Origin of the sequence: Aminobacter anthyllidis, assembly GCF_018555685.1 — a bacterium.
Lineage (GTDB): Bacteria > Pseudomonadota > Alphaproteobacteria > Rhizobiales > Rhizobiaceae > Aminobacter > Aminobacter anthyllidis.
On the sequence record NZ_JAFLWW010000011.1, the window covers coordinates 1 to 57671 of the forward strand.

At 58.7% G+C, this 57671-nt stretch carries 50 protein-coding genes and 6 pseudogenes; 21 read left to right on the forward strand and 35 right to left on the reverse strand.

All coding sequences use genetic code 11. From position 1 onward, the window contains the following. Positions 1–1404: 1404 nt before the first annotated feature. The 5 genes from J1C56_RS27235 to J1C56_RS27255 all read right to left on the reverse strand — a co-directional run bounded on the left by J1C56_RS27235 (position 1405) and on the right by J1C56_RS27255 (position 6434). Entirely contained in the window at positions 1405–1689 is a 285-nt protein-coding gene (locus tag J1C56_RS27235) for a DUF982 domain-containing protein (protein WP_214393140.1), read from the reverse strand. Between the two features lie 16 nt (positions 1690–1705). After that, complete coding sequence (locus J1C56_RS27240; protein ID WP_214393141.1) at positions 1706–2008, reverse strand: DUF982 domain-containing protein; 303 nt, start codon at positions 2006–2008, stop codon at positions 1706–1708. Positions 2009–2383: 375 nt separating this feature from the next. Continuing rightward, the gene (locus tag J1C56_RS27245; RefSeq protein ID WP_214393142.1) at positions 2384–2635 is read right to left on the reverse strand and encodes a hypothetical protein; all 252 of its coding nucleotides are present in this window, start codon (positions 2633–2635) and stop codon (positions 2384–2386) included. Between the two features lie 918 nt (positions 2636–3553). Beyond that, on the reverse strand, positions 3554–4000 hold the full coding sequence (locus J1C56_RS27250) for a Ros/MucR family transcriptional regulator (protein ID WP_214393143.1): 447 nt from the start codon (positions 3998–4000) through the stop codon (positions 3554–3556). A gap of 640 nt (positions 4001–4640) precedes the next feature. Then, complete coding sequence (locus J1C56_RS27255; protein ID WP_214393144.1) at positions 4641–6434, reverse strand: PAS domain S-box protein; 1794 nt, start codon at positions 6432–6434, stop codon at positions 4641–4643. A 179-nt stretch (positions 6435–6613) separates the two neighbouring features. Here J1C56_RS27255 and J1C56_RS27260 point away from each other — a divergent pair, with 179 nt between their 5' ends. Further along, on the forward strand, positions 6614–6979 hold the full coding sequence (locus J1C56_RS27260; RefSeq protein ID WP_214393145.1) for a response regulator: 366 nt from the start codon (positions 6614–6616) through the stop codon (positions 6977–6979). A gap of 643 nt (positions 6980–7622) precedes the next feature. On the opposite strand, the gene J1C56_RS33080 is transcribed toward J1C56_RS27260, so the two are convergent. Continuing rightward, positions 7623–7997, reverse strand: coding sequence for a hypothetical protein (locus tag J1C56_RS33080; protein ID WP_246592012.1), 375 nt, complete (start codon positions 7995–7997; stop codon positions 7623–7625). 507 nt (positions 7998–8504) lie between these two features. On the opposite strand from J1C56_RS33080, the gene J1C56_RS27270 reads away from it, so the two are divergent. Continuing rightward, on the forward strand, positions 8505–8678 hold the full coding sequence (locus tag J1C56_RS27270; protein WP_214393146.1) for a hypothetical protein: 174 nt from the start codon (positions 8505–8507) through the stop codon (positions 8676–8678). A 514-nt stretch (positions 8679–9192) separates the two neighbouring features. Here J1C56_RS27270 and J1C56_RS27275 read toward each other — a convergent pair. Continuing rightward, a pseudogene (locus J1C56_RS27275) lies at positions 9193–9535 on the reverse strand (alcohol dehydrogenase catalytic domain-containing protein); the annotation flags it as partial. A 272-nt stretch (positions 9536–9807) separates the two neighbouring features. Here J1C56_RS27275 and ligD (J1C56_RS27280) point away from each other — a divergent pair. Next, entirely contained in the window at positions 9808–12447 is a 2640-nt protein-coding gene (ligD, locus tag J1C56_RS27280) for a DNA ligase D (protein ID WP_214393147.1), read from the forward strand. On the opposite strand, the gene ligD (J1C56_RS27285) is transcribed toward ligD (J1C56_RS27280), so the two are convergent. The 10 genes and pseudogenes from ligD (J1C56_RS27285) to J1C56_RS27330 form a co-directional block, all read right to left on the reverse strand. Then, on the reverse strand, positions 12448–13503 hold the full coding sequence (ligD, locus tag J1C56_RS27285) for a non-homologous end-joining DNA ligase (protein ID WP_214393148.1): 1056 nt from the start codon (positions 13501–13503) through the stop codon (positions 12448–12450). A gap of 7 nt (positions 13504–13510) precedes the next feature. After that, entirely contained in the window at positions 13511–14320 is an 810-nt protein-coding gene (gene ku, locus J1C56_RS27290; RefSeq protein ID WP_214393149.1) for a non-homologous end joining protein Ku, read from the reverse strand. A gap of 12 nt (positions 14321–14332) precedes the next feature. Beyond that, complete coding sequence (gene ku / locus J1C56_RS27295) at positions 14333–15208, reverse strand: non-homologous end joining protein Ku (RefSeq protein WP_214393150.1); 876 nt, start codon at positions 15206–15208, stop codon at positions 14333–14335. Between the two features lie 1592 nt (positions 15209–16800). Continuing rightward, positions 16801–16914, reverse strand: a complete 114-nt coding sequence (locus tag J1C56_RS33755) for a DUF982 domain-containing protein (RefSeq protein WP_214393151.1) — start codon at positions 16912–16914, stop codon at positions 16801–16803. A gap of 510 nt (positions 16915–17424) precedes the next feature. Beyond that, positions 17425–17877: an outer membrane protein gene (locus J1C56_RS27305; protein WP_214393152.1), complete on the reverse strand. Its 453-nt coding sequence runs from the start codon at positions 17875–17877 to the stop codon at positions 17425–17427. Beyond that, positions 17822–18103, reverse strand: a complete 282-nt coding sequence (locus J1C56_RS27310) for a hypothetical protein (RefSeq protein WP_214393153.1) — start codon at positions 18101–18103, stop codon at positions 17822–17824. The genes J1C56_RS27305 and J1C56_RS27310 overlap by 56 nt, the downstream gene beginning before the upstream one ends. A gap of 154 nt (positions 18104–18257) precedes the next feature. After that, positions 18258–18365 (reverse strand): annotated as a pseudogene (locus J1C56_RS27315) (HlyU family transcriptional regulator); the annotation flags it as partial. A 203-nt stretch (positions 18366–18568) separates the two neighbouring features. Continuing rightward, positions 18569–19320, reverse strand: a protein-coding gene (locus J1C56_RS27320; RefSeq protein WP_420797436.1) for an IS5 family transposase whose coding sequence is annotated in 2 segments (ribosomal slippage) — positions 18569–19002 and positions 19002–19320 — 753 coding nt in all. Because the reading frame shifts where the segments join, the coding sequence is not laid out codon by codon here. Between the two features lie 24 nt (positions 19321–19344). Further along, positions 19345–19614 carry a thermonuclease family protein gene (locus J1C56_RS27325; protein WP_214393154.1) on the reverse strand — a complete coding sequence of 90 codons (270 nt, stop codon included), beginning with the start codon at positions 19612–19614 and terminating at the stop codon, positions 19345–19347. 30 nt (positions 19615–19644) lie between these two features. Further along, complete coding sequence (locus J1C56_RS27330; RefSeq protein WP_214393155.1) at positions 19645–20670, reverse strand: GSU2403 family nucleotidyltransferase fold protein; 1026 nt, start codon at positions 20668–20670, stop codon at positions 19645–19647. Between the two features lie 570 nt (positions 20671–21240). Here J1C56_RS27330 and J1C56_RS27335 point away from each other — a divergent pair. Then, a pseudogene (locus tag J1C56_RS27335) lies at positions 21241–21677 on the forward strand (IS110 family transposase); the annotation flags it as partial. Between the two features lie 17 nt (positions 21678–21694). Then, entirely contained in the window at positions 21695–21892 is a 198-nt protein-coding gene (locus tag J1C56_RS27340) for a hypothetical protein (protein WP_214393156.1), read from the forward strand. A 323-nt stretch (positions 21893–22215) separates the two neighbouring features. Here the strand turns inward: J1C56_RS27340 and J1C56_RS27345 are convergent, their stop codons facing one another. Further along, positions 22216–24462: a putative bifunctional diguanylate cyclase/phosphodiesterase gene (locus J1C56_RS27345; RefSeq protein ID WP_214393157.1), complete on the reverse strand. Its 2247-nt coding sequence runs from the start codon at positions 24460–24462 to the stop codon at positions 22216–22218. Positions 24463–26116: 1654 nt separating this feature from the next. On the opposite strand from J1C56_RS27345, the gene J1C56_RS27350 reads away from it, so the two are divergent. After that, positions 26117–26548, forward strand: a complete 432-nt coding sequence (locus J1C56_RS27350) for a Ros/MucR family transcriptional regulator (RefSeq protein WP_214393158.1) — start codon at positions 26117–26119, stop codon at positions 26546–26548. A 427-nt stretch (positions 26549–26975) separates the two neighbouring features. Here the strand turns inward: J1C56_RS27350 and J1C56_RS27355 are convergent, their stop codons facing one another. From J1C56_RS27355 to J1C56_RS27390, 8 genes are all read right to left on the reverse strand, one after another. Continuing rightward, positions 26976–27203, reverse strand: coding sequence for a hypothetical protein (locus J1C56_RS27355; RefSeq protein ID WP_214393159.1), 228 nt, complete (start codon positions 27201–27203; stop codon positions 26976–26978). Between the two features lie 132 nt (positions 27204–27335). After that, complete coding sequence (locus J1C56_RS27360) at positions 27336–27521, reverse strand: DUF3606 domain-containing protein (protein WP_214393160.1); 186 nt, start codon at positions 27519–27521, stop codon at positions 27336–27338. 170 nt (positions 27522–27691) lie between these two features. Further along, entirely contained in the window at positions 27692–27913 is a 222-nt protein-coding gene (locus J1C56_RS27365) for a DUF2274 domain-containing protein (protein ID WP_214393307.1), read from the reverse strand. Beyond that, the gene (locus J1C56_RS27370; RefSeq protein WP_214393161.1) at positions 27910–29097 is read right to left on the reverse strand and encodes a TraB/TrbI/VirB10 family type IV secretion system protein; all 1188 of its coding nucleotides are present in this window, start codon (positions 29095–29097) and stop codon (positions 27910–27912) included. Before J1C56_RS27370 ends, J1C56_RS27365 begins: the two co-directional genes overlap by 4 nt. Before the next feature lie 1014 nt (positions 29098–30111). Next, on the reverse strand, positions 30112–30618 hold the full coding sequence (locus J1C56_RS27375) for a hypothetical protein (protein ID WP_214393162.1): 507 nt from the start codon (positions 30616–30618) through the stop codon (positions 30112–30114). Positions 30619–31694: 1076 nt separating this feature from the next. Continuing rightward, positions 31695–32114, reverse strand: coding sequence for a hypothetical protein (locus J1C56_RS27380; RefSeq protein ID WP_214393163.1), 420 nt, complete (start codon positions 32112–32114; stop codon positions 31695–31697). A gap of 343 nt (positions 32115–32457) precedes the next feature. Next, positions 32458–32661, reverse strand: a complete 204-nt coding sequence (locus J1C56_RS27385; protein ID WP_214393164.1) for a CsbD family protein — start codon at positions 32659–32661, stop codon at positions 32458–32460. Positions 32662–32831: 170 nt separating this feature from the next. After that, on the reverse strand, positions 32832–33104 hold the full coding sequence (locus J1C56_RS27390) for a glycine zipper domain-containing protein (protein ID WP_214393165.1): 273 nt from the start codon (positions 33102–33104) through the stop codon (positions 32832–32834). 23 nt (positions 33105–33127) lie between these two features. On the opposite strand from J1C56_RS27390, the gene J1C56_RS27395 reads away from it, so the two are divergent. After that, entirely contained in the window at positions 33128–34156 is a 1029-nt protein-coding gene (locus J1C56_RS27395) for a PRC-barrel domain-containing protein (RefSeq protein WP_246592018.1), read from the forward strand. Between the two features lie 710 nt (positions 34157–34866). Continuing rightward, positions 34867–35091, forward strand: a complete 225-nt coding sequence (locus J1C56_RS27400; RefSeq protein ID WP_214393166.1) for a hypothetical protein — start codon at positions 34867–34869, stop codon at positions 35089–35091. 276 nt (positions 35092–35367) lie between these two features. Here the strand turns inward: J1C56_RS27400 and J1C56_RS27405 are convergent. Both J1C56_RS27405 and J1C56_RS27410 read right to left on the reverse strand, forming a co-directional pair. Further along, a pseudogene (locus tag J1C56_RS27405) lies at positions 35368–35828 on the reverse strand (ribbon-helix-helix protein, CopG family). A gap of 4 nt (positions 35829–35832) precedes the next feature. Continuing rightward, positions 35833–36574: pseudogene (locus J1C56_RS27410) on the reverse strand (type IV secretory system conjugative DNA transfer family protein); the annotation flags it as partial. 140 nt (positions 36575–36714) lie between these two features. Between J1C56_RS27410 and J1C56_RS27415 the strand changes: the two are divergent. Together J1C56_RS27415 and J1C56_RS27420 are read left to right on the forward strand one after the other, a co-directional pair. Beyond that, complete coding sequence (locus tag J1C56_RS27415) at positions 36715–37737, forward strand: IS110 family RNA-guided transposase (protein ID WP_214393167.1); 1023 nt, start codon at positions 36715–36717, stop codon at positions 37735–37737. A gap of 1055 nt (positions 37738–38792) precedes the next feature. Continuing rightward, a complete protein-coding gene (locus J1C56_RS27420) occupies positions 38793–39488 on the forward strand; it encodes an outer membrane protein (protein ID WP_214393168.1) in 696 nt (231 codons plus the stop codon). 119 nt (positions 39489–39607) lie between these two features. Here J1C56_RS27420 and J1C56_RS27425 read toward each other — a convergent pair whose 3' ends face one another. Both J1C56_RS27425 and J1C56_RS27430 read right to left on the reverse strand, forming a co-directional pair. Beyond that, a complete protein-coding gene (locus J1C56_RS27425) occupies positions 39608–39775 on the reverse strand; it encodes a hypothetical protein (RefSeq protein ID WP_214393169.1) in 168 nt (55 codons plus the stop codon). Continuing rightward, a complete protein-coding gene (locus tag J1C56_RS27430) occupies positions 39768–40493 on the reverse strand; it encodes a DUF2270 domain-containing protein (protein ID WP_338001513.1) in 726 nt (241 codons plus the stop codon). Before J1C56_RS27430 ends, J1C56_RS27425 begins: the two co-directional genes overlap by 8 nt. A gap of 392 nt (positions 40494–40885) precedes the next feature. Here J1C56_RS27430 and J1C56_RS27435 point away from each other — a divergent pair, with 392 nt between their 5' ends. Then, entirely contained in the window at positions 40886–41098 is a 213-nt protein-coding gene (locus J1C56_RS27435) for a cold-shock protein (RefSeq protein ID WP_214393170.1), read from the forward strand. A gap of 592 nt (positions 41099–41690) precedes the next feature. Here the strand turns inward: J1C56_RS27435 and J1C56_RS27440 are convergent. Together J1C56_RS27440 and hisD are read right to left on the reverse strand one after the other, a co-directional pair. After that, positions 41691–41861: a hypothetical protein gene (locus J1C56_RS27440; RefSeq protein ID WP_214393171.1), complete on the reverse strand. Its 171-nt coding sequence runs from the start codon at positions 41859–41861 to the stop codon at positions 41691–41693. Positions 41862–43356: 1495 nt separating this feature from the next. Next, positions 43357–44646, reverse strand: a complete 1290-nt coding sequence (gene hisD / locus J1C56_RS27445; protein WP_214393172.1) for a histidinol dehydrogenase — start codon at positions 44644–44646, stop codon at positions 43357–43359. Between the two features lie 130 nt (positions 44647–44776). On the opposite strand from hisD, the gene J1C56_RS27450 reads away from it, so the two are divergent. The 7 genes from J1C56_RS27450 (at position 44777) to repC (ending at position 51385) form a co-directional block, all read left to right on the forward strand. Beyond that, on the forward strand, positions 44777–45325 hold the full coding sequence (locus tag J1C56_RS27450; protein ID WP_214393173.1) for a cupin domain-containing protein: 549 nt from the start codon (positions 44777–44779) through the stop codon (positions 45323–45325). Positions 45326–45492: 167 nt separating this feature from the next. Next, positions 45493–46503, forward strand: a complete 1011-nt coding sequence (locus tag J1C56_RS27455) for an ABC transporter substrate-binding protein (protein WP_214393310.1) — start codon at positions 45493–45495, stop codon at positions 46501–46503. Positions 46504–46602: 99 nt separating this feature from the next. Next, the gene (locus J1C56_RS27460) at positions 46603–47667 is read left to right on the forward strand and encodes an ABC transporter ATP-binding protein (RefSeq protein ID WP_214393174.1); all 1065 of its coding nucleotides are present in this window, start codon (positions 46603–46605) and stop codon (positions 47665–47667) included. Beyond that, positions 47667–48851, forward strand: coding sequence for an ABC transporter permease (locus J1C56_RS27465; RefSeq protein WP_214393311.1), 1185 nt, complete (start codon positions 47667–47669; stop codon positions 48849–48851). The genes J1C56_RS27460 and J1C56_RS27465 overlap by 1 nt, the downstream gene beginning before the upstream one ends. After that, the gene (locus J1C56_RS27470) at positions 48848–49657 is read left to right on the forward strand and encodes an ABC transporter permease (protein WP_214393175.1); all 810 of its coding nucleotides are present in this window, start codon (positions 48848–48850) and stop codon (positions 49655–49657) included. Before J1C56_RS27465 ends, J1C56_RS27470 begins: the two co-directional genes overlap by 4 nt. 528 nt (positions 49658–50185) lie before the next feature. Then, the gene (gene speB, locus J1C56_RS27475) at positions 50186–51121 is read left to right on the forward strand and encodes an agmatinase (protein WP_338001516.1); all 936 of its coding nucleotides are present in this window, start codon (positions 50186–50188) and stop codon (positions 51119–51121) included. Between the two features lie 102 nt (positions 51122–51223). Beyond that, positions 51224–51385: a replication initiation protein RepC gene (gene repC / locus J1C56_RS27480; protein WP_275945184.1), complete on the forward strand. Its 162-nt coding sequence runs from the start codon at positions 51224–51226 to the stop codon at positions 51383–51385. Positions 51386–51398: 13 nt separating this feature from the next. On the opposite strand, the gene J1C56_RS27485 is transcribed toward repC, so the two are convergent. After that, entirely contained in the window at positions 51399–52565 is a 1167-nt protein-coding gene (locus J1C56_RS27485; RefSeq protein WP_214393177.1) for an ATP-binding protein, read from the reverse strand. Between the two features lie 177 nt (positions 52566–52742). Between J1C56_RS27485 and J1C56_RS27490 the strand changes: the two are divergent. The 3 genes and pseudogenes from J1C56_RS27490 to J1C56_RS33760 all read left to right on the forward strand — a co-directional run bounded on the left by J1C56_RS27490 (position 52743) and on the right by J1C56_RS33760 (position 54514). Further along, positions 52743–53207, forward strand: a pseudogene (locus J1C56_RS27490) (ATP-binding protein). Between the two features lie 418 nt (positions 53208–53625). Further along, the gene (locus J1C56_RS27500; RefSeq protein ID WP_246592021.1) at positions 53626–54108 is read left to right on the forward strand and encodes an IS3 family transposase; all 483 of its coding nucleotides are present in this window, start codon (positions 53626–53628) and stop codon (positions 54106–54108) included. Positions 54109–54127: 19 nt separating this feature from the next. Continuing rightward, positions 54128–54514 carry an integrase core domain-containing protein gene (locus tag J1C56_RS33760; protein WP_420797434.1) on the forward strand — a complete coding sequence of 129 codons (387 nt, stop codon included), beginning with the start codon at positions 54128–54130 and terminating at the stop codon, positions 54512–54514. 98 nt (positions 54515–54612) lie between these two features. Here J1C56_RS33760 and J1C56_RS27510 read toward each other — a convergent pair whose 3' ends face one another. Together J1C56_RS27510 and J1C56_RS27515 are read right to left on the reverse strand one after the other, a co-directional pair. Beyond that, positions 54613–55809: a glycosyltransferase family 4 protein gene (locus J1C56_RS27510; RefSeq protein WP_214393180.1), complete on the reverse strand. Its 1197-nt coding sequence runs from the start codon at positions 55807–55809 to the stop codon at positions 54613–54615. Continuing rightward, positions 55796–57058, reverse strand: a complete 1263-nt coding sequence (locus J1C56_RS27515) for a glycosyltransferase (protein WP_214393181.1) — start codon at positions 57056–57058, stop codon at positions 55796–55798. The genes J1C56_RS27510 and J1C56_RS27515 overlap by 14 nt, the downstream gene beginning before the upstream one ends. Positions 57059–57671 lie beyond the last annotated feature (613 nt).

Below are 57671 nucleotides of genomic sequence, written 5' to 3' on the forward strand. Positions count from 1 at the left end.
CCGGCAGGTCTTTTCTTGACTTGGGAACGACAGTCATGGCGAGGCGTTTTGGGTTTGGAGCGCACGGCAACGACCCGAACCGTCAGGCGCTCCAGCAGCGAGGCCTGCCGAGGTCGCCCTCCGGCAGGCCTTCGCTTCGCGTTGGCAACCTTTTGAGCTGATTAGAGTTTCAAGCACCGACATAGCGCAGGACGGCTTCCATTTCTTCGGCAAGCAGCAGTGATGGTGCAGCGCCACGCTTGCATTCGTAGCGGATCGACAGGAACTCGACACTGAGCAATCTAAGCCCCGTCGAGTTCGAGGAAAAGCTATGCTAGCTTACCTTCCGAAAAACCCGGCAGCCGCGCCTAGCGAAGGCCACGCCGCCTTGGATGCGATCCTCTATCGTGGAGTTGGTAAGAGAGGTCTCCGGGCTTTTGGTTTAAACCGCAACGCCCAAATCCGGCGCTTTAAGGCCTGGTCGGTCGTATCCCCATCGCCGGCCGCGACCAAGTCGGCCTGTGCCGCCACCCGATCAAATGGTTCATCCCAACTGCGCATACGGTATTGGGGGATGCGATCGATGGGAGGCAGCGTTTGGGTGATGGTGAATTGGACGGGCGTGCCCGGCGATAATCCGGCCAGCGATTTATAACTGACTGCTTGGCCCACCGCGAAGACATGAGAAGGATCATTCGGCATTTCGTTCACAACCGGGTTGTGATTATCATCGACCGCTTAAACGACGATCAAACCGCATCGTTCCAGGCTTTGACTTCACATTGCTTTAAGGCCGACTCCGTGGCGGCGCAGGACGCGCACCTCTAACCGGATCGCCTTGGCGTCTGATATTTGATCTGCTGGCATCGTTGAAACTCCCGACCCGTAAAGTCGAGAGTGGGGAGATTATTCCTCTGTAGGGAAACCAACGAAATGGCCCCACAAGGGGCGCCAGCCGCGCTTAACCGATGGGTCCGCCTTCGCGGATACTCAGGCCGCAGACTTCGCCTCGTGGAAAGGCTTGTGGCTACCATCTGTGAGCAATTCCAACAGCCGTGCCTCATTGGTTATGCCAGTGCCAAATAGACACACCAGCGCAGCAGCCTGTCGTTCCTTCTCTGTCTTAGTCGCAGACGGCGGCAAGCATTTGGCCAGGACCCGAGCCATCAAATCCAGATCGTGGGGATTAAAACAGCAAGCACCTAGGGGCATGCGAGGCCTCCCAAAGTCTCCGCAACGCGCTGCGAACTGACGACCAACCATTGCGCCGTTCATATCAACCGTCGAGTCATCCAGGGTTGCGACGAGTCGACGATTCAACGAATGGCTGTAGGTGCTCCGAGGCGCGCCCGCGCTTACGAGGGGGGATTAAAGCGCGGGCGCTGGGCTCTCTCGGTTGCCGGGTGGGGGTTCTGTGACAATCAATCAAGCGTGGACAGATCGAGTATCACCGCTCTCCGGCGGCATCTCGCCATCCAGTACCAGGATGTCCTTCTTGCGAGCAAAGGCGGTGAAGACACCTCTGGCTGTCTCGGCGTCCACATCTCCAGACAATGCAGCTTTGCAGGCCCTAATCGCCGCTCGTTGCTCCGGGCTGTTTCCGCACCATTCCATCGCGAACTGGTAAGCATCAACGACGGTATTGAGTTGGCGAGGAAAACCAAGGCCTACCCAAACACGGATGGGCTTTTCGAAAAATTGTGCGAGCATCGCGCGAGCCCTCCGCTTATGTACCGAGACCACTGGCGCCAGCCTTTCCGTCTGTCATCCATGGCAGCGGAATGCTGATCTCTTCGAGAATGTTGGCCGATTGGGCGAAACCGCAGAATGCCTGCCTTGCGGCGCGTAGCGGGTAATCGCTATCAATAGCTCGCTGACAAGCGCGAAGAGCCGTCTCGTAAATCGTGCCGCGCCGGTTCTTGGGCCATTCGTAGAGAAATTCGAGGGCGTCCTCCAGGCAGGCTATTTCCTCGATTAAGCTGTTTCCGGACCTCACGAAAACAGGGCTGTCGAACATCCGATCGCTCATCAGATCCTCCAAGTCGAACGAAAGTTTGCGTTTTGAATAGGCCGATGCCGACAGCGGCAGCGACCCGCAATTGATATGTGTCGGCAAATTTCCCGATTCAAGATCAGCTTGATGAAAATTCACCACGCAAGGTAGGGTACTTCATGAGAAACGATCGCGCGTGGAACGATCAGTTAGTCGTGCTCGGACTGCTGCAGACCAGAAGAGTAAATCCGATTGAGAACCTCGCACGCAGCCCTTGCTCGCCTCATCGGGCGGTCAACCAGGAGCTGACCACCCAGCGACGCGGGTTTCCGCTGCAGATGGTCTTGAACCATCCACCTGCCATCTTGCTGCTGCAGATACACAAACCGTTGGGTGCTCAGTTCGTCGTGGTCAATTGCCATGGGTCTTGCTGTCTTTTGTCCGCAGATGCTCGTGAAGAGTGGTCATCTCCTCCCATCCAAGCTGCAATCCGGACCGCGTGACGATTTTAGCCGAAGGGCGCTGCCTGCTTAGCGGAACGTTTGCTGCGTGCCGCAGGGCTTGTGACAGGTGATCGAACGCCATCCCGCGAGGTAGCTCGCCCTCGTCGCCTTCAAAGAAGGTGGCAGGCTCGTGTAGATCGAGAGACTTGAAGTCTTTCATCGCACTGACGCACCCCAAGCACGTGCGCGTTCGCCACATGCTCGCAACAACGCGCGACCCAGCAATTCGATCCAACCGGTAACCGCGACGACGCTGGCCGACCGATCGACCGCTCAAACCGGCGAGAGGAACTTATATGGCTCGACTATCCGAAATGACGCAGGAGATATGCGATGCGATCTGTGAAGTTATTGCAGACGGGCAAAGCCACCGCTCGATCTGCACCGATGACGCATGCCAAACAAGTCGACAGTGTTCCGGTAGCTTGCTGCCGACGAGGCGTTTCGCGACCAGTAGGCGCACGCACGCGAGGCTCAGGCCGACGCCCTGTTTGACGACCTCCTCGACATCGCGGACGACGGCGCGAACGACTTCATGACCAAGAAGAATGCCGACGGCACGGATACGAGGCTTTGATCGCACAGCATATTCCAGCGATCCAAGCTTCGCGTTGATGCCCGCAAGTGGATGTCCGCTGGATGCGCCATGGCGATTGGGACATCGTAGAGGGAGCCTATTCGATAACTTCCGGCGTGAGGGGCTTGTCATCAAGCCCTTCACGATCCCGGCGCACTGGGTTCGGTTCAAGAGCTGGCGACTGGGGCGGTGCAAGCCTTTCGCATTCGGCTGGTTCGCCGTTGTATCGGATGACACCGGGGCGGAGATCCCGCGCGGAGCGCTGGTGATGTATCGCGAATGGTTTTGATGGTGAAGACAAACGCTCTGGGCATGTTCATCCGTGATAGCTGCCGCATTGGAGCCGGCTGCAACTGCCGATGAAAGAACGATGACAGATCGCGAATGCGCCGATAGCCATTGCGGCAATGGAGAAAAGCAAGGGGTTCATTAGCGTTCGCCGACCTACACCCAATCAGCCCCGTCACCCTCAAGGTGGGGGGCTTCTTTGAGCTTTGTCGATCATAACGTAGCTTTGCGAGGCGACCGCTTTACCGGTTTCGCAACCGTTCCTGGCTTGCGACCGAGTCCAAGCTTCTTAGCCAAGTCAGAGCGCCTTGCCGAATAGCTTGGGGCTACCATCGGATAGTCGACAGGCAGCGACCACTTTTTTCGAGACTCTTCAGGCGTCAGTCCTAAAATGCCGAGGTGCCGCTTCAGGGCCTTGTACTGCTTTCCGTCCTCAAGGCTGATGATGTAATCGGGTGTGACGGTCTTCTTGATCGGCATACGAGGTGTCAGCGGTTCTTCCACCACACTGGTTGAAAAGCCGAGCTTGGCGATGCTGGCATGGATCTGAGCAATCAATCCCGGAAGGTCTGCCACAGGTACCGGATTGTTCGAAACATAGGCCGTCACAATGTCGGCGGTGAGTTCGATGAGATGATCCGTCGGCTTTGGCTCGGTCATACAGGTTTCTCCACTTTCAACACTAGCGGATCGTATTCGCTTGGCCCGCCTGTCGAGGCTCGGGTATCGCGATGCGGTAGAGAAGCTGGCGGAGCGCTTCCATATCAGCGAACAACTGTTCCGAAGGCTCAACCCTAGCATCGGCCTCAGCAAGGCCGGCACGAAGCTGCTCGTGCCCGATATTGGCGGGGCGATCCTCCCGCCGCCATTGCCGCGATTGAGGTCGACAAGGGGGCTCGCGTGGTCCGCGTGCTCGATCCTTCCGGTAAAGCGCTTGCAGTCTACCCTGCCTCGATCGGCAGCGACGATGACGGTTAAATAGCCGAGCGGCGTCGGCGCCTGATGGCAACCTCAATTGGTCGCATTTTAGGACCTGTGACGAAGCGGCCGACGTCTATGAGGTTCAAATGACTATCAATTGGCTACTGGCATGTCATTACAACCGACAGCCGACTGTTGTGCCTGAATTCTTCAGCGCCAGCGCGTCATGGCGCCAATCCAATGTTCGAACGTAGCGGTGCTGATGGGAGCCTTGCTCAAATGACCTGGTGCTGCTCGGGCCTCGGGAGGAACCAGCGGAAAGCCTTATTGACAAGTGCCCTACGGAGCGCGGGCGGAGGAGCCCTCAAAGTTGCTAGGCTTAGTGGGCGAAAGACCCTTCCACCTCCGCCAACGGTGCCTGCAAGCTCCAGGTGATCCCATGCGAGCCGTGCTTGAGATCTCCTTTTCCGCCGACTGCTGCAGGCGCAACCCGCTTCAGCACCACGGTTCCAAAGCCGCCTTGTGCTATGGTCTGAACTTGCGGCCCGTCTGTTTCGTCCCAGGTCATGTGAAATAGCTTGGAGGCACCAGAGCCGGTGATGTTCCATCTGACGGAAATCTGGCCCTCGTCACCGGAAAGCACCCCGTATTTCGCCGAGTTTGTCGCGAGTTCGTGGAATGCAATCCCGAGATACTGGACCGCGTTGGGGCTGAGGACGACCGATGGTCCGGACATTGAAATTCGCTCTTCGTTGCCGAATGGTTTGGCCTGTGCCAATAGGAGTTCGAAAATCGTGGCGCCTTTCCAGTCTTCGGAGACGAGCAGGTCGTGCGAGCGCGACAAAGCCATGATCCGCTCGCGAAGCTGTCGTTCAAACTCGGCTGGAGTTTCCGCCCGCTTGTTTGTCTCGCGGATCATCGAAATGATGACGGCGTACTGGTTTTTGACGCGATGGTTGACCTCGCGCATCAGCAAGCGAATCCGATGCTCGTTTTCCCTTGCCGAGGTGATATCCCGGGCAATTTTCGATGCGCCGATGATCTGTCCAGCTGCGTTGCGCACAGGTGAGACTGTAAGCGAAACAGGAACCAGGCTGCCGTCCTTGCGCTGACGAATTGTTTGGTATGTTTCCACCCGCTCGCCGCGGCGAATGCGGTCGAGGATGCGAGGTTCCTCGTCCTGGTGATCATCTGGGATGAGCATGGTAACCGGCCTGCCTATCGCCTCGTCGGCGGTGTAGCCGAATAGCCGTTCCGCGCCATGGTTCCAACTCTTGATGAGGGCGTTGAGGTCTTTGCTGACGATTGCGTCGAACGAGGACTCCACAATTGCTGACAGATGCTGGTTAGCCTCTTCGGCTCGTTGCCGGTCGGTCAAGTCCAGTAGCATGTTGACGGCACCAATCAGATTGCCGTCGTCATCCCGTATCGGCGTGGGATAGGGCAGGAACGGAAAGAAGGATCCGTCCGGACGCTGGGCTATGGCTTCCTGGTTGCGAACCGGCCGGTTTTCCCTAAGCGCGATCGCCATCGGGCACTCGTCATGCGGCAATTCCTTGCCGTCGGGAGTGAACAACTTGAACGTCACGCACCATTTGTCCTTTCCGATCTCCGGCTCCCTACCTGCAAGCTCGGCGGCGGCGCGGTTATAGTAAGTGATCGTCCCGGCCCGATCGGTCGTGTATATGGCTACCGGAAGGCCGTCGAGAATCTGGTGATAGGTATTGTCTTGCTGCCTTAGCTCCGTGCGTGTTCGTTCCAAGTCGGTCACGTCAATCGTGAAGCATCTGGTGTTGATAAGCTTGCCATCCTGAAGATGGGCGCTCGACGTGATCTCGACATGCTTGATTGATCCGTCGTGGGCTCTCATACGGGCCGGATATCTCGTGATCCGCTCGCCACGCGCGAGCCGTTCCAAGATGTCGTCGATCACGGCCCTGTCAGGATAGAATTCGGCAAGGTGCCGGCCCACGTAGTCCTCAGCTGGATAGCCCAGAAGCTCAAGCTCAGCCCTATTGGCATGCAAAATCACTCCATCTGCGTTCACCAGATGGAGTGCGACCGCCCCGTTCTCGAAAAAATCCTGATAATCGAAGTCCCGACCATCTTCACCGGACATTTCCGGTGCCTTAGAGGCGATGGCGCTCGCCTGCGGTCCTTCATTCCGATTCATTCCGTTCCTGCCTCACTTGAACGGCCCAAACGCGTTTTGTCACAATTTGTTCCGCTCGCCGGTCCTGAGGGCGCAAGGGTACTCTTCTCGGTCACACCCTCGCCGTTCATGCGATTGATCCCCTGAAGGAGCACTGGTTCGACTCGTCTTTTTGCTACAGACGTGCAACGCTACTCTTCATGGAAAGACCTTTGGTCTTAGTAGTGGAAGACGAAGCCTTGATCGCCTGGGACATGGAGTGCGCGCTTTCCGAGGCCGGCGTGCGATTGGCGACCTCTTGTTCCGAGGCGAACCGGTTCCTTGAGAACCACACGCCCGCAGCCGCAGTCCTGGACGTGAGGCTGTCAGACGGCGACTGCTATGAGGCGGCGAAAACGCTAGCTGACAGGCGCGTGCCTTTCGTAGTCTATACGGGCTTGGGCGTCGAGGGCAGCCATGAAGCGTTCTCACTTGGCGTCACAATCTTAAAGCCAACCGAGCCGGCAGAGGTGGCGCGGCTTCTCAAGGCGATGACCGCCGGCCTGCATCAGCGGATGGCGGGGTAATTGTAACTGTTTCAGTCCAGCTTGCGGTGATAGTCGCTTAGGGGGTGATCGCCTTCGCCAGCGCGGTGATCGGGGACACGTGCTTGGAGCGCTACCTGCCTAACCGCCCCCTTCCGCTTCGCGGGCCACAACCCTTTGACGTCTCAGCCATCGGGCCCCTATATCAAACTCGGCAATCCAGGCGATTGCCCCAGCCTTGGCCCCCTACCGGTGTCGGCACACATGGCGACTAAGCGTCCTGTCTTGGCCATTCGCCCCACGAGTTCGCGATCCTGAAAGCTGCCGGTCCGCTGCGTAGACACCATGTCTCAGAATGGGTGGAAAGGCGACTGTCGGGGCAAATATCGGTCGACGTGATCTTTCCAAAGCGCAGGCTTGAACATCAACGCGTGGCCCATGGGCGCTGCTACGAAGTTTCCCTGCCCGCCAGCCGACAGGAATCGTTCAAAATTTCCTCTGCAGTGACCTATCTGGTAGTACTGATCGTGGCTGCCATGCGGCCGAAGGGTCCAAATTTCGGTAGCTGCGCCACGCTCGAGGAGGGTTGGATTGACAAATTCGTGGCTCGGGCAAGCCCTCCCCAGCCAACCGCAGTTGAAGTTAATGGAGCCGCGGAACGTGTTTGGCCTCATCCCGGTATAAGCTATGGCCAATATTCCACCCCTTCACCATATACTCCTTCTGATTTCCCCCTTCCTCGACGTTGTGGGGGGGACAGAGCCATCCATCCCCGCTCCACGAAGTAACTTGCCACAATCGCGGGAGCCGTGCGGGGGATGTACCCCGCATAGATGCCGCCAAAAGCGCCATTGGGATCATAGTCGGTCGACTCATCATCGCCATTGGAGTACGGGGCGCCGCCCCAAGCATAACCGGCCTGAAGACCGACATAGCCACCGGTCCAAACAAGATCAGCAGGGGCTGCTTCCGGTACGGGTTCGTATACAACAGCATCCGCTGCAAGGACGCTGCCTGCCACAGCAAAAAAGAATTTCGAAGCGAGAAGAATCGTCTTCATTGTATGCTGTGCCCTCAAAGATGCTGCGAACGCCCGCTGCAGTGTTGTCGAGCCTCCGGTGTTGCATTGTCTGTCGTCAGCGTCTTGGGCTGAGCCGCACTTGAATTGTCGTGGAAAGCACTGCGGCACTTTCTTGGTGAGTGTGGCCGTTCGACTCAGTTAGGACAGCTGCAACGCGCGCAAAGCTAACGCTCTTGTTCCACCGTCTTTCGTCGAGTTAGCGCCAGGCGGCTGCCAGCGCCGTGGCGGGTTCACTGGCTGTTAACCCCGCCAAGCCACCATGGCAGAAGCGGCCATGTATGCTGTACCGCTGACTAACCACCCAATCGCCCCGTTGCCATTAGGCAACGGGGCTCTTTGTTGTTGAGCGGTCACGGGCCTCGGAGGCGGCGTAGCTTCACCCATAGTTAACCTTGCCCTGAAATCCCCATGGACGCGGCTCAATCACGACAAATGGGGCAAGTACCGACGGAAGGGAGCTAGGCCCAAGCACACAGGAATCACCCAATGGATGACGAACGGAAAACGACCTCCGACCGGTGGGTGCCATTGAAGTGCCTGGCAAATGTCGCGTTGCTCTTTGCGCCCATCGCTATCGGGCTTGGCATCCTGGTGATGGTGTCTGCCGATAATGATCGGGACGTGGATCCGGTGGTCACGAGTACCATTCAGCAGCGATAGTAGAGGTTGAGGCGGACGCCCACGCGATTTGTTTGCGCTCCCGCCCGAGGCAACAAGCCCGACTGGACGCGTGGCGAAGAACCTCCTCGCCGCGCAGGTGTTTGGCTAAGACATGCAAAATAGGCTGGAGACCGGCACGGCTCCTTTGTTAGCGCCAATAGGCGTGGCGAACGCGGTTGTGTGCAGGAATTCCAGCGCCTGCCACAACTCGTCACACTGCATCTGCGGGATAGCGGGAATGGCTCGGCCAACATATCGCATGCTGGCGTCAGTTTCCTCGGCGAGGAGGAGAGATGGAGCGACGCCCCGTCTGCGCTCATTCCGTAATGTTGGTTTCTTTCATTAAGCGCCCAACCATAAGGTTATTATTGGTCTGCGGCTGGCTTGGTAAGTCGGCCATGTGATTTTTCCATTCGCAGGAGATCGGGAGCGCAGAAGCGTGAGGTGCCGGACGCTTCCGCCCTGAATCCTTTTGGTCCGCCGCCTATGGCGAATGACCCCACATCGTCTAGGCTTTTTTCTTGCTTTTCTGCGGGTTGGACCGTTCACAGCCGGAGAAGGCACCACGCTGGCAAAAAAACCATTCGCTACAGGCGATGTCGAAAGGCACCACCACCCGGTCGCCGACTTTCAGGTTAGAGACACCCGATCCGACTTCGACAACCTCTCCCATTTTCTCGCCCGGGAACATCGCCGCTGTGCATATCAGGAATGCCGCCGTTGTAGAGGTGCAGGTCCGAGCCGCAAATGGCACACGAGGTAACCTTCATGATCACATCCCTCGGTGCCTCGATCGTGCGATCTGGGACGCACTCGCACCGAATGTCATGTTTGCCGTGCCAGGTCAGTGCGCGCATCGGAACCCCTCGCTAATCAGACCTCTAATTCCGTGCGCACTATTGCCCCTGATGCGCACAAATCGTGCGGGTGGGGTCGAGCCGACGACGGCGACGACGACCGGCCGAATCCCGAAACGGCTAACCGGAGATTAGGGCGGTCAGACCGCAGGATGAAATTGCTGCCTGGCTGCGGAGGCAGTCCAGTGACCAAGCAGGGGCTTGCGTAGGCGGAACATGTTCTCCCTTGTGACATTCTGGTTGAGAACATGTGTTTCCCGATCGAGGACGCAATGGCGCACGATAAGCTCACTAGCTACAAAGCAAAACGCGATTTCAAGAAGACCCAGGAGCCTAGCGGCCATGAGTCGGTCAAGCCCTCGAACCGCCGCCGCTTCGTTATCCAGAAACATGATGCCACGCGCCTGCATTACGATCTGCGGCTCGAACTCGACGGTGTCTTCAAATCCTGGGCCGTGACCCGCGGTCCGTCGCTCGATCCCCATGACAAGCGCCTGGCCGTCGAGGTCGAAGATCATCCGCTGGACTATGGCGATTTCGAAGGAACCATTCCCCAGGGACAGTATGGCGGCGGCACGGTAATGCTGTGGGACCGCGGGTATTGGGAGCCGGAGGGCAAGAAAAGTCCCGAGCAGGCTCTGGCGAAGGGCGATTTCAAGTTCACGCTCCAAGGAACGCGGCTGCATGGCAGCTTCGTGCTGGTCCGCATGGCCAACGACCGGGAACGGGGCAAACGCACAAATTGGCTGTTAATCAAGCATCGCGACCAATTTGCTGTGGAAACGAACGGTGCTGCGATCCTTGAGGAGAGCGATACCTCAGTCGCGTCCGGTCGCACTATGGAAGCGATCGCCGCAGGCAAGGGGCGCAAGCCGAAACCCTTCATGCTGCAAGGCGGCAAGTTGGAAGCCGACGCGATCTGGGACAGCCGCACAGGCCTCGCGGCCGAGGAGCGCGAGGCGGATGATCGCGGAAAGAAGAAGCGTAGCACTGTCGCGGCCACTGATCTTCCCGATTTCATCGAGCCGCAACTTTGCGAGACCCTTGCGCGTCCGCCGTTGGGATCTGGATGGCTGCACGAGATCAAATTCGACGGCTACCGCATCCAGACCCGCGTGCTGGAGGGCGAGGCCACCTTGAAGACCCGCAAGGGCCTCGACTGGACCGCCAAATATCCGGCCATCGCGCGGGCCGCCGGCAATCTGCCGGATGCGATCATCGATGGCGAGATATGCGCGCTGGACGACAACGGCGCTCCGGACTTTGCCGCGCTTCAGGCGGCCCTTTCCGACGGCAAGACCGACGCTCTCGTTTATTTCGCCTTCGACCTCCTGTTTGAAGGTGGGAAGGATCTGCGTGCCCTACCGCTGAGCGACCGCAAAGCGCGGTTGGAAAAATTTCTCTCGGACGCAGGTGAGGACGCCCGCCTGCGCTTCGTCGAGCATTTTGAAACCGGCGGCGAGGCAGTCCTGCGTTCGGCCTGCCGGATGTCACTCGAAGGCATTGTGTCGAAGCGCGCCGATGCGCCTTACGTTTCCGGGCGAACGGAGACATGGGCGAAGTCGAAATGCCGGGCCGGGCACGAGGTGGTCATCGGAGCATATGCCACCACCAGCGGCAAATTCCGGTCGCTCCTGGTCGGCGTCAATCACGGCGACGATTTCGTCTATGTCGGGCGCGTCGGAACAGGCTACGGCGCCGGCAAGGTCAAGGATCTGCTCCCGAAGCTGAAGGCGTTGGAGACGTCGAAGTCTCCCTTCACCGGCATCGGCGCGCCAAAAAAAGACGCAGGTGTCCTCTGGCTCAAGCCGGAGCTGGTGGCTGAGATCGAGTTCGCCGGCTGGACGTCCGATGGGCTCGTTCGCCAGGCTGCCTTCAAGGGGCTACGGGAAGACAAGCCGGCGACAGAGGTGGAAGCCGAGAAGGCGGCATCGCCGGCAAAGACGGAAGTGCAGCAGCCGGTCGCGCCCACGTCGAAACCTGGTAGGCGTGGTGGCAAGATCGATATCATGGGGGTGCTGATATCGAACCCCGACAAGCCGCTCTGGCCTGATGCCAATGATAGCAGGCCCGTCACCAAGGAGGACCTCGCCCGGTATCATGAAGCGGTGGGTTCGTGGCTTATCGAGCATATCAGGGGCCGGCCGTGCTCAATCATCCGTGCGCCGGATGGGATTGGCGGCGAGCAATTCTTCCAGCGCCACGCCATGCCCGGAACATCCAACCTTCTAGAACTTGTAACGGTGTTCGGCGACAAGAAGCCGTATCTTCAGATCGACCGTGTGGAAGGCCTTATTGCAGTCGCGCAGATCGGTGCTGTCGAACTACACCCTTGGAATTGCGCGCCACAACAGCCGGAAGTCCCGGGTCGGCTCGTGTTCGATCTCGATCCCGGCCCGGATGTGCCCTTCTCGAGGGTGGTTGAGGCGGCAAAGGAAATGCGCGAACGCCTAGACGATCTCGGGCTTGTCAGCTTCTGCAAGACGACCGGCGGAAAGGGGCTGCATGTAGTGACGCCCCTCACGGTCGCCAAGCGCAGCAAACTCACCTGGCCGGAGGCCAAGGGCTTCGCACACGATGTCTGCCTGCAGATGGCGCGCGACAATTCCGAGCTTTACCTGACCAAGATGGCCAAGAACCAGCGCCAGGGCCGCATCTTCCTTGACTACCTTCGCAACGATCGCATGGCGACGGCGGTTGCCCCGCTCTCACCGCGCGCGCGGCCCGGCGCGACCGTCTCGATGCCACTTACCTGGGCTCAGGTGAAAACCGACCTCGACCCGACGCGCTTCACGATCCGTACCGTTCCCACGCTGCTGGTAAAGAGCACGGCCTGGAAGGACTATGGAGACGGCCATCGGCCGCTAGAGGCGGCGATCAAGCGGCTGACAAAATCGAAAACAGCGGCCTGATCAGATGCCGCGATTGGTCATGTCGAACACCGCCGCATTGTCCTGAACCTCGCGCAACCCTTTATAGGAAGCGTGACGCAAACTGCCATCATTCGTCCAGCCGCGGAATTCGATCTCAGCAATAAGCGTCGGCTCCGCGAAGACCATGTTCTTCCCCTTCAAGGGAACAGAGGGCGTCTCCGTCCTGAGCCTGTCGAGCGCCGTGCGAAGAAAGGTAGCATCTTTGCCGTTAAAGCCAGTTCCGACGGAGCCGACATACACCAACTCATATCCACGTTTGCCGGCGAGCAGCAGGCTACCGATCCCGCCGCGCGCGACCGTTGACGCCTCATAGCCGACAATCATGAAGCTCTCGCTCTGGACACATTTGATCTTCAGCCAGTCGCCGGTGCGACCCGATCGATAAGACTTATGGCGCTGCTTGGCGATGATGCCTTCGAGCCCGACCTTACACGCGTGTTCGAGGAGTTGGGCTCCATCGGCTTCTACTTCCTCCGAAAGCCGGATCGCCCCGTTGCCGGCTGGCATCAACATGTCCTCTAGCAGATGACGACGCAGAGAGAGGTCCGAGCCGGTGAGATCGTGCCCGTCGAGATACAACAGATCGAACGTCATGAGGATGGATTCGGTTGACACCCTCTTGCCGCCGCGTCCGCCGAGCGACCTTTGCAAGGCTCCGAAATTCGAGTGTCCACTTTTGTCAAGCACGACTGCTTCACCATCGAGGATTGCCGTGTGGACTTCCAATTCCCTCGCGGCATCGGCGATTGAGGGAAATCGATGCGTCCAGTCATGCCCACCGCGCGTGATGACGCGGACATCATTGGGATCAATGTGAACTGCGAGGCGGTATCCGTCCCATTTGATCTCAAAAAGCCAGTCGGCGCCGGTTGGAGCTCGCGGCTTCAGTAGCGCAAGACAGGGCTCGATCCGCAGTGGCATCGGATCAAAAGGCAGGTCGGGTTGCCGCGGATTGCGCTTTCGCAGGCGGTTAGACTGGATCGCATGCTCGGATGTCGCGAGTAGCGGGACCGCCGATTTGGCCAATCGCCGCATTTCAGCCCTAGCGCTTGCCCGGCCGGTTATCGGCCTCGACGGACCTGCGCAGAGCGTCCATGATATTGATGACGTTGTTGGGCGTGGCCTTCGGGTCAGATACTTTCCCCTTCGCCGTCCGCTTCGTCTTCTTGCGCTTGGCCTCGATGATTTCCAACAGTTTGTCCTGAACCGGGTCGACAACCAGCTTGCTATCCCAACGGCGGGTCTGTTTTTTAATGAACTGCTGGATGAGCGGCATCATCTCGGAATCGGACGGTGTATCGTCGATTGCACCGAAGTAGGCATCCTCGTCCCTGACCTCGTCGCCGTAGCGCAGGGCCCAAAGCACTATGCCGTTGCCACGCGGCTCGAGCATCACCGCGCGCTCCCGCCGCGAGATGACGAGGCGCGAGATACCCACCATATCCTCCGCAGCCATGGCGTCCCGGATGACCGAGAAAGCTTCCTGGCCGACCGGATCGTTTGGCGAAAGGTAGTAGGGCGTGTCGAGCCAAATCCATTCGATTGAATCGCGCGGGGAGAAGACATCGATATCGATGGTCCTCGTGCTTTCCAGAGCGACGTTCTCCAGCTCCTCGTCTTCGAGTATGATGTAGTCGTTCTCACCCCGCTGGTAGCCCTTCACTTCGTCTTCTTCCTTGACCTCCTTGCCGGTGACGGCATCGACATACTGGCTGACGACGCGGTTGTGGCTCTCGCGGTTGAGCGTATGGAATTGCACTTTCTCGCTATCCGATGTCGCCGGCATCATCTGCACGGGGCAGGTGACCAGCGAGAGCTTGAGGTAGCCTTTCCAGTAGGGACGAACCGCCATGACGTTCTCCGATTAAGCCGCCCGTTTTTTGGAGCTGGCGGCCGCTCGCTTCGGCCGTTTCACATCGGCATTGGCCTTTGCCGCAGCTGCACGTTTCGGCTTCTTTTTCGTCGACGCCAGCCCCGCGCTGTCGCGCAGCGCTTGCAATAGGTCGCTCTTGCTCGAGGGAGGCGGCGCTTTCTTCCGCGGCAAGGCCTTGCCTTCGATCTTTGCCTTGACCAGCTCAGCGATAGCCGCGTCGTAACGGTCGTCGAAGGCCTTGGCGTCGAATGAGCCCTTTTTGGTGTTGATAATGTGCTTGGCCAGCGCCAGCATCTCGCCTTCGATCTTCATTTCAGGGATGTCGTCAAAGGCTTCCTTGGCGGAACGTACCTCGTAATCGAAGTTCAGCGTTGTGCCGATCAGACCCTTGCCATGCGGTCGGATAAGCACTGTCCTGAGACGGCGGAACAGGACGGTCTGGGCAAGAGCTGCAACTTTATCCTGGCGCATGCCGTCGCGCAGCAGTTTGTAGGCGTCGGCGCCCATCTTGTCCGGCGCTAGGTAATATGGCTTGTCGAAATAGACGTCATCGATCTCGTTACAGGGAACAAATGCCACAATATTCAACGTCTTATCGCTGCCGGGGATTGCCGCTGCAACCTCATCAGGTTCGAGCACGACATAGTCGCCGTTCTCTATCTCATATCCTTTGACCTGATCGTCGCGTTCGACCGGATCGCCGGTCTCGCTGTCCACAAATTCACGACGGACGCGATTTCCCGTGACTCGATTGAGCGTGTTGAAGGCGATGCGTTCGGACGAGGAGGCGGCCGTATACAGTGCAACCGCACAAGCCACTTCTCCGAACTTAATGAAGCCCTTCCAGTTCGCCCGCGCTGCAACCATCGCACTCGCACTCCGACACCACCTATACGCTTCGATAAATTGACTCACCCGCAATATTGTTCCGAGTCACAACGAATCTTATTTCGAGGGGTGGGTCATGCTCGGCAGAGGCACCGTAGGGAGAATTTATCTGCCTGGTGGGGTTTCTTGCATTTTGGGACCTGAATCGCGGTCGTGGTCGCGTGTCGAGGGTAACGTAACCCTCGCCTAGTCCGGACGTCGCCAACGTACATTCACCGGCGATTAACTTGCCGCACGACCATGGCATGGCGGAAATGCACCGAAGACCGCGTCCTTAAAAGCCTGACAACCAATAACCCCTTCACCACGCGCTACGAGTGGTGGGGTTGTTCGTATTCTTGGCCCGATTTGGTTGTGTTGCCAGCGTCCGTATATTGACGTGATGAACAATATGAACAGACTTTCGCGCGCCCATTTGTGAAGTCGGTTGGCGCGGGGCGAGCCGAAGAAATCGTCTAGCGTGAAACAGTATGCCACGTAGGGGGCCAAGTCGTTCGGAATCCACTGCACCCAGAGACATGGGTTGTCTTCGTCGAACACGGCTTGCCAAGTGCCACGTATGTCTGCTGCCAAGTAACAAACCAGAAGTGCCACGGCGATCTTCTTTTGGGAGGAGACTGCCGCAGGTCTTGCTTTTTCGCTATCGCCAGATTTGGCAATTGACGCACATTGAAACATCGGCCTTTGACGCCGTGAACTCGCTAGGACTTTTTCGGTTTTGGCCTAGCCGCTTTTGAGGAGGGCTTCTGCGAAGCTCGGGCCGGTTTTCTGCTCGCGGATGGAACCTTATCCGCCTTGTCGATCAGCCCATCGATTTCTTTCCGACCGGCGGTCACGCCAGACGCTGTAGCCACCTTTGCCTTTCGATTTACGGCAGGGTTTTGCTCGTGTTCAAAAGCTCTGGTCGCCTTATCTAGACTGGCCATTTCTTCCCTATACGCTTTTTGATCGGACTTGGCTTTTTCTAAGCCGACAGGCTCCCGTGGCCCAGGCCGACCCACTATTCTGCGAAAAGCATTTCGGATTGACTGAAACAAGCCCATTGGTTTCACCCCATTTCGTCTATTACGGGGACGGGTTCCGTTAGCCGTCAAGGCCACGATTGCATGACGTAGCTTGTCCTCGGCGTCATTGCCAGCTTGGTTCGCAAGATGCCTCCGCGTGGAGTTTCCCTTACGTCAGGGAATCATGTAAGGTGTTGATTACTCCCATCCCTTAGCCCCGCTGCCGAAAGGCGGAGGGGCTATGTTGCTTCGGTCCGACTACGGCAACGCCGACCGATCAGTCGGCAGGAGCGGACATGAACCAAACCACGTCGACGCTTAGGGCTGCGCAGCAGTCACTAGCACGTTGGCTGCACAGGGCAGCCGCTTGGCCACGGCTGCTCGCCCGGCGCAATAGGGCAGAAGGACAGAAGCCAGCCGCTCCGATATCTTAACCACTAGCACCTGCCTACGCGACCCTATCAGACCGCAACGAGGACCGTCGGAGTTCGCCTGTCCAGCTTTGTCAACTCGAGTGTGCTACGTGGAGAGAGCCGAGAGCGGGGCCGGGATACCCGCCAATTGCGCTTATTGCTGGCCGCCGATAATCAGAATATCGGAATCGCGGGCAGCAGCAATAAACGCTAGGCGCGCGGCTTCGGTAGACCGTTTCCCTCGTATCGCGAGCAGGCAGATATGCAACGTTCGCTGTAAAGTTAGCTAACGTCGTCCGGCCAGAATTCGTCGACAAGACACTCGCTCGCCTCTATCACCGTCGACACGACACGCATTGTCCCGGCCGGCCCGAGGGCAACTACAACATGTCTGCTGAATTCACCTGTCGCCATTCCGTCCGCACTTCGATCGCAATGTAGTAACCACAGGTGCCGCAGTGGCGTGAAAATTTCGTAAGCAACGATCACGATCCATCGATCCAGGATCGAGGTGCGCATATTGATTTCACCGGTTGTGACGGTACTTTATCTGAAAGGTGAGATTCGATCTCCGCCGTCCACAATACCTGCGAAATGGCCGATAGACACCGATAGTCCGCGAAACCTCAAAAATATTTTCGCAGCGATTTTCCCTTTAAAATCAACAGCGTAAGATTTTGACGGCCCATGCGTCGGAATTCAATGCTGAAAATAATAAAAAACCCAGCTGGATCAATGACCTAGCTGGGCTATTATCAATTGCGAGGAGAATGATGCCTCAGAACTTGTAGTTCAGGCCGATATTGACGGCGTGGACGTCGAAGTCACCTTCATAGGTGCGAAACAGCGCTGGGTCGTTCACGGCCACGTCGCCCGAGAAACGATAGAACTGGTACTCGCCCTTCACCGACCATTTGTCGTTCAGGGCATGTTCCACGCCGCCGCCGATCGTCCAGCCCGTCAGCGTCTTGGACCCGCGGGCGTTGAAAACAGCAGGGTTGTCAAAGTCGGTGATTTCGAGCCGGGTGAAACCGATGCCGCCCTTTGCATAGAGCAAAGTGCGGTCAAAAGCGTAACCGGCACGGCCGGTGATGCTTGCGAGATACGTGTATTCACTGTCCGTATGCCCGCCGGCGTCGCCTCCGCCTGGGAAGATTTCGATACCGGAGCTTCCGTCAGCCCACGAATAGGACAAGGGAACCCCATTGATGGTTGTAGCCGACCTGCGCACCCAGCAGTCCGCCCTGGGCCTCGGGATACGCCGTCTCGAACCGAATACCTGCTGAATCCGGATAGGGACCCTCGCCGCTGCCCCAGGAATAGCCGCCATGGACGCCGGCATAGAGGCCTGTCCAGTTGTAGGGCACCGCCACCTGGTCAGAAGCCACAGCGTCGGCGGCCATACCGGCGCCGCCCGTGGCAAGAAGGAAAGTCGAGGCGAGAAGAATGGACTTCATGCCAGTCCCCAGAATCAGATGGATCACCCTAGGGTTTCACGGAACCGTGACGCAAGGCAAGATCGCAATGACGCAGCGTGCATTGTGACAGCAAGTTGCATTAGGGCAACATGATTGACGTGGTGAATGGGGTGCCGGGCAGACGTAACTAGCCTCAGCCGAACATCTTTTCGCCCTGCTCGTGGACGAGTTGGCGCCCCTTGGTCAGCGACACCTCGACGGCATCGTCGAGGGCCGCGAAACGGTCGGCGCGGATAAACTTGCAGCGGTTGGCCGCTGATCACCCACACCAGGGCCGCTTGACCTTCGGCCTCCAGATGATAGCCCTCGGCCAGCAACACGTTTTCAGCCAGCCGTCCATCGCTGAGCCTGATGTGCACCAGTGGACGGCGGTCTAAGGTCTTGTCCCGCTGCCCTGCGTCCTCGATCCGCAAGCCTGGGTCTTGGACTAGGCTGAATCGACATTCAACGGATCCAGATCATGGTTGCGGCGATGTGGATGAAGCCGAGGAAGTGGGTGGCGCGCCGGTCGTAGCGGGTGGCGAAGCGTCGGAAGTGCTTGAGCTTGTTGAAGCATCGCTCAATACGGTTGCGGCATCGGTAGATGAGCGGATCATGCGGGATGGGTTGTGATCTGGAGCGGGTGGAGGGGATGACCCCCTTGGCGCCGATTTCGGCGATGAGGCTGCGCAAGGCATTGGAATCATAGGCTCGATCGGCCAGAACGGCCTCAGCGGTGTAGCCTTGCAGCAGCATCGGCGCGGCAAGGATATCGTGGCTCTGGCCAGCGGCGAGCAGGAACCTCAGCGGGCGGCCGAAGCTGTCGGCGAGCATGTGGATCTTGGTGGTCAATCCGCCTCGGAAACGCCCCAGAGCCTGATTTTGGTCCCCCCTTTTCCGGTCGCCGCCTGCTGGTGGGCGCGGACCAAGGTGCTGTCGAGCATCAGGTATTGGTTGTCCCGGTCCTTGGTGAGGTCGTCGAAGACCCGCTCCCAGGCCTTCGCCTTGGACCAGCGCGAGAAGCGCTTGTGCAGTGTCTTCCACTTGCCGTAGCGCTCCGGCAGGTCATGCCAATGGGCACCCGATCGAAGCACCCACAGCACACCATTGACGAAAAGACGGTTGTCAGAGCCAGTCCGTCCCGGATCACCAGCCTTGCCCGGCAACAGTGCTGCGATCCGCCGCCACTGCACCTCGCTCAGTTTATATCGTTTCACTGACATCATCAGGTCTCCGCCAAATCACGGAAACCTATGAATCACGCTTCCATCCCGCCGGGAATCCTGAATGTCGATTGGCCCTAGCTCAGCCAATCGCTTCTTGGCCTCTCTACCGAGCATCCTTTCCCGCTCGCATTTTGCCCGCCCGATCTCAGGCGTATCGATACCGGTCTTGAATGGAACACCGTCGCCGATCAGGCGCATGTTCTGGCCGTTGCAGCGGATGGTGTCGCCGTCAACTACGGTCAAGGTGGAACAAGAGAGGAGGGTGGCTGCGAGCAGGGCAAGCATGGCGACGACATTGCGAAAACCTGCGGCTGGTCACCGCGCGAACATGAGTTTGGCGGATTCGAAGACCGCCTTCGGCAAGGCTTGCATCGCAGTCGCTTTAAAGGGGAGATGTTCGAAGTACGTGGCCGTCAATTGCGCCACCGCTTCCGCTTGGGCAAAGTCTCGTCGACGCTTGATGGGTTCGCGGTCTGCCCGCCGCGACACCCAAAGCTTATGTGCCGCAAAAAAACGAGGGTCTGGCGCAACCATGCGCAGCGGCCCGCCCTTTTCGTCTATCGCGATCGCCTCGAACGGTGGTGCACTCTCCAGCCAGGCTAGGCCTTCAATCCCGGCGGCAACCAACTCGTCGTCCGATTTTCCAACTGCGTCGCGATCCTGCTTCCAGGCTGGGCGCGCAATGGGTTTGATCAGGTCGACGAGATAGCCGTCGCGATTGACCGCCCTGAATGTTGATTTCGAACGCTCAAAGGATTTGTCGACCTTCCGCAACAAGTTGATCAGGGTGCCGTCCTCCACTTGATCGTCGGCCACGATCCTTAGCGACTGGCGTGCATCCATGAGAAGATCAATGTCCTCGGTTGTCGTGATGCCAGGATCGACGAACACGCCAGCTGCCGCTTCGTAGGCATAGATCGCATTGGTGCCAGCGATGCGTATGCCCGCGCCAAGCAAGCCAGCGTTGTCCAGCGCCCTGATGATCCTTGCAGTGAGGAACGGGACGCGGCCCAATCGCAGAACGCGGTTGATCGCGGATTGGCGTTCCATCTGCTCCTGTCGAGCCGCCAGCGTTTCCCGCGCGGATTCCCGTGCTGCTTCCCAATCTGCTTTGTGTTTTTCCGTCTCAGGCGACCGACGCCCCTTGACCTTCTGGCGCCTGGCGCCAGAAGAGTCATAGTAGCTCCGCATAAGATGCTCCACGCCGCTGACAGTGTGCCAGACCAACGAGCCCCGATAGGTCTTGGCCTTCTGCTGAGCTTGCTGCAGAGTGGCAAAACGCTGGTCTGAATTGACCTTCTCGCGTCGCTGGTCGTTGTTTAACTCAAGAAAATCAATCATATCAACACATCGATGGCGATTTCGTTCAAACTGTTGCAAGAGACCCTACGTGGTCCTCCGTAGCGTTGCAACAGTTTGGCCTTGATTGGCCCGAAACTGATGATGCTCATGAATCTGCTTATGAAACCAGCCGCCAAGCGCAGCAGGTCCTTCCGATATGCGCGAGATTCCCGTCGCCTGTACGACGCACTTTTTTCGTTCTTCTCCTCACGACCACAATCGCCTTCAGTCAGTTCAGACGAAATCGAAAGGAGAGATCAATGGCACTACAGAGGGATATTGCGATCAAGCGGACCATTCGTCGCAAAGAACTCCGTCAGATTGTCCCGCTGGCTGTCATGAGCTGCGCACCAGAGTCTGCGCTTTGAACCTTCGAGGCATAGAAGCTCGCAGTCGAATAGACCAATGGCAGAATTGGGTCGTGGAACGAACATGACGTAATCGCGGGAGCGGTGGCCACCTGAGAGGTGGCGGCGATGTTCGAGCATCTAGCCGGCTGGCTGTCCCCCGATGGGATGGAGAACGGGCTCTCGATTGACACCGGGCCCAGGCATCGAACGGAGGACAGCCATGGAGCAGTATATCGGTCTCGACGTTTCCATGAAAGAGACGGCAATTTCGATCCGTCAGGACGGCAAGAGGATCTGGCGGGGCAAGTGCGCGTCCGATCCGCAACTGCTCGCGGCGGTGGTCCGCAAGCGCGCACCCGATGTCCGGCGGGTGGTATTCGAGACGGGGCCGCTTTCGGTGTGGTTCTACCGTGCGCTGACGGCTGAGGGCCTTGCCGGTCTGCATCGACGCGCGGCATGCCAAGGCCGCGCTTGATATGGCCGCAAACAAGACCGATGCGAACGATGCGGATGGTCTGGCACATCTTGCCGAAGTGGGCTTCTATCGAGGTTCGGGTCAAAGGTTTTGACAGCATGTTGATCCGCACGCTGATCATCGCGCGGCGCCAGCTTCTCAAAATGCGTTTGCAGATAGCGGCACAATCTGCCGGAGCTCTTTGCGACGAATGGTCCGCTTGATCACGAAATCCCTCTCCAGTGCCATTGGTCTCTCCATCGATTTTCGTCTGGCGGCGACTGAAGGCGATGGTGGCCGAGAGGAGAAGAACGAAAACGAATGCGTCGTGCAGGCGGCGGAAATCTCGCGCATATCGGAAAGATCAGCCGGTGTCTCGTTGCGGTGGTTTCATTGGCAAATTCTTGCGGATCATTAGTGCGGGCAAAGCAGCGCCAAACTATTGCAACGCTTCGGAGGCCTCATCCAAACAGTTTGAGGAAAAACACATTAGACGTGTTGATATGTTTGATTTCATGAATTGCATTGCGATCAGCGACGCGAGGAGGGGCCGGGTGGAAATTTGTCATAACGGACGCGGACGTGACCCCCAAGGACCGCCGCCCTCACGCAGCCGCCTCGGGTTACCCCGATGGACGCTCCAGTCGGACATGCTAGGCATTGTAGAGATGGCGGATCGCCTTATCGGCTAACCCGACCGAGGCTCTAATCGCCTCAAGGTCACGTTCAACCCAACCCGCTTCAACGAAATCTGGCCGAGGGCGATGAAATTCTGACGGTTGAGGTCGGCGCGAAGGACGCCGCTTTGCCAGGGGATTCTATCCGACGATTGTCCAGGAAACGCGCAGTTAGTTCCTCCTTAGACAAAGGCTTAGAAAACCAATAGCCCTGCAATTGGTGACTGCCGGCCACTCGAGCAAACTCCGCTTGGTGGCGGGTCTCAATTCCTTCGACTGTGACAGGGACCCCGAGAGCATTTACAAGTTTTATAGTGGCATCCAACACTTCTGCGGCCTGAGCGTCGTGCAAGATATTGGCGACGAGCGACTTGTCTAACTTGACGCGATCGAACCGGAATTGCCTCAACGAGCCGATGCTCGCGAAACCAGAACCAAAATCATCGAGAGCGACTTTGATTCCGAGCGCTCTGATCTCTGAGATTGATCGTCTCGCCTGATCGGCGTTCGAAATGAGGACCCCCTCCGTAAGCTCGATGGTCAGACGGTGAGGCTCAAACGCAAACTTGTCGAGGGTAGCCTTTAGACCTCCAGCGAAATAGCGATTGCGGAGCTGGAGCGGCGAGACGTTAACAGCGATCTGCAAACCTGGCCAGCGTGAGCCTTGAGCTATAGCTTCTTCCAAGATTTGAGATCCAAGTATCCCAATAAGTCCGGCCTTCTCAGCAACTGGTATGAACACATCGGGAGCAATCGGCCCACTCTCGCTGTTCCATCTCGCCAAAGCTTCCACACCGCAAAGATCGCCACTGCGTGCGTCAATGACCGGCTGGAACGCGACCGTGAGTTCGCGCCGATCCAGTGCGTTGATAAGCTGTTGTTCTAGTTTCACTTGTTGGGAGAGCTCGGTTTCCAAATGCGTATTAAACACGACCGTCGAGTCATCTGAACTATGCTTGGCCTGATGCAGAGCCATCTCGGCTTGACGTAACAAGTCGTGAAAATTAGCCCGGCCAAATTTGGCCTCGGCCACGCCGACGCTAACTCCGATCTCGATCTCGCGTCGTCCGATTTCGAAGGGCTCTACAAACACCCCATTTATGGTCGATTGCAAATGGGCTTCCATTCCCGGTGTATTCGCCAACAACACGATTGCGAACTTGTCGCCGTCCAAGCGAGCCATTGTCGTTCCAAGTGGCAGGTCCTTGACCAACCGGGCCGCGACGGCGCTCAGCAATTCGTCCCCGACCTGTTGCCCCCAAAGGTCGTTGATGGCTTTGAAGCCGTCAATGTCGACCAGGTAGAGGCTGATGATTGTCGGGTCACTCGTCTCGTGTGGTGGCAAGTTCGCGACGTAATCGGAAAGACCGAGCCTATTGCGTACTCCAGTCAAGTCGTCATGCAGAGAGTTTTGCCGCGCGAGTGCCTGCTCCTTGGCGAGCGAACGCACCGAATACAGGCCAGTCATGCCAATGCCTATGATCAGCACGAGCAGGATTGCAGCCGCTCCGAAAATGAGCGGACGAACGCGTTCGTAGCTACGTATGCCAGGCTTCTCCGATGGAAGGCTGAGAAAGCCGACAGCATTCCCGTCAACATCCTTTAACGGCGCCGCAACTGTGTCCTCCAAAGGGCTGTCAGTGAACTGTAGGCCGCGGAGGTTGAATTTTCGCGCGGTCTCGTCGAGCGCTTTGGCATCAAAGTCCTTCTCAAATATCAGAATGTAGGGATCTGGCGGCGGGATGCCCTGAAGGAAGGGACGGATCCGCGCAGCTCCAATTAGGGCGGGCCCGTGCACGGTTGCTATGAAGGCGGCATGGACTTCTCCTTGGAGACCATCAGCAGCGCGCGCACGCTCTATGAGGCGAGCCAAGGAACTATCGAAAAACTCGCTGGGCTGCACGTCCATTGGCTTGCCATAGCGGTAGCGCAGCAGGGGGGTGTCGTCGGGTCCGATTACCAGTGCCGTGTCGTAGAGCGGGTAGTCTAGAGTCGGGACTCCCCAGTTTTCGATCAACCAGGCATCCCGAGTTGGCGAATTCAGTTGGCGATAAGCCTCGTCCCAGAATGCGTTGTCCCGGGCTGTACCGGCCATCTGCGAGCGCAAGGATTCTAGTGCGGACGCCAGTGCCCCTGCCGCCCTTGTCTCTTCAAGTTCATCAGCAGTACGCACGATGGAGTAAATGGCGCTGCTGACGAAAGCCCCCAGGACCGCTGCCACCCCAAGTGAGAGAAGCACGGCGGCTATGATGATCTTTCTTTTACTAGGACCCGAGGAGCCGGGACGAGGGAGATGAGCGCCGCCGGCCATTAAAAAAGCTCACGAAATCTACCGCCATAACTCGACATGTCTGTCTAATTGGAGACTCAATAAGAATGTCCTAATTTAACGTCTAAACTTGATGCCCAAGCAACTGGCGCTTTGAGTCGGCGATGTCTTGGAAAATTGCCCATATTGCTGGCGTGAGCAGCCAGCGCTCCTCAATGCAAAAGGCCGCGCTTGATGGAGTGGAGGTGATTTTGATGTGGGGGAGCCCTGATTTGTCAGGCGTTCAAGCTGCGACGACCCCCCGGCATGACGTCATATTGCCAGTGACTATCCGCCCAATAGCCCATCGGTGAGGGGCTTTTGTTTTCCATAGCGAGTACTTCGCAACGGCAATGCATGTTGAGGCTGAACTGTGATCTGCTTTCCAGATCGTTCGACGGCTGTAGGGGTATCGGCGTGCCTAACGGTCAAATCACCGTGCGCTGCCGATTCAGCGTTCGAGGCAATGGTCACAGAGCCCGAATTTCCATGCAGTCGCTGTCACACCATTAAACCGGCCACCACAATGGATGCATTCCAAGTTGCCTTCCTGTCCCCGCCAGTCCGGCGATAGCATTTTGTCAACCGCGAAATATGCGTGGCGCTGTCGCTGCAGATTTTTTTTGGCTTCCTGTCCACTTGGAAATACTTGCCTTTCCATGGATATATCCCTCCAAGCCGATTTGTCCTTCCCCATTTGCTATCCTCATTATTCATGCTCGTCCGTCAATTAGATCATTGGATCGACGACAGGCTCTTGGGTTTCCGGCGGCGTTTTGGTGGGACTCTTGATGCAATCAGCGGAAAGGCCCGATGGCTATTTCACAACTAGGGGGCTTGGAAAAAATGTGGCAATGGCCACCTCAATCCATAAGCAACACCAAGTCGGGGTGCAGCTTCTTGAGATTTGGTAACGACCGTACCTGCCATGCGATATTGCTATTTCCCCGAACGACAAGTCGCACTTCTGGATGATTTCGGGCCTCAATTGCCAATTTTGCCAGAATATTCCTGCCTTGTGAGTTGAGGAACTCAAGATCGAATAGGTGCACCCTAACAGTTGGTGGCCCGGAACTGAGAAGGTTTCGCACTATCGAGGTGATCTGAGGGGCGGCCTCATTCTCAAGGCGCATTACCCCACTGAAATATAGGTCGTTGCCCTCAGTCCATACACTGTATTCGCTAGAATTTATATCCATGATCCGCCCCCATTCGTGCACGATAATCTATGGTATACCGGCTGTTTGTAGATGCTATTTTCTATACAAGGGATTGGTCGAGATCAGCATAATTAAGTTAAATACAGCACAATGGGCAAGTCCCGCCGTGGGGAACCCGGCGTTTCGTAGCATAGACTAACAGTCACAGCAAAAGGGCGCGCCCGCGCGTTGAGGGATATGGGGGGCTCGGGCGCGGGCGCTGGGCTCTGCTGCCTTTCCGGGGGGATGGCGGCGGGTTGAGCTTGGGCCGGACATTAGCCGGCCCTAACGCTAGGTCAAGCAACGCGGGCGCGCGTCCTCCACCTCTCGTTCAGTCACACATACGTTACACAATTCTGGGTGCTGCTCCGCCCATTCAGGCAACCGGAAGTACATCTTGTCCTTCGGGAAGGCGCCATATAATAATTGGCTATAATACAAGAATGGGGAACAGCAAGATGGAAAGATTTTCTGTGAGGCGCGGCGCAGCAAGCGTTCCCGTTGATTTCACTGTTAGGGTGGTTTCCGCATATGTATCAAACAATGCTGTCCCGTTGAGCGATGTTGGCCATCTTGCAGGTATCGTTCATAAGTCGTTCGTTGACGCCAAGTTGTTGAGCACACCATCTGCTCGCTCTGTACGCCCTGCGGTGCCTGTCAAAGACTCTGTGACGGGAGAATATATTATCTGCTTAGAAGACGGACGTAAAATTAGATCTATAAAAAATCACATAGAAACAGTTTACAATCTAAATCCGGATCAATACCGCGCGAAATGGAATCTTCCTTCCGATTATCCTATGGTCGCACCCAATTATTCAGCATTGCGCTCGCAGATGGCCAAAAGACTAGGGCTCGGTCGAAAACCCAAAACGGCATTGGGGCGTTAGTGCCACGAGAAACCCTCTGCTCTAACCTAACTCCGAACAAGCGTCGCCTTCGGACCACTCAAGGGCAAGCAAAGAGCGGCCCGCTGGAGGTCGCCAAGTCGGGCCGTCTATTATCGCAGCATGGTTTTCGTTGGGGCAGCCGACGGAAACGCTCATTCGTCGATTAAGGCATTGCGCCGGCGCTTATCCCGCGCCTGCCAATGCTAATTTACTCTCAGTGGCGACAGGCACCATTAGCTCATTGGATGTTAGCGGTAGGGCCGACTAGCCAGTCGGGGGGAACTCGGGGTGCCGTGGGAGATTATGTTAGCGGAGCGCGTGCCCCTCAGCCGTGCGGGCCTGCTGTTTCCAGCCGGTAGCGGCAGGCCTCGCGGTATTCCGCCACAATGTCTCGAATTAGAAGTTGGCCGAGTACGTCGGCCGCCGTTCAGAGCAAGCTGCGCAGCTTTTGGTCTGGGATTGCCGCATCGACGCCTTTGTGGCGCAGTTCCGGCATTTCCCCCTCCGTTGCCGAGACGGTCTTACCGAACAGATTTCGAATGGCGGGAACGACAATCATAGCGAGGCGTTTTTGGAATGGAGCTCCAGCAGCGAGGCCTGCCGCGAATTCGCCCTCCGGCAGGTCTTCGCATTTGGAACCTCGATGCTTCTTCACGATGTACGCACAACGGATAGCGCGCAAGCCTCGAGCCTGGAACGCCCAACTTCGTCCTGCACCACCATCACGTTAATGACGGCATTGCACGTGATCAACTGGCGCGTGGCAATGCGGACGGGTGCTCATCGGTCAGCCGTAGAAACGTTGCGCCATGATGGCGTCGAGCTTGCTCCGCGATGAGCCGTAGCGCTTCATGATGGTCGCGGCTTCGCCTCGGCTCAGGTCGTACTTGCGGGCAAAATCGTCAATCTCATATTCCTGCTGCGAGGATACGAATTTGCGGTCCTCTTTTGTTTTGGTTGGATCGTCAGGCATCGGAGGTCTCCAATCAATAGTAGAGAACTTTAAAACGCCCTTCGGTGCAATTCGATCCAGGCCAGATACAGAGCGAGGACGTCGCTCCCCGCTTGGCCAAGATAATTGCATACAGGCGACATCGCCTGACGGCTCACATTATTTGCCCGTACCTCTTAGATGCGTCCGCGCTACGGATCGGGATGGACGTTCCGCCGAGCCTTTGTAAACCCTCGATCTGTCTCGATAAAGCGCTGGAGCATTGGTACGATCAGCCGGACTGGCTCGGTTGCCGGCTGAGCGCTCTCGCGGCAGAGGATATCAGCATAAGTCTTGAGATCGCGATGCAACGACGCTGGAAGCTCCAACGTCACCTTGACGGGCCTGTCGTCGGCGATGGGGCCTAATTTCAGCTTGGTGGCGTTGCTCCATAGGGCTCGAGCACGAGATCGCGGGTGACAATGACGCGCACCGGGAAGCCCGGCCGAATGGTCAGCGTCGGCGCGACGTTGAGCTGCCTGCGGATGATCTGCTGGCCGGCATCATTGATGGTGTCTTGCGCACCATCGCGGATTGCGCGTAACAGCCGGTTCTCATCGTCGATCGCCAGCTCCGCACCGGCGGCAAGCAACGTGGAGAGACCGGCTGCTTTGGCCAAATCCCACCAGTGATAGTCGACCCCATCCTCAAGGCCGGCATAACCTTGCGTATCGGCACCCGGCTGACGTTCGAGAACGATGGAACGGCCAGTCGGAAAAATGAGCCGGTTCCAGACAAGAAGCGCGCGGCGCTGGCCGAATTGGACGTTGTTGTCATATTGCCCGATGAGCCGCGTGCCCTGCGGCACGAGCAGGGCACGACCGGTTGGGCTGTCGTAAATGTTCTCCGTTACCTGCGCGATGACCTGTCCGGGTAGATCGGACCTGATGCCAGTGATGAGCGCGGCCGGGATGACGGCGCCGGCTTGGAGAACGAAGGGCGATGCTGGCGGCATGACGCGGTCCCGCGCCACTGTGCGTCTGTCGGCGGCGGCGTTGAGGAAAGCCAGTTGCCTGTCTTGTGCGGTCTGCTCGCCAGGCTGCCCCCCCTGGCCAGCGCCTGTAAAGCCGGACTCCGGTTCTTCCGTCCCGACCGTTGCGGCCGATCCTCCTCGTGACTGGAAAAAGACTGCGCTCGTTCGTGCGGCCTCTTCCTCGGCACGCCGGCGCTGTTTCGCCTCGTCGACAGCCGGTGCCATTATCGCGGGTGGCACGACGGGTTGCCCCCTGTTCTGTGCGTTGAGAATCGGCCGGCCGAGATCCCCCGGCAGCGCCAGCCCGAGGATCGGGCCGGCATAGTCGCGCGGCAGGCTGGCGAGACCGTCGGCGGGTTGCCGATTGGCGGTCGAGTAGAGCTCTTGGTCGTCGGCGCCGGACACGCGCGCCTGAAGCGCATAGACCAGCGCTCCGCCGATACCGAGCAAGGCGACGACGCTTACGCCGACGATGACTTTTGGCGACAGGCGGGTGATGCGCGGCGTTTCGGCGCGAAGGCGCATCGGAGCGACACAGGAGCGATGCCCGCCTCGTCCATCAACCGAATTGCGTGACGACTCCATTGGATCCCAAGATGCGCTGCAAGTTCGGGCAGTGGCATGTACTCTCTCAGAAATGCATGGACAGCTGGCTTGCTACGGGCCCAATAAGTCCCGGAATCCGTTCCTGTATGTGGACGACGTCTTTCGAATTGGCAATTTGGCGGGAGAGGCGCATCCGATCGTCGCCGAAGGAATCTCGATGGCGATTCAATCATGCTGGCTGCTAGCATCGGAACTCGTTCGCACGGGTGCTCAAGACAAGGCTCTGCGCGAGAGTGCAGGCCAAAGATATTCGGTCTCGTGGCGAAAGCAATTTTTTGTGCGCATCTGTGCTGCAGGCGCTTTGGCGCGGATTATGGCTCGTCCAAGCTCGGCCGTGGTGGCCGGCTGTTTGGTGCAGCGCGTTCCCGCGCTTCGGACCTTTGGAGCAAAGTTGAGCGGGAAGACCAAGCGTGTTCCAGGATCTAATGGCTTGTAAGCCCAGCCACTTCGTTCCGGCGGCACTGTTGAGAGGCTGAACGACCGGCGCCACGTGCCGTTCGTAATTTGGCTGACGAAGGCTTCGGGCAAATGAGCGTTGCTCGCCAGCGCTTCGGAACGCGGTTTCGATAGGATTTGCACATTGCGAGACGAAGACCCGTCGGTGCCCGAGAAACGAACCTGATCGGACAATCGCGTTCGCTGCTCTCGGTTGAGGCCGCTACCCCTTCCGGGTCACCAAAGATGCTACCATCCGTCAGAATGTAAGCGCTCCTGCGAGGAACGGCACTGGTCAGCGCTTGTAGATAGGGTCGACTCGGTTCAGCCGTTTTGCAGCCCGCGCTGCCGACTCCATGCCCTTGGCGCAATACAGACGGCCGAATCTTAGCGAGGTCCAAGCAGGCCGCTCTTGCGTGCCCACGTCCCGCCATCGCGCGGCAACACCTACTAAGTTGCCCAAGACCCGCAGCTTGACAACGAGCGGCGAATTCCTTCAAGCGAGAGTCTTAGTGAGGCAATCGCAATTCGGCGGGCTGGACTGCATCCAAGACGAGATCACACTCGACGCAGGTTGATCCGGCTCGTAACTACGTTTTTGCCAGTCTTCGGATCTACGTCAACAGTCGTGAGCGTCATGCCTTCACCACCGACTTTTTCCACGGTGAGCCGAGCGCTTCTGTCTCCATTGACTTCTTTCGCCCAGCGGATACCGAGGTCTATCGCGTTTCCGCGACGATTACCGCTAAGTGCTGCTGTTCCGGTGCCGGCCCCGACATAGGAGCCGCTATAACTGCCACCCATGGCATTCAGGTTGGCCTCGATGGAGCGTGAGACGACGATCAGGCCGCGACAATAGCCGTCCAGTGCCAACGAGGCATCTGCCGCTTCTGATGTGAATTTGCAGGCAACTTTGACCGGGGAGGCATCCGTGCGCACTTTGATGGTGCCACTGCCGCTCCAAGTTCCTTCCAAGGATTGCAAAAAGTCGGACTCGCTGGCGCCTGCCATGGGAGCCACGAATATGGTCGAGATAGCAAGAATCATTCTCGCGAGAGATTTCATTTGGTCACTCTTTCATCTTTTTTGAAGGGGCCCGAAGCGCCGGCTCGAAGTTCGCAAAATAGTTGCGGGACCCTGAACCTCGGGAAAACCAGCCGTTCAGGTTACATTCATCGGTCAAAAAATGCAGCCAATCATAGCGTCAGATGGAGGGCATCGCCAAGGCGGAGGCCATCGGGACAAAGTTTCGGGAAGAAGGCCAACCACAGTGGCCGATCACGTGGCACGTCTTTGGCGGGTTCCTTGTCAGGGAGGGGCTTGGCATCATCAAGTCACAACTTTAGGCGGTCGCACGACAAAACGACGAGGCTCTGGGGTCCGACTTTGAAGATGCGTTGTACAGCGGTGCTTGGCTGTTAGCGTTGCTTCAGCGTACCCCTACGCTTTGCATCTTGATAGTTTAGCAGATCGACCAGTTCGTCCGCATCCTGAGCATCGAGCTGTTTGGCCGGCCTTCCATTAACCTCAGCGGCCCACCCGGTGAACACATCGAACACCGTCCAGGTCCCGTCGAGTTCCTTCCTCAGGTCATACCGCTGATGGGCCATAGGGTGAGTTTAGCGCGGGGTCCAAATGTTGGGAACAGATTTCTGCCCGCCCCGATCTGACAGGCGGCGGCGCTAAGCGCCAGCCATGCTGATAGGATGCCGCTGATCGGCAGTCTCCTCTATCTTGCCGCCAGGCGATGCAACACTAAAACAATCGTGCTGTATGCCAACGCTACTTTTGCCGGGATCGGGGCTCAACAGCGAGCGTGCCGGGAAGTGGCCTGATGGGACTTCTGAGGCTCAAGCCCTGGATCACCGTGTGAGAATGCCGCGTATGCATCTCGGAGGTTCAGGAGATCGACCAGATCGTCGGCATTCTCAACTCTAGGGCTCCGCAAACCTTTTCGATTTGGCTCTAGAAGGCGTAGCGCTGGGAAGGCAAATATCTCGGCACCTGGGATCAGCTTCTGGCGGAACTCGAAAGCAGGGCAGCACAGGCGGTGTGTTCCAGTAGCAGAAGGGCGTATCAGGAAGGTAGTCGCCCCTGTCGCTTAGGCGTCTGGGACGACCTTTGCTGGTCTTCACACCCCTTCAGGCGAAAAAAGCGCGGATTCGCGGCCACAACCCGATCGCGGCGCGCACGCGGCGGGCGGCGCTGGCACCTCTGATCGAATCGCCGAGATGACAATGGCAGACAATGTTGTGTAGTTGCCAGTCGGATAGCCCGAAGAAGCGCTTGGCCTCGCCGTAGCTGTCGTCGCCGAGGCCCGCTACCCGGAAGGCTGGGTCTTCGAATGCAACGGTGATGGGCGAACCCGGTACATGCATTTTCAGCCGTTCGGCGGCTTGGGTATGTTCGGTGCCAGGAAGCGTGCCTAGGCGACGGTCCGGTTGCTCTTTCAGCAGTCGAGCCCACCGCTCGAGACGCTCGGTGCGCGTCATCGGGAGGCATGGGCTAAGTGGTTGGACGTCGGCTAAGGCTTGCAGTTGTTCGATGCTGTGATGCTTCATCGCTGCCTCCATTAGTTTGTTCTAAGATGCAAAAACTATAGCGCTGCCGCAAGGCGGCAAGGCTGTTCGGTTCTCAGAACTCGACGGCCCTGATGGAAATTCCGCCGTCGGTGCCGAAAATACGTCAGGCCAAAGAGCTGGAACAGGGTCGTTGTTTGAACTGTTGGAACCCCGTATGTAGAAAGCTGAAAAGGTGGCCCTGACGCGAGCCGCCTAGGATCAACCAATCTGTTTCTGGATATGCCGAACGGTCAATCGGCGTATTTGCAAGCGGAGGGCGCTCGAAAGATCACCGTCCTCCGGACAGACGGTGTCCGGAGGACCTAAAGTTGGTAAGCGTTCGTTACCATCCTTGTCGCTTATACCATTCATCGATTTCTGTACGGACGCGATCCTTTTCAAGGCCGTAGCGATCCTGAATCTTTCCTTCTAGTTGATCTCGTTTCCCCGCGATGACATCAAGGTCATCGTCGGTAAGCCTTCCCCACTGCTCTTTTACTTTACCCTTAATCTGCTTCCAGTTCCCTTCGACACGATTCCAGTCCATTTTCGCCTCCTTGGGCTGTGGTTCGACTTCCACCCAACGAGGCAGCGCCCAAGAGGTTTCACAATGATCGGCTACTTTCTTAAGGGCAGTCGCGGGCTGCCTCGCGCACTTCGAGTCCGCCCGCGGTTACGGTTGAACAAGTTACCTGGGTATCCCTGGCGGCTAGGCGGTCAGTAGTAGCCGCGCGGGCATTCAGCAATGTAGGTTCGGCCGTAACTGTCGCGATAGCGGCAGCGGTTAGGCTCGTTTGCCCTGCCGATCAGCGCACCAGCGACGGCACCTACGGCGCCGCCAACGAGGGCGCCCTCGGTCCGGTTTCCGGGGGAGGCAACGGCGCTGCCGACTGCCGCGCCACCAACACCGCCGATCACTGCTCCCTGCTCCGTCTGGGAGCAGGCCGTAAGGGGTACCAAAAGCGCAAGACTGAAAAGCACTTTCCTCATTGTCGTCACTCCGAAAAGTTGAATTGCCGGGCCGCATTAGAACGATCGGCAGCCCAATTCGATCCATCGAGCACCGCTACGTCCAGCCGCAGATCGTCTGGGAACAAACTGGCCTCGCCCAGCGACAACAAAATTCCGGTCAAGGTTCGGAAAGCGCTCAGGAACGATGTGAGCCGAAATCCGTTTTGATTGCTCGCGTTTTGCCCCCAACGATGGAGAACAACATGATCCGCCATCTCATTGCCACCACGGCACTGACGACAATGGTTGTGAGCGGTGCTTTTGCCCAGACCCAGCCTGCTCCAGCAGACCCTGCAACGCCGTCGATCCAGCAGGTCGTGCCTGCAGAGGGCCACCTCGCCACCAATCTCATCGGGGAGAATGTGTATAATGGCACCGGGGACAATGCCGAAAAGATTGGCGACGTGAATGACTTGGTATTCGACAAGGATGGCAAGCTCGCATCCATTGTCATCGGCGTCGGCGGTTTCTTAGGCATTGGCGAAAAGGATGTGGCGCTCGCCTATGATAAGATCGACTGGGCGGAAAAGGACGCAGATCGATGGATCGTGGTTCCTGCAACCAAAGAAGAGCTAACAGCGCTGCCGGCATTTGACCGAACGGCATTCGTTCCCAAAGGAACCGCTGCGACCGCTCCCACTACTTCCTCTCCAGCTGCAACTGACACGAGTGCCAAGCCCGTCGACAAGTCCACATTAAAGGAAATGCCTGCGGGCGAAATACGAGCAGAAGAATTGGTTGGTACCACGGTCTACGGGGCGAATGACGAGCACGTCGGCGAAATCGGCGATGTGATCCTCGGTGCGGACAACAAGGTCGATTCCATCATCATCGACGTCGGTGGTTTCCTGGGCATCGGGGAGAAAGAGGTGGCGGTTGCCTTGGATAACCTCGCTTTCATGGCCGACGCTGACAACAAGCGCTACCTCTATACCAATTTCACCAAGGAACAGCTTGAGGCGCAGCCGGCCTATGACAAAGCGACCTACGCTGAGAAACGTGAAGAGCAGCGCCTGATACTGCGAAACTGATCGTTGAGGGCCCGGCGTTCGGTTTCGGGAATTTTTTGAGGGAAGCTTTCGGGACACTGCCACGCGTGATGGTGCCTGCCCAGCACTACGCTACCTGAAGGACGCGGGGATTGGACGGCACTCCTGTCGACCGATCCCCTGTTTGACGGGCGTGCCGGGCGATAATCCGGCCAGAGACCTATAGCTGACTGCTTGGCCCACCGCGAAGACATGAGAAGGGGTGTTCGGCATTTTGTTAAGAAGCGGATTTGTAGACACCAGCCGCTTAAACGGGCAAAAACCGCATCGTTCCAGGCCGACGTTTGGGGCGAAGGCAGTGGGGCTATGGAACGACGGCAGTCTCGCAGCGTTTGTTGCCGGAGCGCAAGGCAACGACTTGAAAACCGTCTGGCGCAGCAGCGAGACCTGCTGCGATCGCCCTCCGGCAGGTCTTCGCAATTTGGGTTAGCGGATTGTACAACCGAACGTAGCCGTTAGTTCTTTTCCGGATACGGGCCCGCCGGAAGGTGGGCCTCTTTTTATTGCCGGATCAACCTCTGTCACAGGCAAGGACCTTACCCAGGTATTTCCTCACGAGGAGGAGGGGCGTGGCTTGAGCCCTTTCCCCACGCCCTCGAAAGCCCCGTTGGGTAGTCCGGCGGGGCTTTCGTTATTTTGTATTTCAGCTGTTGCATTTGCGCGGTTAAATGGGCGGACAAGGGGAGGTTGGCATGTATCCCAAAGTTCACAAAACCCACGCGCCCGAAGCTGTCGCGGCAATGTACGTTGAAGCGCAAAAGGGCCGGCACCAATCAATTTCGATGAAGAAGGCGATCCGTGCGTTGCGCGCCGCGCTCCCCCGGTCCCACAAGTCGGATAATGAGTTGGCCGACCTGGTTACAAATGCCGCGCTTGATGCCGGCGTGGCGGTTGATTTCGATGAGGGATTGCCTTGATTTGCTGGTGTTAACGGTACAGCGATACCGTGGCTGACGCTGTCTTTGCAGTTGGCCAAGACGATGCCGACCGACCCATTCAATGATGCCGAAACGCTCCGCTAGGAGCTCCGGGCGCTTAGGCGCATTTCGCGCATGACTGGTGTCCGCGCTACCGGCGTTGCCGGAGCTCTATCCCGGCATCTGCCATTGCCCGTGGAGGCTGCCGATCCGACAATCAGCGAAGCCTTTCTCGGTACGCGAACCTCCAGTCGGCATTAGGCAGCGGTCAGACACCTATCTGTGCAGGTTTCCCTCGCGGTCATGATGTACATGATCTGGTTCCGTCGTGTCACGTTGTTCAACATCATCGGGAATCTCTCGCAGAAAATTCTGACCTTTCTGAAGCCGCTTGCCGAGCGTTTGGACGAAGCCGTCGAAACGCTCGCGGCCTTTGGCTTGAGCCGCGGCTTGCGCCTCCGGCGCGAGTGGCGGGGTGATCGACAACCAGAAGCGCACAAAAAGGGCGAGTTTTTCCGCGGTGACGCCAAGATCGCGCTCCATCCGCTGGACCTGCCTCGACAGTCGGTCGAGCCGGCGTGCGAAGGCTGCTTCGCGCGCATCAGCGTGGTCGGGCGACAGGAATGAACTGACCGCCGCCTCCACTATGGCGGACCTGGCAATTTCTTGCGGGCGGCAAGCTCATTGATGCGCCCGATAAGCTCCACCGGCAGGGTCAAGTTGAGGCGGTCGCGCATGGCCTTAGAGCTCCATCCCATCGGCCGGGTCGAGTGCGACCTGGCGCGCAAGACCAGTTATCTGGCGCCGCAATGCATGACGCTGGCGAGCGGTCTCCTCCGGCTCGTCGTCGAGGATATGCGCGAACTCCTCGGCCGGCTTTTGGTCCGCGGTTTCCTTTGCGATAGCCACATGTTTGGGAAGCTCCGGTTGGCGGCGCAGGCCGGCATTGGCGCTGTCTGGCACTTCAGCGGCTGCCGGTACTGGATCGGGTTTCTGCGGCAGCACTTTAGATCAGCTATCGCTACGACGGATCTTGCCCAATTTGGTCGGATCCGGCGGCTGCATGACACGCTCGCGAAAGCGTGCATCCTCATAGTAGCGCGCTTTCTTTGCCCGGATCGGCGGAGTGCCTGCGATCATCACAATTTCGTCCGCCGGTGGAAGTTGCATGACCTCGCCGGGGGTAAGGAGGGGGCGCGCCGTTTCTGAACGCGAGACCATCAGGTGCCCAAGCCATGGACGAGAGCCTGTGGCCGGCATAGTTCTTCATCGCCTTCATTTCGGTGGCAGTGCCGAGAGCATCGGACACGCGTTTGGCTGTCCGCTCGTCATTGGTCGCGAAGCTCACACGCACGTGGCAATTGTCGAGGATCGAGTTGTTGGCGCCGTAGGCCCTTTCGATCTGGTTGAGCGACTGGGCGATGAGAAAGCTCTTGATGCCGTAGCCAGCCATGAAGGCAAGCGCGGACTCGAAGAAGTCGACTGAGACCATCTTGGAGTGGAACTGAAGGTCCACTTTTACAATCATCCAGCCGAAAGAAGCTAGTCCGCTCTTGATGCGGTGGACGGCTCTCCTCCCTCGCTGCGGTATGATCGCGGGACTAGAGCTGGAGGAGCGCTATGATGAGCAACGTGACGACGATCGGTCTGGATATTGCGAAGTCCGTGTTTCAGGTCCACGGCGTGGATGCGGCTGATGAGGTTGCCGTTCGCAGAAAGCTTACGCGTGGGCGCGTGCTGACATTCTTCAAGAGCTTGCCGCGATGCCTGGTCGGTATCGAGGCGTGCAGCTCGTCGCACTATTGGGCTCGTGAGCTCATCTCCCTTGGCCACGATGTGCGGCTACTGCCGGCGCAGTATGTGAAACCATATCTGAAGCGGCAAAAGAACGACGCTGCAGACGCAGAAGCGATATGCGAGGCGGTGACCCGGCCCACGATGCGCTTCGTGCCGGTGAAGTCGCCGGAGCAGCAAAGCGTGATGATGCTGCACCGGGTCCGGTTGATGCTCAACCGCCAGCGCACTCAGATATCGAACGCGTTGCGGGCGCACCTGTCCGAGTTCGGCGTCGTGGCGCCGATCGGGCGGAATGGCATCGAGCAACTGCTCGTGGTCATCAACGACGAGCATGACGCCAGGATACCCGCTGACGCACGGCTTTGCCTGCGGATGCTGGAGGCTCAGCTCAAAGTCGTGAAGGAACAGATCCTCGAGAACGATCGTCGGGTCCGCGCGAGTGCGCGAGAGACGGATCTTGGCCGCAGATTGATGGAGATCCCCGGCGTCGGCCCGCTGCTGGCGAGTGCGTTCGTCGCGACCGTCGCCGATCCACACGCATTCAAGTCGGGGCGATGCCTGTCGGCCTGGATCGGACTCGTTCCCAAGCAGAACTCGAGCGGGGGCAAGGAGAAGCTCGGCAGCATCTCCAAAGCCGGGAATCGCTACCTGCGCCAGTTGCTCGTCGTCGGCGCAATGGCGGTCATCCGCTACGCTGAGCGGAATGGGACCAGGAGGCCATGGCTCGTGCAGTTGATGGCACGACGAACGACCAAGGTCGCGGCGGTTGCGCTGGCGAACAAGACGGCCCGCATGGTCTGGGCCTTGATGACAGGCGGCGAGCGCTACCGGGAGCCGGTCATCGCATAGAATGAAACAAGGCGCGTGATCGCCGATGAGGTTGGAAAGGGCGGACAGGAGCTAATGCACAAAGCCGGTTGAAACCGCCGGATCAGGAGAACCCACTGGGGCCGTGCACCTAGAGTGCGAGCTTACGATCGGGACCTGAGCCGCGCGAATGGCATTATGGCCAGCGGCACATGAAAGGCCGCATCTACAAGTCGGATACATGGCCGCACCAACCAGCGACTGCAAAAGCCGAACGAACCCCTTGCCAACGGAGAGCCGTCCATACATGGCCCCGACCTTGCCGGAACGAATCCGTTGCAAGATCGAGGAAAAGGATTCCCGTAGACTTCAAGTGGGGTGGAAATCCGACTGGCAGGTTTTGGATACGGTCGCTGATAGGCTGAAATGTCAGGGTACGACGCCGGTGAGGCGCTGCAATGCGGCAAACGCTGGCGGTGCCCACGTATGCTTACCGCCCGGACGTCGTCTCCGATTATCAAACAAACCAGCGCGTTGCTAAGAGCGCCCAACCACGCGCCCGGCGCACTCGGATGCGACTTACCAAGCGATTGACGTCGTTGGAGGGCGCGCCAACTGCAGCTGGGCGGGGTGGGGTAAGCCGCAGCTGGCGCTAGGCTCGTGGGTTGCCTTGGGGGGGCGGCAGGAGCCTGCAAGGAAAATTAGACGCAGCTAACGCAACGTCAAGCAACGCCAGCGTGTTTTGACTTGGCCAGAGCGCAACTCGCGAATGCCAGTTCTTTCAGCCGAGCTGCGTATTCGCCGAGATGCACCTCGCGGGGCGACTGCAGCTTTGCAGCCTCCGAAGCCTATACTATGCGTCCACGCGCCGAACGTCTCGTGCTCCACTTTCGCGATGGACCCTACCGAAAGCAGACGACAGCTCGAACGAACCTCCTACCGCCGCGCGGATGTGTTAGGTGTCGGCCCGCCGTAAGCATTTGTTGTATTTCCATCACGGCACCATGGAAATAAGCTCCCCGAGCACGCGCGTTTTCTATGATTTTTTCGCTTATGTGCTAATTTCCTAATGGGCGGGATCAGAATGGAGCACTGTCGTGAAAAGATTGCTTCTAACTCCGGTGTTCATGCTCGGGCTTTCCAGCCTTGCTTCGGCAGCCGATGCGGTCGTGCTTGAACCCACCCCGGAAGTTCTCCCCGCAGGGTTCGTTTGGACTGGCGGGTACATCGGCATTCAAGGTGGTTGGCAATGGGGCAGGGACCACACCTTCGAGAGCGCTGGCGGGGTGCCGACAGGTCTTGACGAAGACCTGGATTCGGATGGATTCATTGGCGGTTTGCACGTTGGCTACAATTGGCAAAGCGGCCAAATAGTCTACGGCGCCGAGGCCGACTTCGAGTTTTCGACTACAGACGGCGGGTATCGGATAGCAGGGCCAGATGGCACCGACTTTGATATGAACTGGCAAGGCTCATTGAGGGCCCGTGTCGGCTATGTGCCGACTGAACGTCTGTTGATCTACGGCACCGCAGGCTTGGCCTTCGCCAATCTTGAATACACCTACGTCCAGGACGAAACGACCTTCGAGAGCTTCGATGAAACGAAAGCTGGCTGGACTGTTGGTGCTGGCGTCGAGTACGCATTCACAGACAACATGACTGCGCGACTTGAGTATCGCTACACCGACTTCGGCGGTGTTTCGAACCTGTCCACGGTGGCATTCCCCGGCAATACCTACGATCATGATCCGCAGTTCCATGCAGTGCGGATCGGTCTTAGCTACAAATTCTGACGGTATCAGTCTGATGCTCCCGAACCCCGGCCTTCGAGCCGGGGTTTGGCCGTTCGGCCAGCTTTCGCAGGCTTAAGCGACGAACCGCAAAAGCAACACATGAAGCGCAGCATGTGCCGTCACCTGGAGGTTTTGAGGCGCGCCGCCTCCACATCGAGCATGAAGCTACTCACAAGAGCCGCGCATTCTCTGTGATGGGTCTCCAAAAGCTGGTGCCCGCTTTCGAAGACGTGGATCTCCAGCGCATCGAGGATGCGATTATAGGCGACAGTGTCGCGGTCATACATGTACCGAGCCCTCCATTGCCTCGTCATATCGCGGATCTTGCCAGCCAATCCACAAAAGCAAGAGGTGTAAGCAGCCCACGGCAGCCAAAACCACAGCACCTGGCAGAGGCCCTAGCTGCGCGCTGGCAATGATATCCACATACGGGGCTTGCGCATCGACCTCAGCGCCGGCCGGTTGCAGCATGGCTGAGGAGATTTTCAGAAGCCACGCAAACAACAGGATCAGGAACATCCAACCGTAGTTGCGCCTGAGACGACGGGCAGCGGCTTGCAGTTGCGTGATCCTGAAGGTTGGTTTCCTCAGGCTGTCCGCCAAGGCAAGGTGCCACTCCTGCTGCTCGGCCTGACTGCTACCAGAGAAGAGCCGTGCAAAGTAGTGCCGTTCCAGGAGCCTCACGCGCGTTCTGTAGACGTCGAAAAACCGGTAACGGCGCGCTTCGATCAAAAGCAGGAGTGCTATCAACAGCATTGCAAACAAGAGCACGCCGTGGTGGGCGGTCGGGGTAGACAACGACACCGAAAGCATCGCCGCAGTTACAGTAATTGCCCAATTGCTGGTCTGGTCCAGGCGAGCCCTCCAGCTCGACATCCTTGCGATCTCACCGCGGTAGTAATGGATGAGTATGCTCGTATTTTCAGCCGACGATCTGGGGAGGTCCAACATCGATGTCTCGCAGTCCGTTGCATTTTCGCCAAACGGCGGTCGCAACATGTTCATGACAACGCTTTTCTGCGCCAAATTGATCCAACCGGCAACAAGGCCCACACCGGCTGGCCCTGCAAGTTCCGGGCCTCGGCACGGCGCGAAGCGCGCACGCTTCATGCGCCCCGGGTATTGGCGGCAGTCGCGTCAATTCGGGGGCTGCTCCGGTAAGGCGCCAGGGCGAATGATGTGCATTGTCATCAGGAGTAGGCATATTCAGTTCCCATGATAGCTGAGGCTCTGCCCATTCACCGCGAGCTTGCTACCTGTTCCGCCTGCTCGAGCAGCCACCATCACGTCGGATCATGCCTTGCTGTTTTCCGCATTTGCTGCCTCTATCCAGTGCGCCACCACCGGTTTGGCCACGCGGCTGAGCCAAATGGAACTCATTGTGAAGGATTACGCGCATGCCGACTGGGACCGTGAAATGGTTTAACAGCACAAAGGGTTTTGGCTTTATCCAGCCCGATGACGGTGGTCAGGACGTTTTCGTCCATATTTCCGCAGTCGAACGTGCTGGACTTTCCACCCTCGTGGATGGCCAGAAGATTCAGTACGATATCGAGCAGGACCGCCGGACCGGCAAGTCGTCTGCCGGAAATCTCAGCAAAGCAGACTGATTGTTGCTCGTGCAGCCGGCGGATAGACATTAAGATACCAAGATACCGAGGGTTGGTTACGACTGTACTTGTGCGCGTTCGACGAGCGAGCGCGACAACCGGGTCAGTCGCAATGTCTGTCGCCTGGCGAACCGCGCCTCGGCCAAGCTGAACCCACGGCGGGGGGTAGCCGTCTCCTATGGTGGAACCATCAAGTGAAGTCGCGGATTGTTCCACCAAAGGAGCTCGCAACAATGACCAAACCAGCCAATCCAAACAAGGCGCCCAATCCCAACCCGCCCGATCCCAAGGTCCCCAACCAGCCCTATCCCAAGCATAAGCCACCGAGGGACACGCGAGACGATCCAGCGCCAAATCCCAATGGCGACGTTCAGAACACGAGCCCCCGGGAAGAGGTGGAAAAGGTACATCGTAACCGGAAGCGTTAAGGGGCAATCGGAACGTCGCTCTCATGGCGGCGTTATGTCATCCCATTACGCCATAGGCGCCTGGTGTCGATCAGGATCCTCCGCGAGCCAGTCTGGCGAGAATAACTTTGTGCTTGTCGCGCCCTTCACTCTGACCGAGGTACCAGTAATGATTGGCCTGCGGTTTAGCTCAACTCGTCGTATTCGGTGACCAGCGCTTCCTCAGCTAAGTCGCAGACCTCATCAATGGTAGTTGCAAACGCTAAGGAACCACGCTCCTCCGAAACTTGGCTTGCCACCTGACGGAGGTTGGCCGCCAACATCTCCAGCTTCTGTGTTGGGTTGTCGTGTAGCAATGCAAGCTCTCCCAGCAGAACCGCGCAAACCGTCTCAAGCGCGGCAAGTTGTGCGCCGCTTTTGTCTTTGATGGATCCCCTGCGTCGGGACATTGTAAATAGATGGGGCACCGACCCACTTTGACCATTCGGCGGACAACAGTTGATGGCGTTTCCGACATGTCGACAGCAGGTGCTGTACGAGGGCGGGCGGGGGCCGTGTTTCGCGGGCAGCGGCTCGTCGCACTAGACACGTCCCGCTTGGTCATGGCGGCGGGGCCGGTGGCGTCAAAGGAGGCCTGCGTTCGACGCATCCTGAACTATGCCGAGCGAGCCGCGGTCAAGATGCCCTTTGCGTGAGCAGTGCCCCGCACGGCAAGCTGAGGATCAGGTTGCCAAATTAGGCACTATCATCATCTAGGGAGGCCGGTCATGGTCGACAGAAGGAGCCCAAAGATATGAGCACCTGGTTCCGATACGAGCGTCATTTCGGGCGGTGGTGTCCAGTGGTCTACCACGAAGGAAAGCCTAGCGTCCCGAAGGGCGAGGAGGACATGTTCACCGCAGCGGTAAATGTCCCCGCCGATTGCATAAATGCCAGTGGCGAACCGATGTTCGGCAGTCTGCAAGCAAAGTTCCCGCCACCGGTGAGCGCCGAATGATCGAGGAGGGCTCGGGGGACGGAACAACCGGTAAGTCAACACCTTCCAAGCGCTCGACGGCGACCATAATTGGGTTAGGTGCCCTTCCGCCGAGCGCGAACAATTGACCCAACGATGAGGCCAGCCCCGATCAAAGTTACACCCCAGGAGACTAGCGTGGGCACTATCGGACTGCCGAAGCATCCATAGAGCCCGATGTAATCCATTTGATAGCAATGTCTGGCAGGCGTTTCATTCTCAAAACTATAAGTCCGAGTGAACATTCCGTTGAAGAATAGCAACACCCCGGCAGCCAATATCAGCCACTTCATCGAGTCCTCCATCCCGTTTGATGCGGTCAGATTGGACGACTTCATTATCAAAGGAAATGTCTTTCTGACAGACCGTTTCTGCCGGAGTGGCCTTCGGGCGCGATCGCCAAATTCGTTTGATTACAAAGCGGCCCGCTTGGATCACGTCAAGTCGGGCCGCCTGCATTCCGTGGCGGGGTGGGTGTGGTAGCCGACGCAACTGTTACGTCTCCATATTTCGAATTGCTCTCAGGAAGTTACCTCGCAAGCAAGGAAGACCCGACATGCCCGTCCCCACTTGGGTTGGTGAGCCACGTTCTCGCAGCATTTTGAACACCCAACTCGTACTTAGGCACCCAAAGCGCCCGCTTTTTGGGCCGATTGCGATTTGTCTCTTTGAGGAACTTGAATGGCAGCGAATTCGTTCAGCAAGCGGAGCGACCAAAACCCCTTTTGCCCGTCGCTCTGGATTGGAGCCTGTCGTAACTCACGATCCTGAGCGGGCCGGGATTAATGCCGGATGACAAAGGGGGCGCAATGCTTCCCTTTGTAATCCGGCAACCTTCAGCCGAGTTGCATGCGCTCCATGCGCAGAGCGGCGGCGCGACGATGCCCTTCCAGCCCCTCGCTGGCGCTCTGGCGGATCGCCGACGGTGCGACGGCTTCGACGCCGGAGCGCTCCAGCCACTGATGGGTGCAGACTTTGACGTAGGAGCCAACCCAGAGGCCGCCGGTGTAGCGCCCGGCGCCCATGGTCGGCAAAGTGTGGTTGGTGCCGCAGCATTTGTCGGAATAGACGACGCTCGCCATGGTGCCTATGAACAGCGAGCCGTAATTGCGCAACCGCTTGGCTGTCGCATGCGGTTCGATGGTGTGGATCTGCAGGTGCTCGGCGGCGATGAAATCGGAATAGCCCAACATCGCCGCCTCGTCATCACAGACGACGATCTGGCCGTAGTCGCGCCAGGCGGGTGCTGCGACATTGGCGGTTGATAGACCCGCGAGCTGACGTTCGACCTCCACCAGCGTGTCCTGAGCCAGTTTCGGATCGGTGGTGATCAAGCCGACACGCGTACGCACATCGTGCTCGGCCTGCGCCAATAGGTCGGTGGCGATCATGGCAGCGTCGCCCGAGGCGTCGGCGACGATGAAGATCTCGCTCGGCCCGGCGAGTTGGTCGATGCCGACCGGCCCGAAAACCTGGCGCTTGGCTTCGTTGACATAGGCATTGCCGGGGCCGACGATCTTGTCAACGGCAGGAATGGTCTCAGTGCCATATGCCATGGCGGCGATCGCCTGGGCGCCGCCAACACGGAAGATGCGGTCGGCTCCGGAGAGGTGGCATCCGGCGATCATCGCCTGATGCGCGTTCGGCGGCAGGCAAGCGTTGACCTCGTCGCAGCCGGCCACCTTCGCCGGCACGATGGTCATGACGGGCGCCGACAGCAGCGGATAACGCCCGCCGGGCACATAGGCGCCAATGCGCGCGATCGGTATGACACGATGGCCGAGGTGCAGGCCCGGCAGGGGTTCGACCTCGAGGGGGAGCATGGTTGCCAGTTGCGCTTCGGCGAAGGCGCGCACACGCTCGATGGCAAAACGTGTATCGGCAGCGGTCTGCGGATCAAGTGCTGCCACCGCCGCCTCGCGCTCGGCCATGGAGACTTCGAAGTGCGCGACCTCGGCGCGGTCGAAGGTGCGGCTGTACTCACGCAAAGCCTCGTCGCCGCGCTCGCGCACACCGGCAAGCACGCTTTTCACCGTTTGCTCTATCTCGCCGACATCGGCCACGGCGGTGGGGCTCGGAGCCTTGAGATGATGGATGCGGGCGGCGATTTCGGATGAAAGCTGCATGGTTCTGTTCCGGATGACTGCGGTTTCATGTCGACAGTGAGGGACGGCGACCCTCGACACAATCGGACTGCGGGCGATCGTCTAGTATTCTAACCGGTCGATGCTACCATCCCGACCCAAAGGAGCCGCCATGTCGCAAATCGGGGAACATCTGCGCGAGCTGCGTCGCCGCCGCCATCTCGGCATCAGGGAGCTGGCGGCACGCTCGGGGATCTCGCATTCGACCATCTCGCTGATCGAGCGCGACCGCATCAGCCCGTCGGTGGACACGCTGAGCGCCATCCTCGACGCACTCGGCACGACCTTGCCGGGGTTCTTCTCCGGCATCACCTCCGTGGTGCCGTCGTCACCGTTCTATTCGGCGCGGGATTGCATCGAGATTGGCAATTATGACTCGATCTCTTACCGAATGCTGGGTGTGAACTTCCCGAACCGCACCATTTTGATGCTGCATGAGACCTATGCACCGGGCGCCGATACCGGCGAAGCCTTCAGCCACCAGGCCCATGAAGCGGGCTTTGTGGTGAGCGGAGCGGTCGAAATCACAGTCGGCAGCGAAAGCCGGGTGCTCATGCGTGGCGACGGTTACTATTTCGACAGCCGTTCGCCGCATCGCTTTCGCAATGCCAGCGACGAGCCGAGCCAGATCATCAGCGCAGTGACGCCACCAACTTACTAAGAAGTGTCGGCGGCCAGGATTCGGTCGATATATCGACCAGCGCTTGACCCGACGGCATCAGGCCTGTTGCCCTCACCTCAGTTGTGCTCTTGTTATCCGGTCCAGAGGTGGAAAAGGATAAGAACATGACTTTCAAAAGGACAATCAGCACGATCGGTGCGGCGGGCATGGCACTTTCGCTCGTAGCGGGTGCAGCGTCGGCACGCGATCTGACCGTCGTTTCCTGGGGCGGCAACTACCAGGACGCGCAGAAGAAGATCTATTTCGAACCGTACGCCCAGAAGCTGGGCAAGCCGGTGCTCGACGAAAGCTGGGACGGCGGCATAGGCGTGATCGCTGCCAAAGTGAAGGCCGGCGAGCCCAATTGGGATGTGGTGCAGGTCGAAACGGAAGAACTCGAGCTCGGCTGCACAGACGGCTTCTACGAAAAGATCGACTGGGACAAACTCGGCGGCAAGGACAAGTTTCTGGCGGCGGGGGCGCATGACTGCGGCGTCGGCGCCATCGTCTGGTCGACCATGCTGAGCTATGACGGGGATAAGCTGAAGGACACGGTGCCAACCTCCTGGGCCGATTTCTGGGACACCGAGAAATTCCCAGGCAAGCGTGGCCTGCGCCGCGGGCCGAAGTATTCGCTCGAATTCGCATTGATGGCCGACGGTGTGAAGCCGGCGGATGTTTACACAGTGCTGCGCACGCCGGAAGGCGTCGACCGTGCCTTCAAGAAGCTCGACGAGATTAAGAAGGACGTGGTCTGGTGGGAAGCAGGCGCCCAGCCGCTGCAGCTACTCGCCTCGGGCGAAGTGGTGATGACGACCGCTTACAACGGCCGCATCTCGGGCATAAACAAGACCGAAGGCAAGCACTTCAAGGTGGTCTGGCCGGGCAGCATCTACGCCATCGACAGCTGGGTGGTGCTGCGTAACAGCCCCAACAAGGACGATGCGATGAACTTCATCGCCTTTGCCAGCGCCCCGGAAAACCAGTCCAAGTTGCCGGAATACATCGCTTATGGCCTGCCGCAGAAGGAGGCGGCGGCGGCAGTGCCTGCCAACCTCGCCGCCGACCTGCCGACGGCCGAAACCAATCTGGTGGACGCGGTCGCGCTCGATGGTGCATTCTGGGTCGACAACGTCGAAGAGCTGACCAGCCGGTTCAACGCCTGGCTGGCGCAGTAAGGACGTCAACACGAAAGGGAGCCCGTGCTGAGCGCGGGTTTCCTTTGTGCCTCCCCGGCATCCGCCGAGGGAAGGGTCAACGCCTGCTGCGAGGGACATTTGTCGGCTTTCATCAACCTCGAACGCATCTCCAAATCGTTCGGCTCGTTCAAGGTGGTCGACGAGCTCGATCTGGAGATCGCACAGGGCGAATTCCTGAGCCTGCTGGGCCCGTCCGGCTCAGGCAAAACGACGATCCTGATGATGCTCGCTGGCTTCGTCGAGCCGACCAGTGGGGTGATAAAACTCCAAGGCCAACGCATCGACCATTTGCCGGCGCATCGTCGCAATATGGGCGTGGTGTTTCAGAATTATGCGTTGTTTCCGCATATGACGGTTGCGGAGAATGTCGCCTTTCCGCTGATCATGCGCGGCATGGCGAAGGCCGAGGTCGGCGAGCGCGTCGGACGCGCCATCGACATGGTGCAACTCACGCCCATCAAGGATCGCAAGCCGGCGCAGCTTTCGGGCGGGCAACAGCAGCGCGTGGCACTGACCCGCGCGCTGGTGTTCGAGCCGAGCGTGGTGCTGATGGACGAGCCGCTCGGCGCGCTCGACAAGCAGCTGCGCGAGCACATGCAGTTCGAACTGCGCGAGCTGCACCGGCGGCTGGGGTTAACCATTGTCTTCGTCACGCATGACCAGGGCGAAGCGCTGACGATGTCCAACCGCATCGCCGTGTTCAATGCCGGCCGGATCGAGCAATTGGCATCGCCCGAGGCGATCTACGACCGCCCGGAGACACGCTTCGTCGCCGAGTTCATCGGCGAGACCAACATGTTTGCCGGCAAGGTGGAGGCACGCGACGGCGCGCGGGCAAAGATCAGGCTCGATGCAGGACCAATGGTGGAGGCCAACCTGACATCGGAGTTTGCCAGCGGTGCTGTGGCACTCGTAAGCGTACGCCCCGAACGGGTGCGGCTCGCCGAGACTTCAAACGCGGCGAACGCCGTGCCGGTCAAGGTGCTCGACACCGTCTACCAGGGCGACCATCTCCGCGTGCGGCTCGCCGGCAGTGGCGTCGAGATGGTCGCAAAGCTTGAGCGCAAGGCCCGCGCCTGGGCCGTCGGCGCAGAGGCATTCGCCACCTTCGACCCCGAGGAATGCACGGTGATCGCGCCATGATGTCGTCGGTAACGCGCGCAAGACTGACGGCGCTGGGACTGATCACACCGCTGATGGCGTTCTTGCTGGTGTTCTTCGTCTGGCCGCTGGCAACGATGATGATGGCTTCGGTCACTGACGGCACAGTGCGCGGCGTGCTGCCGCAAACGGCCACGGTGTTGGCGCAATGGGATGGGGTTAGCCCACCAAATGCGGAAATGTCGGCGGCCTTGGTCACCGACCTGCGCATGCCGGTCGACTCACTCGCCTTCGGCGACGCAGTGCGGCGGCTGAACAGCGAGCTTTCGGGTTTCCGCTCGCTGATGTCGCGCACCGCAAGTGCTGCCAAAGGCGCGACCGAAGGCCAGGCCCTCGACCTCGTTGCCATCGACCCACGCTGGGGCGATGCCAAATACTGGCTGGCGATGAAACGCGCCATGCCGCTCTACACCGACCGCTATCTGCTCGCCGCTGCCGACCTCGAACGCGACGCCAGCGGCGATGTCGCGGCGCTCGATGCCAACACGTCGGCCAACCGCCAGATCATGCTGCGAACCTTCCTGATCGCCGCGTCTGTGACGCTGTTGTGCGCGGCGATCGGGCTGCCCTATGCGCTGATCGCCGCGGCGACCAAGGGGTGGGTGCGCGCGATACTATTGATCGCCGTGCTGTTGCCGCTGTGGACGTCACTTCTGGTGCGCACAGCAGCCTGGTTCATCCTGTTGCAGAACGAAGGCCTGATCAACGACGCGCTCAAGACAATCGGCCTGATCAGCGAACCGCTGCCGCTGATCTTCAACCGCACCGGCGTCATCATCGCCATGACGCACGTGCTTTTGCCGTTCATGGTGCTGCCGATCTACAGTGGCCTGCTGACCATTCCGGAGAATCTGATGCCGGCAGCTGCCTCACTCGGTGCGTCGCGGCTCAAGGCATTCCGGTATGTGCTGTTGCCACTTGCTTTGCCGGGTCTCATGTCCGGCTCGCTGCTCGTGTTCATGGTGGCGCTCGGTTACTACATCACGCCGGCACTTGTCGGCGGCGCCAACGACCAGATGATCAGCTCGGTGATCGCCTTCTTCGCCACCGGCACGGCCAATTGGGGCATGGCTGGCGCTCTGGGTCTGATCCTGCTTGTTGTCACGACCGTGCTCTATCTTGTCTATGGCAGGCTTTCTCGCTCGCCGACTATGGTGGCGACATGAGCGGCCAAACCAGTCAGACGCTGCGCACAGCCCAGATCGTGTTCGGCATCGCCGTCGTGTTCTTCCTGCTGGCGCCGATCGTCGCCATCCTGCCGCTCGCTTTCAATTCGAGCGTATTCCTCAACTACCCGATCGAATCCTTCTCTTCACGCTGGTTCAGCGAGTTGCAGAGCAACGCGACGTGGCGGCGCTCCATCGTCAACAGCCTGGTCATCGGTGGGGGTGCGACCCTCGTCGCCACCGTGCTGGGCACGCTGGCGGCACTCGGGCTGCGCAGCAGCCAGCTCCCCTTCGCCAGTGCTATCCGCACCACCTTCCTGATGCCGATGGTGGTGCCGGCAGTGGTGCTTGGCGTCGGCATGCAGATGCTTTACGGCCGGCTCGGGCTCGCCAATTCCTACCTCGGCGTCATCGTGGCCCACGCAGTGCTGTGCATCCCCTTCGTGCTTGTCAGCGTGTCGGGATCTCTCAATGCCATGGACCCGTGGCTGGAGCGGGCGGCGAGCAGTCTGGGTGCTTCGCCGACGCGGGTGTTCAGGCGCGTTACCATGCCGATCATCATGCCCGGCATGCTGACGGGGGCGGTGTTCGCCTTCGCCACCTCGCTCGACGAGGTGGTACTGACGCTGTTCGTCGCCGGTCCCAACCAGCGCACGCTGGCGCGGCAGATGTTTGCCAGCATCCGCGAGAATATCAGCCCGACGGTGGCGGCTGCGGCCTTCCTGATGATTGTCGGAACGCTATGCATTGCCGGCCTTGTCGGCTTCCTGCGCTGGCGCAGCCAGAATGCGCTAAAGCCTGCGTAAACAATGGTGCCGGCCGAAGTCTTCCACTTCGGCCGGCATTGGATCAGTCAACACGGGAACCATCATGACCATCAACCGCCACGGTAAGCTCGCGGACGGGACACGCTGGTTTAAAGCCGATTTGCGAGCTGGAAAAACGAACGGAGCCCAGGGCGTGTGAGTCATCTCCTTGGTGCGCAAGGCATTTCACGAGCTTGCCTCCAACGCGTCGAAGCTCGGCGTGCTGTCGCGGCCCCAGAGGCAAGGCGCGACGTACGCTGAACGCTCAGCAGGTCGTCAATTTTGATTGGCTGAAGATCGAAGTCGGACACGGCCTTCATGCAATACCCCCACACCTGTTTTCGGCCGGTCGGCGGCATCGAAACGCAAAGCTGAGCGGGATGCTCACTCGGTTTGGGCAGAAGTCAACTTGAGTAGATAGGCATTCGTCCGCTGCGTCCAAAGTGACACCAATTCCGGGTCGACCACCTACTCTGGAAAGGTATTGCAATGACGGACCGCCGATTTACTCCCGTGACCGGAACGCAAATGCCTCGATATGCGGGGGCAGCGACGTTGATGCGGCTCCCACTAGTTCTCCCCGGTTCATCCGACTGGGACGACGTCCAGATTGGGTTGTTTGGGATTCCTTGGGACGGTGGCACGACAAATCGCCCAGGAGAGAGACAGGGACCGCGGCAGGTGCGCGACGCCTCAACGATGGTTCGCAACGTCAATCGCGCGACTGGCGTCAATCCTTTCGCCCTCTGCCGTTGCGCCGACCTTGGTGACTCACCGGTCAATCCGGCTGATCTCGCAGATTCGATGCTGCGAATCGAGCGCTTCGTCGACGACATCTGCACCTCGGGCATAGTGCCCATTTTTGTGGGCGGCGATCATCTGAGCACGCTTCCGGTCATGCGTGCGATTAGCAAGCACGTAGGGCCCGTGGGAATGGTCCACATCGACGCCCACACGGACTCGTGGGATTCGTACTTCGACGGCCAGAAATACACCCACGGGACCCCGTTTCGCCGGGCAATCGAGGAGGGGATCCTAGACCCGAAGCGGACAGTGCAAATCGGAATCCGCGGCGCTCTTTATGCTGACGGGGACGATTGCTGGGGACGCGATCAGGGCATCCGCGTGATCGACTTCGACGAATACAAGAGGTTAGGAGTCGAACAGGTACTGCGCGAAACCCGCGCCCGCGTGGGCTCGCAAGCGACCTATGTTAGTTTCGATATTGACGTGCTTGACCCGGCCTACGCACCTGGGACTGGAACGCCGGAAATCGGCGGTATGACGACTTTCGAGGCGCAATGCCTCGTCCGTGGCCTTGAAGGCATTACCTGTGTCGGTGCCGACGTCGTCGAGGTTTCACCGCCATTTGATACCAGCGGCAATACAGCTCTCGCGGCGGCCACGCTGATGTTTGAGATCCTCTGCGTTGCTGCAGGCACCGTCTCAAAAGCCAACAGGTAGTTCGACCTGACCATCACCGAAAAAGATACACGTTGAGGAGGAGCAAATGAACTTTGTCAGAAATATAACGGCCTGCGGCGCAATGGTCTTGTCTGCGAGGCGATGGGCCCGGTGGATGCCGCGATCATGGTGGCGGCGATGCTGCAGCGGGGTGAGGAGATTTCAAGCCCCGGCCCGTACCGGCGCAGCCTGACAGCGAAGGCCAGAGCGGGCGAGTTCTCGATCGGTCCGCTGCTGCGCGGCAAGGCCAACGACGCGCGCTAGGGCAGGATAAGCGTCAGCCAAGTTTTGCGAGGTCCGCCCCGACTTCTGCGAGCGGCATGGCTTCGACATCGTGCGGCAGAGGATATTTCTCGGTTCCGGGATAGATGACGATGCGCCGGTCGGGCTTGATTTCTTCGGCTGCGAGGTGAAAACCCTTCTCGACCTTGGGAGCCAGGCTGCGCTTGATCTCAATGGCCCACACAGCAGAGCCGGGCAGGGTCAGGAGCACGTCGATTTCGGCGCCGGCAGACGTCCGGTAGAAATTCAACCGGGTGCCTGAAGGGGCTGCGGCGGAAAGGGTCTCGGTGACGAAGCCTTCCCAACTGCCTCCGGCTACGGGGTGGCCAAGAAGCTGTTCCTGTGTGCCTACACCAAGAAGCGAATGGGTGAGGCCGCTGTCGCGGACATAGATCTTCGGCGATTTCACTAGTCGTTTGGAAATGTTGGCATGCCAAGGCTGGAGCCGCCGCACAAGCAGGAGATCTACCAGGAGATCTAGATAGGAGGCGACCGTTTTGCCGTCTATACCAAGCGCGCGCGCGAATTCGGCGGCGTTGAGGAGGCCAGACTGGTGATGGGCAAGCATGGTCCAGAAACGGCGCAGAGTTTCCGCTGGAATGCGTGGACCGAGCATTGGAATATCGCGCTCAAGGTAGGAGCGGATGAAATCCTGTCGCCAGCGTAGGCTGGCACGGTCGCTCGGAGCGAGGAAGCTGTCGGGAAAGCCACCGCGCACCCAAAGATTTGAAATATCCTGCGGGGGAACCTCGAGACCATCGATCGGGTGCATTTCGATATAAGCGATGCGTCCGGCCAGCGTTTCGCTTGACTGCTTCATCAGGTCGATGGAGGCAGATCCGAGCAGGAGGAACCGGCTTGTCCTAAGGCCGCTGCGGCGGCCTCGATCGATCAACCCGCGAAGGTTTTGAAAGAGATCGGGAAGTCGGTGGACCTCGTCGAGGATGACGAGCTTGTCCTCATGGCTCGCGAGATAGAGCTCGGGTTCTGCCAGCTTGGCGCGATCAGCTTCGGACTCGAGGTCGAGATATATCGAGGGCCTCGTCTCGGCGATCTGCAATGCGAGCGTGGTCTTGCCGACTTGGCGGGGCCCTAACAGCGCTACGGCGGGTGAGGTGTCGAGCAGTTCGAGGACTTCAGGGGCAATTCTGCGGGGGATCATCCTTGCATTTATGGAGTATTAGTCCAGATTTGCAAGGAAAAAGCTCGGTAGCGTGGCTGCTGCAATCAGACCATGAGTCTTGCGGCCTTGCCGAGCTTGCGGTCGGCATCGTTGTTAGGACATCGGTGATGTTCGACTTCGACGGCACGCCGGTCAATGAGGTGCTGGCCCGGGACCTTGCCAACGGCACCTTCGTCGCCGACCAGCGCAACGCCGTGCTCATCGGCGGCACCGGAACCGGCATGTCGCATCTGGCAAATCACCATTGCCCGCGCCCTGATCCGCAACGGCTCACGTGGCCGCTTCTTCAACGTCGTCGATCTCGTCAAGCGGCTCGAGACCGAGCACCGCGGCGGCAAGCAGGGCCGCATCGCCAACTACCTCACCCGGCTCGACTTCGTCGTGCTCGATGAACTCGGCTATCTGCCCTTTGCCCAGGCCGGCGGGCAATTGCTCTGTCCACCTGATCAGCAGGCTCTATGACAGACCTCGGTCATCGTCACCACCAACCTGGCGTTCGGCAAATGGCCCGCCGTCTTCGGCGACGCCAAGATGACGACGGCGCTGCTCGACCGTCTCACCCATCATTGCGAGATCGTCGAGACCGGAAACGAATCCTGGCGCTTCAAGAACCGCGCCTGATCGCCCCATCAAGCTGCCAAGCGCAATCCGCGTTCGCCCGGGCTGCGCAACCGTGACCAGCTCCGCCCGGGCGAACGCTGACCGCCGCGCATTACATAAGGGGCTCAAAATTGGACGCCGATCTGGAGTGAACCCCTCGGGCTGGACCACGGGACACGGAAGAACTGATACGCTCTGTGGGCCTCAATCGGAGAAGGCTCATGAAGTCTCGAGGACCATATCGACGGCACTCAACGCCGTTCAAGCTGCAGCTTTGCCAGGACATCCGAAACGGCGTCATCGGACGACGTGATGCGCAACGCACGTACGGCGTCTCGGCGAACCTCATCCAGTTGTGGCTGACACAGTTCGATCGCGGCGAGCTTAATGATGAACGGCGCAGATTGCGGCACTGGAACGCAAGGTCGGCCAGGTCACGATGGAGCTGGACCTGGTTAAAAAAAACACCGCGCCAGCCGATCGCCTGCGGCAACGAGAAATCGTCCATCGTCACCGGCCCGCGGCCTGCTCCGTCAGACGGGGGTGCAAAGTGATCGACCTCCCGAGGAACACGTTCTACTACCAATCCAAGGCTCCGACTTTAAAGCTCGACGACGCCGAGCTCGCTGCTCTTATCGAGGACATCCAGGACGAGTTGCCCTGTTATGGATATCGCCGTGTAACGCATGAGCTTCACTGGCGGGGTCATCTCGTCAAACACAAGCGTGTGGCGCGCGTGATGCGGGCCAACGGCCTGGGGATCAAGCAGCGCAGGCGCTATGTTCGCACGACCGATAGCCGCCACGATTCACCGATCTACCCGAACCTCTATCGCAACCTGATCCCGCCTCGACTCGACATGGTGTGGGTTGCCGATTTTACGTTTTGCTGCTGGCTTCTGCTATCTGACTGTCATTCTTGACGCCTGCAGCCGGAAGGTTGTGGGCTATGCACTATCGAAACGCCTGGACACGCCGCTGGCGCTGGCAGCGTTGCATTCGGCCATTGAGAACAGAAAACCTCCGCCAGCCTGCATTCACCACACCGACCGCGCAAGCGAGACCTACCGACGGGCGCTTGATGCGGCCAGTCTGACAGGTTCCATGAGTGCTGTCGGGAACCCCTATCACAACGCTCAGGCGGAGAGCTTCATGAAGACGCTGAAAGTGGAAGACATCTATCCCGCCGGATACGAGACCTTCTCGGAAGTGGCCGAGCGATTGCCCAGGTTCATCGAAGAGGTCTACAATGCCAAGCGGTTGCACTCAGCCCTTGGCTACAGATCGCCAGCAGAATTCGAAACCCAACTCGCCCAGCAGGCGGCTTAGTTTGAAGCGCCTCGCTGGTCCAGCCCGAGGGGTTCACTCCAATCGAGGGTCAGTTTTGGAAGCCGTTTGACACCATAGGGCGCGCGGCGCGTCGAGCGCTACCTTGGAGCACCAACCGGCTGTCGGTCTACAAGGTCACCAAGCATCCGCTCGAAGTGCTCGATGTAGCGTTCCTCCGAGTACCGCTCGAACACGCGCCGGAAACCCTCTAGAGCTAGACGAGCGGCCAGATCGTCGTCGCCTAGAAGCGATTCAAGCTTCGCCGCTAAGTCGTCAGCGTTCTCAGGATCAAAGAGCAAGCCGTTTTCGCCGTCTTCTATATATGTTGGTATGCCATCAACGCGCGTTGCAACTATTGGTTTGCGAGCGGCCATGGCTTCCAATAGCACGCGCCCCATTCCTTCGGTTCGGGAGGGTAGAACAAACGCACGGCAGCCCGTCATAAGATGCATTGCTTCCGCGTGTGGTACGCCTTCGCGAAAAGTGATCCGAGGATTGTTGGCCGCGAGTACCTCGAATGGGGTCCTGTCGGGGCAGTGCCCGACCACCATAAGCGATACAGACGGGAATTTTTCTGAGATCGTATTGAAGGCGCGGATCAGAACATCGACACCCTTGAGGAACCATGGGGAGCCCAGAAACAAGAGATAGTCGCCGTGGCCCGACGCATCGCGCGACTCGACTGCCCGCTCGATAATGGAAAGTGGGACGAAATCATGAAACACGACGGATGCCGGCCAAACGGAGCCCTGTAACCCATCGAGTTGAGTAGAATAGAGAAGTTTCAACACGTCAGCGCGTCTCAGAACTGCAGGCACAAGCCATTCGGCGGCCCAGGCCCTTAAGCGAGACCCCTTGTCCGATGAGTACCGGTACCCCTTGGTTGGGTGACCGGGGACGTCGATGATCAGCGGGACCCCGGTCAGCCGGCTGACAACCAGTCCGGCAATCGACGGTATGAATGGGCCGTAGGTAACAATAGCATCGTAACGCGCCCGGGCTAATGACAGGAGCATCCCCTTGGCAGAGAAATAGGCAAATGTCCTGAGTGGACGCAGGAAACTGGGCGCCAACCCACGGATCATCGCGTGATAGCGGAAGTCGCCTAGAACCTGGAACCGGCCGCTAGACGGTATCAGCGTGCCATCTTCCTCACCGGCCCATCTGGTCGTAACGACATCACCATGGCTTATCCTTGAAAGATGGAAGAGTAGATTTCTTTGCTCGGTTCGGCTCGGCGGCACGGGCCCGGGATGAATGAACAAGATCCTGTAGCGCCGCTTAAGCTCCGCCATGGCCTTTTGCGCCATGCTCTGAGTAACGCGCCAGGATCCGGTCTACGCTCTGTTGCCAGGAAAACAAGTTCGAGAACTCACTAATGAAATCCCGATCGTAGCCATGGAATAGCGCGTCGGCCAGCGCTTGAGCGAATTCTTCGGCGGTGCGCCCTACCAACGTGCCCACCCGCGTATCCGTAACAATTTCGGGGATTCCCCACACATCTGTGGCGACAACGGGTGTCCCGCACGCCAGAGACTCGATCAGCACGTTGGGCCTTCCCTCTTTACTGCTCGCCAAGCAAGTCACGTCCGCTGCATTGTAAAACAGTCCAAGGACCGACTGGGGTATGTCGCCGGCCAATACAACATCCGATGACCGCCCCGATCGCTGCATGGTGGCTTGAAGTTCCTTGGAATAATCGCCCTCCTCGCTCGCAGCTCCTACAATTACCAAAGTCGCCCGAATGCCATAGTGCTCATGCAATAGCTTGAGGGCATCGACAAGAATGTGATGCCCCTTGCGCTCCACGAGATGTCCCACAGAAAGTAGCACGTTCCCGCTGAGACGTTCTCCGCCATGCAGTCGAGCCAGTTGCAAGCGAGCGTCCTCTCGATCCATGGGGCAAAACCGCTCGTGATTTACACCGTTCGGGATGACCTCGATCTTTTGCGATGCCACACCAAGTTCGAGCGCTTTCTGACGCAGCGCTTCCGCCACGGCAAACACCCACCGAGCGCGCCCGAGTGCCCACATTATCTGCCGACGCCGTACGGGGTACTCCGAGAGAACATTCATCTCGTGCCCGCGTAGGGTTATCGAGACTGGCTTTCCGATTACCGCTCCGAGGATGACGCCGGCGACACCATCGGGAAACGCCAAATGGCATTCGATGACATCAATCTGCTTGGCAGTGCGCAAGACTTGGGGAAGAAGGCGAAGGGCGAGAAATATCGGATCGAGTGGCTTCAGATACCTTGGAATGGAGAAAAAACGGGGATATGCGATTGCAACCCCATCAATCTTATCGGCGGGGGGAATTCCTCGCCTGAGCCTGTATCGGCTCAGAAAGCCGGCCCCTGGAAAGTATGTCACTGGTGCGACCACGGCTACCGTCGCCACCTGTGCCAGCGATTTCAACCTTTCGAGTACGAATACCCCGAAATTGGGCATGGTCCGGTTGGGAAGTAAGGTACTAATCGCTAGAATTCGCACGTAGCGCCTTTCGCCCACGCCATCATATGACGTGGTGAACGGATACCACATTGGGCAATCTAAGTCGACGTCGCGGCCTTTCGCGCTATTATTGCCTTGCCATGGACGGCGCCAAGTTGGAGCCTTTGCAAATGTCGGACCTCCTTGCAAATTCAGTGGCCAGTTCGTGACGAAAATACTATGGTTATCCCCACGGATTCCGTGGCCTCCAGAAGATGGCGCGAGCGTTGCATCGGCCACACTGATCCGCCAGCTGGGATGGTTGGGGCACGAAATTCAACTAGTCTGTTTTCCCCAGACTGACCCAGGCATTACCGAGGAGGAAGTGGCTGCTCGGCTCGGAATCAAGAAGTGCTTGTTTATCAGGCGGGGGCCGCGCTCACCGCGGTACAAACCTCTCGAAGTGGCCCGCCATCTGGTTACTCGCCCGCTCTCGCCGCTGACGATGCGCGAATTCTACCGACCCGGTCTTAGGAGAGCACTCTCCCAGAACGTGAATGTCGATGCACAGATCATGGTCTGCGACACACTCCACGTTTGGGGAGCCGTGACCAGCTCGCTCCCCTTTATGATCTATAGGGCTCATAATGTTGAGTCCCAAATCTGGAAACGAGCCTCACAACACACCACCAATCCATTCCTAAGGTTACTCCTCGCCATCCAG

Bases quoted from the DNA above. Each gene is read 5' to 3' on its own strand.
- J1C56_RS27235 (WP_214393140.1), bottom strand. From the start codon at position 1,689: ATGCTCGCACAATTTTTCGAAAAGCCCATCCGTGTTTGGGTAGGCCTT.
- J1C56_RS27240 (WP_214393141.1), bottom strand. From the start codon at position 2,008: ATGAGCGATCGGATGTTCGACAGCCCTGTTTTCGTGAGGTCCGGAAAC.
- J1C56_RS27245 (WP_214393142.1), bottom strand. From the start codon at position 2,635: ATGAAAGACTTCAAGTCTCTCGATCTACACGAGCCTGCCACCTTCTTT.
- J1C56_RS27250 (WP_214393143.1), bottom strand. From the start codon at position 4,000: ATGACCGAGCCAAAGCCGACGGATCATCTCATCGAACTCACCGCCGAC.
- J1C56_RS27255 (WP_214393144.1), bottom strand. From the start codon at position 6,434: ATGAATCGGAATGAAGGACCGCAGGCGAGCGCCATCGCCTCTAAGGCA.
- J1C56_RS27260 (WP_214393145.1), top strand. From the start codon at position 6,614: ATGGAAAGACCTTTGGTCTTAGTAGTGGAAGACGAAGCCTTGATCGCC.
- J1C56_RS33080 (WP_246592012.1), bottom strand. From the start codon at position 7,997: ATGAAGACGATTCTTCTCGCTTCGAAATTCTTTTTTGCTGTGGCAGGC.
- J1C56_RS27270 (WP_214393146.1), top strand. From the start codon at position 8,505: ATGGATGACGAACGGAAAACGACCTCCGACCGGTGGGTGCCATTGAAG.
- ligD (WP_214393147.1), top strand. From the start codon at position 9,808: ATGGCGCACGATAAGCTCACTAGCTACAAAGCAAAACGCGATTTCAAG.
- ligD (WP_214393148.1), bottom strand. From the start codon at position 13,503: ATGCGGCGATTGGCCAAATCGGCGGTCCCGCTACTCGCGACATCCGAG.
- ku (WP_214393149.1), bottom strand. From the start codon at position 14,320: ATGGCGGTTCGTCCCTACTGGAAAGGCTACCTCAAGCTCTCGCTGGTC.
- ku (WP_214393150.1), bottom strand. From the start codon at position 15,208: ATGGTTGCAGCGCGGGCGAACTGGAAGGGCTTCATTAAGTTCGGAGAA.
- J1C56_RS27310 (WP_214393153.1), bottom strand. From the start codon at position 18,103: ATGAAGTCCATTCTTCTCGCCTCGACTTTCCTTCTTGCCACGGGCGGC.
- J1C56_RS27325 (WP_214393154.1), bottom strand. From the start codon at position 19,614: ATGCTTGCCCTGCTCGCAGCCACCCTCCTCTCTTGTTCCACCTTGACC.
- J1C56_RS27330 (WP_214393155.1), bottom strand. From the start codon at position 20,670: ATGATTGATTTTCTTGAGTTAAACAACGACCAGCGACGCGAGAAGGTC.
- J1C56_RS27345 (WP_214393157.1), bottom strand. From the start codon at position 24,462: ATGGCCGGCGGCGCTCATCTCCCTCGTCCCGGCTCCTCGGGTCCTAGT.
- J1C56_RS27350 (WP_214393158.1), top strand. From the start codon at position 26,117: ATGGAAAGATTTTCTGTGAGGCGCGGCGCAGCAAGCGTTCCCGTTGAT.
- J1C56_RS27360 (WP_214393160.1), bottom strand. From the start codon at position 27,521: ATGCCTGACGATCCAACCAAAACAAAAGAGGACCGCAAATTCGTATCC.
- J1C56_RS27370 (WP_214393161.1), bottom strand. From the start codon at position 29,097: ATGGAGTCGTCACGCAATTCGGTTGATGGACGAGGCGGGCATCGCTCC.
- J1C56_RS27375 (WP_214393162.1), bottom strand. From the start codon at position 30,618: ATGAAATCTCTCGCGAGAATGATTCTTGCTATCTCGACCATATTCGTG.
- J1C56_RS27380 (WP_214393163.1), bottom strand. From the start codon at position 32,114: ATGAAGCATCACAGCATCGAACAACTGCAAGCCTTAGCCGACGTCCAA.
- J1C56_RS27385 (WP_214393164.1), bottom strand. From the start codon at position 32,661: ATGGACTGGAATCGTGTCGAAGGGAACTGGAAGCAGATTAAGGGTAAA.
- J1C56_RS27390 (WP_214393165.1), bottom strand. From the start codon at position 33,104: ATGAGGAAAGTGCTTTTCAGTCTTGCGCTTTTGGTACCCCTTACGGCC.
- J1C56_RS27400 (WP_214393166.1), top strand. From the start codon at position 34,867: ATGTATCCCAAAGTTCACAAAACCCACGCGCCCGAAGCTGTCGCGGCA.
- J1C56_RS27415 (WP_214393167.1), top strand. From the start codon at position 36,715: ATGAGCAACGTGACGACGATCGGTCTGGATATTGCGAAGTCCGTGTTT.
- J1C56_RS27425 (WP_214393169.1), bottom strand. From the start codon at position 39,775: ATGTATGACCGCGACACTGTCGCCTATAATCGCATCCTCGATGCGCTG.
- J1C56_RS27430 (WP_338001513.1), bottom strand. From the start codon at position 40,493: ATGAACATGTTGCGACCGCCGTTTGGCGAAAATGCAACGGACTGCGAG.
- J1C56_RS27435 (WP_214393170.1), top strand. From the start codon at position 40,886: ATGCCGACTGGGACCGTGAAATGGTTTAACAGCACAAAGGGTTTTGGC.
- hisD (WP_214393172.1), bottom strand. From the start codon at position 44,646: ATGCAGCTTTCATCCGAAATCGCCGCCCGCATCCATCATCTCAAGGCT.
- J1C56_RS27450 (WP_214393173.1), top strand. From the start codon at position 44,777: ATGTCGCAAATCGGGGAACATCTGCGCGAGCTGCGTCGCCGCCGCCAT.
- J1C56_RS27455 (WP_214393310.1), top strand. From the start codon at position 45,493: ATGGCACTTTCGCTCGTAGCGGGTGCAGCGTCGGCACGCGATCTGACC.
- J1C56_RS27465 (WP_214393311.1), top strand. From the start codon at position 47,667: ATGTCGTCGGTAACGCGCGCAAGACTGACGGCGCTGGGACTGATCACA.
- J1C56_RS27470 (WP_214393175.1), top strand. From the start codon at position 48,848: ATGAGCGGCCAAACCAGTCAGACGCTGCGCACAGCCCAGATCGTGTTC.
- speB (WP_338001516.1), top strand. From the start codon at position 50,186: ATGCCTCGATATGCGGGGGCAGCGACGTTGATGCGGCTCCCACTAGTT.
- repC (WP_275945184.1), top strand. From the start codon at position 51,224: ATGGGCCCGGTGGATGCCGCGATCATGGTGGCGGCGATGCTGCAGCGG.
- J1C56_RS27485 (WP_214393177.1), bottom strand. From the start codon at position 52,565: ATGATCCCCCGCAGAATTGCCCCTGAAGTCCTCGAACTGCTCGACACC.
- J1C56_RS27500 (WP_246592021.1), top strand. From the start codon at position 53,626: ATGGAGCTGGACCTGGTTAAAAAAAACACCGCGCCAGCCGATCGCCTG.
- J1C56_RS27510 (WP_214393180.1), bottom strand. From the start codon at position 55,809: ATGGCGGAGCTTAAGCGGCGCTACAGGATCTTGTTCATTCATCCCGGG.
- J1C56_RS27515 (WP_214393181.1), bottom strand. From the start codon at position 57,058: ATGTGGTATCCGTTCACCACGTCATATGATGGCGTGGGCGAAAGGCGC.